The organism is Phytohabitans maris (assembly GCF_031085175.1).
GTDB lineage: Bacteria > Actinomycetota > Actinomycetes > Mycobacteriales > Micromonosporaceae > Phytohabitans > Phytohabitans maris.
On the sequence record NZ_JAVHUY010000016.1, the window covers coordinates 1 to 57671 of the forward strand.

At 71.5% G+C, this 57671-nt stretch carries 49 protein-coding genes and 1 pseudogene (1 of these 50 running past the window's edge); 32 read left to right on the forward strand and 18 right to left on the reverse strand.

All coding sequences use genetic code 11. The features are described from left to right. Nucleotides 1-21: 21 nt before the first annotated feature. On the reverse strand, nucleotides 22-1005 hold the full coding sequence (locus RB614_RS18145) for an ABC transporter substrate-binding protein (RefSeq protein ID WP_308713714.1): 984 nt from the start codon (nucleotides 1003-1005) through the stop codon (nucleotides 22-24). Between the two features lie 230 nt (nucleotides 1006-1235). On the opposite strand from RB614_RS18145, the gene RB614_RS18150 reads away from it, so the two are divergent. Together RB614_RS18150 and RB614_RS18155 are read left to right on the forward strand one after the other, a co-directional pair. Next, nucleotides 1236-2198: a substrate-binding domain-containing protein gene (locus tag RB614_RS18150; protein WP_308713715.1), complete on the forward strand. Its 963-nt coding sequence runs from the start codon at nucleotides 1236-1238 to the stop codon at nucleotides 2196-2198. A gap of 83 nt (nucleotides 2199-2281) precedes the next feature. Then, entirely contained in the window at nucleotides 2282-3709 is a 1428-nt protein-coding gene (locus RB614_RS18155) for a family 43 glycosylhydrolase (protein ID WP_308713716.1), read from the forward strand. A gap of 483 nt (nucleotides 3710-4192) precedes the next feature. On the opposite strand, the gene RB614_RS18160 is transcribed toward RB614_RS18155, so the two are convergent. From RB614_RS18160 to RB614_RS18180, 5 genes are all read right to left on the reverse strand, one after another. Next, complete coding sequence (locus RB614_RS18160) at nucleotides 4193-4852, reverse strand: L-ribulose-5-phosphate 4-epimerase (RefSeq protein WP_308713717.1); 660 nt, start codon at nucleotides 4850-4852, stop codon at nucleotides 4193-4195. After that, complete coding sequence (gene araB / locus RB614_RS18165) at nucleotides 4849-6525, reverse strand: ribulokinase (RefSeq protein ID WP_308713719.1); 1677 nt, start codon at nucleotides 6523-6525, stop codon at nucleotides 4849-4851. Before araB ends, RB614_RS18160 begins: the two co-directional genes overlap by 4 nt. 8 nt (nucleotides 6526-6533) lie before the next feature. Continuing rightward, the gene (locus RB614_RS18170; RefSeq protein ID WP_308713720.1) at nucleotides 6534-7745 is read right to left on the reverse strand and encodes a LacI family DNA-binding transcriptional regulator; all 1212 of its coding nucleotides are present in this window, start codon (nucleotides 7743-7745) and stop codon (nucleotides 6534-6536) included. A 559-nt stretch (nucleotides 7746-8304) separates the two neighbouring features. Then, the gene (gene leuE, locus RB614_RS18175) at nucleotides 8305-8943 is read right to left on the reverse strand and encodes a leucine efflux protein LeuE (RefSeq protein WP_308713721.1); all 639 of its coding nucleotides are present in this window, start codon (nucleotides 8941-8943) and stop codon (nucleotides 8305-8307) included. Between the two features lie 10 nt (nucleotides 8944-8953). Next, a complete protein-coding gene (locus RB614_RS18180) occupies nucleotides 8954-10198 on the reverse strand; it encodes a bifunctional pyridoxamine 5'-phosphate oxidase family protein/GNAT family N-acetyltransferase (protein WP_308713882.1) in 1245 nt (414 codons plus the stop codon). A gap of 50 nt (nucleotides 10199-10248) precedes the next feature. Between RB614_RS18180 and RB614_RS18185 the strand changes: the two genes are divergently transcribed. The 9 genes from RB614_RS18185 to rny all read left to right on the forward strand — a co-directional run bounded on the left by RB614_RS18185 (nucleotide 10249) and on the right by rny (nucleotide 21038). Continuing rightward, nucleotides 10249-11592, forward strand: coding sequence for an aminotransferase class I/II-fold pyridoxal phosphate-dependent enzyme (locus RB614_RS18185; RefSeq protein ID WP_308713883.1), 1344 nt, complete (start codon nucleotides 10249-10251; stop codon nucleotides 11590-11592). Further along, nucleotides 11589-12236, forward strand: coding sequence for a UdgX family uracil-DNA binding protein (locus RB614_RS18190; RefSeq protein WP_308713722.1), 648 nt, complete (start codon nucleotides 11589-11591; stop codon nucleotides 12234-12236). Before RB614_RS18185 ends, RB614_RS18190 begins: the two co-directional genes overlap by 4 nt. Nucleotides 12237-12241: 5 nt before the next feature. Continuing rightward, a complete protein-coding gene (locus tag RB614_RS18195; protein ID WP_308713723.1) occupies nucleotides 12242-13384 on the forward strand; it encodes an acyl-CoA dehydrogenase family protein in 1143 nt (380 codons plus the stop codon). After that, on the forward strand, nucleotides 13381-14622 hold the full coding sequence (locus tag RB614_RS18200; protein WP_308713724.1) for an MFS transporter: 1242 nt from the start codon (nucleotides 13381-13383) through the stop codon (nucleotides 14620-14622). Before RB614_RS18195 ends, RB614_RS18200 begins: the two co-directional genes overlap by 4 nt. Before the next feature lie 3 nt (nucleotides 14623-14625). Continuing rightward, on the forward strand, nucleotides 14626-14826 hold the full coding sequence (locus RB614_RS18205) for a DUF3046 domain-containing protein (RefSeq protein ID WP_308713725.1): 201 nt from the start codon (nucleotides 14626-14628) through the stop codon (nucleotides 14824-14826). 228 nt (nucleotides 14827-15054) lie between these two features. Further along, on the forward strand, nucleotides 15055-16104 hold the full coding sequence (gene recA / locus RB614_RS18210) for a recombinase RecA (RefSeq protein WP_308713726.1): 1050 nt from the start codon (nucleotides 15055-15057) through the stop codon (nucleotides 16102-16104). 356 nt (nucleotides 16105-16460) lie between these two features. Further along, nucleotides 16461-17231 (forward strand): regulatory protein RecX, encoded by a 771-nt coding sequence (locus RB614_RS18215; RefSeq protein ID WP_428983046.1) that lies wholly within the window; start codon nucleotides 16461-16463, stop codon nucleotides 17229-17231. A gap of 892 nt (nucleotides 17232-18123) precedes the next feature. After that, entirely contained in the window at nucleotides 18124-18843 is a 720-nt protein-coding gene (locus RB614_RS18220; protein WP_308713727.1) for a 3-keto-5-aminohexanoate cleavage protein, read from the forward strand. Between the two features lie 416 nt (nucleotides 18844-19259). After that, complete coding sequence (rny, locus tag RB614_RS18225) at nucleotides 19260-21038, forward strand: ribonuclease Y (RefSeq protein ID WP_308713728.1); 1779 nt, start codon at nucleotides 19260-19262, stop codon at nucleotides 21036-21038. Nucleotides 21039-21259: 221 nt separating this feature from the next. Here the strand turns inward: rny and RB614_RS18230 are convergent, their stop codons facing one another. The 4 genes from RB614_RS18230 to RB614_RS18245 all read right to left on the reverse strand — a co-directional run bounded on the left by RB614_RS18230 (nucleotide 21260) and on the right by RB614_RS18245 (nucleotide 24730). Continuing rightward, nucleotides 21260-22234, reverse strand: a complete 975-nt coding sequence (locus tag RB614_RS18230) for an amino acid ABC transporter permease (protein ID WP_308713729.1) — start codon at nucleotides 22232-22234, stop codon at nucleotides 21260-21262. After that, a complete protein-coding gene (locus RB614_RS18235) occupies nucleotides 22231-22938 on the reverse strand; it encodes an amino acid ABC transporter permease (RefSeq protein WP_308713730.1) in 708 nt (235 codons plus the stop codon). The genes RB614_RS18230 and RB614_RS18235 overlap by 4 nt, the downstream gene beginning before the upstream one ends. A gap of 39 nt (nucleotides 22939-22977) precedes the next feature. Next, entirely contained in the window at nucleotides 22978-23865 is an 888-nt protein-coding gene (locus RB614_RS18240; RefSeq protein WP_308713731.1) for a glutamate ABC transporter substrate-binding protein, read from the reverse strand. A gap of 118 nt (nucleotides 23866-23983) precedes the next feature. Beyond that, nucleotides 23984-24730, reverse strand: coding sequence for an amino acid ABC transporter ATP-binding protein (locus RB614_RS18245; RefSeq protein WP_308713732.1), 747 nt, complete (start codon nucleotides 24728-24730; stop codon nucleotides 23984-23986). 159 nt (nucleotides 24731-24889) lie between these two features. Between RB614_RS18245 and RB614_RS18250 the strand changes: the two genes are divergently transcribed. Further along, nucleotides 24890-25393, forward strand: a complete 504-nt coding sequence (locus RB614_RS18250; protein ID WP_308713733.1) for a hypothetical protein — start codon at nucleotides 24890-24892, stop codon at nucleotides 25391-25393. A 6-nt stretch (nucleotides 25394-25399) separates the two neighbouring features. Here RB614_RS18250 and RB614_RS18255 read toward each other — a convergent pair whose 3' ends face one another. Continuing rightward, a complete protein-coding gene (locus RB614_RS18255) occupies nucleotides 25400-25678 on the reverse strand; it encodes a DUF2277 family protein (RefSeq protein WP_308713734.1) in 279 nt (92 codons plus the stop codon). A gap of 55 nt (nucleotides 25679-25733) precedes the next feature. Here RB614_RS18255 and miaB point away from each other — a divergent pair, with 55 nt between their 5' ends. After that, nucleotides 25734-27185 (forward strand): tRNA (N6-isopentenyl adenosine(37)-C2)-methylthiotransferase MiaB, encoded by a 1452-nt coding sequence (gene miaB, locus RB614_RS18260; protein WP_308713735.1) that lies wholly within the window; start codon nucleotides 25734-25736, stop codon nucleotides 27183-27185. Between the two features lie 34 nt (nucleotides 27186-27219). Here miaB and RB614_RS18265 read toward each other — a convergent pair whose 3' ends face one another. Then, nucleotides 27220-28863, reverse strand: coding sequence for a cellulase family glycosylhydrolase (locus RB614_RS18265; RefSeq protein ID WP_308713736.1), 1644 nt, complete (start codon nucleotides 28861-28863; stop codon nucleotides 27220-27222). Nucleotides 28864-29561: 698 nt separating this feature from the next. Next, nucleotides 29562-31733: an MMPL family transporter gene (locus RB614_RS18270; RefSeq protein WP_308713737.1), complete on the reverse strand. Its 2172-nt coding sequence runs from the start codon at nucleotides 31731-31733 to the stop codon at nucleotides 29562-29564. A gap of 216 nt (nucleotides 31734-31949) precedes the next feature. Here RB614_RS18270 and RB614_RS18275 point away from each other — a divergent pair, with 216 nt between their 5' ends. Further along, complete coding sequence (locus tag RB614_RS18275; RefSeq protein WP_308713738.1) at nucleotides 31950-32567, forward strand: TetR/AcrR family transcriptional regulator; 618 nt, start codon at nucleotides 31950-31952, stop codon at nucleotides 32565-32567. A 505-nt stretch (nucleotides 32568-33072) separates the two neighbouring features. On the opposite strand, the gene RB614_RS18280 is transcribed toward RB614_RS18275, so the two are convergent. Further along, the gene (locus RB614_RS18280; RefSeq protein WP_308713739.1) at nucleotides 33073-34281 is read right to left on the reverse strand and encodes a DUF349 domain-containing protein; all 1209 of its coding nucleotides are present in this window, start codon (nucleotides 34279-34281) and stop codon (nucleotides 33073-33075) included. Nucleotides 34282-34679: 398 nt separating this feature from the next. Between RB614_RS18280 and RB614_RS18285 the strand changes: the two genes are divergently transcribed. The 4 genes from RB614_RS18285 (at nucleotide 34680) to RB614_RS18300 (ending at nucleotide 37550) form a co-directional block, all read left to right on the forward strand. Continuing rightward, the gene (locus RB614_RS18285; RefSeq protein WP_308713740.1) at nucleotides 34680-35186 is read left to right on the forward strand and encodes a class III extradiol ring-cleavage dioxygenase family protein; all 507 of its coding nucleotides are present in this window, start codon (nucleotides 34680-34682) and stop codon (nucleotides 35184-35186) included. Then, nucleotides 35168-36151 (forward strand): tRNA (adenosine(37)-N6)-dimethylallyltransferase MiaA, encoded by a 984-nt coding sequence (gene miaA / locus RB614_RS18290; protein ID WP_428983038.1) that lies wholly within the window; start codon nucleotides 35168-35170, stop codon nucleotides 36149-36151. The genes RB614_RS18285 and miaA overlap by 19 nt, the downstream gene beginning before the upstream one ends. An 8-nt stretch (nucleotides 36152-36159) precedes the next feature. Then, nucleotides 36160-36936 (forward strand): diaminopimelate epimerase, encoded by a 777-nt coding sequence (dapF, locus tag RB614_RS18295; protein WP_308713741.1) that lies wholly within the window; start codon nucleotides 36160-36162, stop codon nucleotides 36934-36936. 86 nt (nucleotides 36937-37022) lie between these two features. Beyond that, a complete protein-coding gene (locus RB614_RS18300) occupies nucleotides 37023-37550 on the forward strand; it encodes a hypothetical protein (RefSeq protein ID WP_308713742.1) in 528 nt (175 codons plus the stop codon). Between the two features lie 96 nt (nucleotides 37551-37646). Here RB614_RS18300 and RB614_RS18305 read toward each other — a convergent pair. Further along, nucleotides 37647-39041: pseudogene (locus tag RB614_RS18305) on the reverse strand (NAD-dependent malic enzyme); the annotation flags it as partial. Nucleotides 39042-39245: 204 nt separating this feature from the next. On the opposite strand from RB614_RS18305, the gene hflX reads away from it, so the two are divergent. Together hflX and RB614_RS18315 are read left to right on the forward strand one after the other, a co-directional pair. Further along, nucleotides 39246-40655 (forward strand): GTPase HflX, encoded by a 1410-nt coding sequence (hflX, locus tag RB614_RS18310; protein WP_308713743.1) that lies wholly within the window; start codon nucleotides 39246-39248, stop codon nucleotides 40653-40655. A gap of 50 nt (nucleotides 40656-40705) precedes the next feature. Next, the gene (locus tag RB614_RS18315) at nucleotides 40706-42232 is read left to right on the forward strand and encodes a hypothetical protein (protein WP_308713744.1); all 1527 of its coding nucleotides are present in this window, start codon (nucleotides 40706-40708) and stop codon (nucleotides 42230-42232) included. Nucleotides 42233-42269: 37 nt separating this feature from the next. Here RB614_RS18315 and lexA read toward each other — a convergent pair whose 3' ends face one another. Beyond that, nucleotides 42270-42947 (reverse strand): transcriptional repressor LexA, encoded by a 678-nt coding sequence (gene lexA / locus RB614_RS18320; RefSeq protein ID WP_308713885.1) that lies wholly within the window; start codon nucleotides 42945-42947, stop codon nucleotides 42270-42272. A gap of 421 nt (nucleotides 42948-43368) precedes the next feature. Between lexA and RB614_RS18325 the strand changes: the two genes are divergently transcribed. From RB614_RS18325 to RB614_RS18355, 7 genes are all read left to right on the forward strand, one after another. Continuing rightward, entirely contained in the window at nucleotides 43369-43818 is a 450-nt protein-coding gene (locus RB614_RS18325) for a LysM peptidoglycan-binding domain-containing protein (RefSeq protein ID WP_308713745.1), read from the forward strand. Nucleotides 43819-44404: 586 nt separating this feature from the next. Next, entirely contained in the window at nucleotides 44405-44929 is a 525-nt protein-coding gene (gene nrdR / locus RB614_RS18330; RefSeq protein ID WP_308713886.1) for a transcriptional regulator NrdR, read from the forward strand. Nucleotides 44930-44984: 55 nt separating this feature from the next. Continuing rightward, a complete protein-coding gene (locus RB614_RS18335; protein WP_308713746.1) occupies nucleotides 44985-47825 on the forward strand; it encodes a vitamin B12-dependent ribonucleotide reductase in 2841 nt (946 codons plus the stop codon). A gap of 95 nt (nucleotides 47826-47920) precedes the next feature. Continuing rightward, nucleotides 47921-48325 carry a hypothetical protein gene (locus RB614_RS18340; RefSeq protein WP_308713747.1) on the forward strand — a complete coding sequence of 135 codons (405 nt, stop codon included), beginning with the start codon at nucleotides 47921-47923 and terminating at the stop codon, nucleotides 48323-48325. 272 nt (nucleotides 48326-48597) lie between these two features. After that, nucleotides 48598-48735, forward strand: a complete 138-nt coding sequence (locus RB614_RS18345; protein ID WP_308713748.1) for a hypothetical protein — start codon at nucleotides 48598-48600, stop codon at nucleotides 48733-48735. 319 nt (nucleotides 48736-49054) lie between these two features. After that, a complete protein-coding gene (locus RB614_RS18350) occupies nucleotides 49055-50128 on the forward strand; it encodes a DMT family transporter (RefSeq protein WP_308713749.1) in 1074 nt (357 codons plus the stop codon). A gap of 30 nt (nucleotides 50129-50158) precedes the next feature. Beyond that, nucleotides 50159-50389, forward strand: coding sequence for a DUF5522 domain-containing protein (locus tag RB614_RS18355; protein WP_308713750.1), 231 nt, complete (start codon nucleotides 50159-50161; stop codon nucleotides 50387-50389). Nucleotides 50390-50752: 363 nt separating this feature from the next. Here the strand turns inward: RB614_RS18355 and RB614_RS18360 are convergent, their stop codons facing one another. Next, nucleotides 50753-51436 carry a DUF899 domain-containing protein gene (locus RB614_RS18360; protein WP_308713751.1) on the reverse strand — a complete coding sequence of 228 codons (684 nt, stop codon included), beginning with the start codon at nucleotides 51434-51436 and terminating at the stop codon, nucleotides 50753-50755. Between the two features lie 120 nt (nucleotides 51437-51556). Here RB614_RS18360 and lhgO point away from each other — a divergent pair, with 120 nt between their 5' ends. Together lhgO and RB614_RS18370 are read left to right on the forward strand one after the other, a co-directional pair. Continuing rightward, the gene (gene lhgO, locus RB614_RS18365) at nucleotides 51557-52756 is read left to right on the forward strand and encodes an L-2-hydroxyglutarate oxidase (protein ID WP_308713752.1); all 1200 of its coding nucleotides are present in this window, start codon (nucleotides 51557-51559) and stop codon (nucleotides 52754-52756) included. 62 nt (nucleotides 52757-52818) lie between these two features. Then, complete coding sequence (locus tag RB614_RS18370) at nucleotides 52819-53373, forward strand: hypothetical protein (RefSeq protein ID WP_308713753.1); 555 nt, start codon at nucleotides 52819-52821, stop codon at nucleotides 53371-53373. Between the two features lie 596 nt (nucleotides 53374-53969). On the opposite strand, the gene RB614_RS18375 is transcribed toward RB614_RS18370, so the two are convergent. Next, nucleotides 53970-54656, reverse strand: coding sequence for an iron-dependent transcriptional repressor DtxR (locus tag RB614_RS18375; RefSeq protein WP_308713754.1), 687 nt, complete (start codon nucleotides 54654-54656; stop codon nucleotides 53970-53972). 87 nt (nucleotides 54657-54743) lie between these two features. Between RB614_RS18375 and RB614_RS18380 the strand changes: the two genes are divergently transcribed. The 3 genes in view from RB614_RS18380 to RB614_RS18390 are tightly spaced (at most 5 nt apart) and all read left to right on the forward strand, a layout consistent with a single transcriptional unit that may run on beyond the window. Continuing rightward, the gene (locus tag RB614_RS18380) at nucleotides 54744-55568 is read left to right on the forward strand and encodes a sulfurtransferase (protein ID WP_308713757.1); all 825 of its coding nucleotides are present in this window, start codon (nucleotides 54744-54746) and stop codon (nucleotides 55566-55568) included. Then, nucleotides 55535-56770, forward strand: a complete 1236-nt coding sequence (locus RB614_RS18385; RefSeq protein WP_308713758.1) for a cytochrome P450 — start codon at nucleotides 55535-55537, stop codon at nucleotides 56768-56770. The genes RB614_RS18380 and RB614_RS18385 overlap by 34 nt, the downstream gene beginning before the upstream one ends. 5 nt (nucleotides 56771-56775) lie before the next feature. After that, on the forward strand, nucleotides 56776-57671 hold the 5' portion of the coding sequence (locus RB614_RS18390) for an acetoin utilization protein AcuC (RefSeq protein ID WP_308713887.1). It continues 286 nt past the right edge of the window; 896 of the gene's 1182 nt are visible here — the first part of the coding sequence; it begins with the start codon at nucleotides 56776-56778; its stop codon lies beyond the right edge, outside the window.

The window sequence follows — 57671 nt, forward strand, 5'->3', positions numbered from 1 at the left end:
GGGGCGGCCACAGGGATTGCGTCAGTACTGCCGTTCGGGGAGGACGGCTTTGGCTTGTTCCTGGGTGAAGGTGGTCTCTTTGGTGATCACGCGGGGTTCGACGGTTTCGCCGGCGTGGACTTTTTGGACGAGGTCCATCAGTTGTGGGCCGAGTAGGGGTGAGCATTCGACGATGAAGTTGATTTTGCCGTCGGCGAGGGCTTGCATGCCGTCGTGGACGGCGTCGACGGTGATGATTTTGATGTCGGTGCCGGGCTTCTTGCCGGCGCCTTCGATGGCTTCGATGGCGCCCAGGCCCATGTCGTCGTTGTGGGCGTAGAGCACGTCGATGTCGGGGTTGGCCTTGAGGAAGGCTTCCATGACTTCTTTGCCTTTGGCGCGGGTGAACTCGCCGGTCTGGGAGGCGATGATCTTGAATTTGGGGTCGGTGGCGATGACGTCGCCGAAGCCTTTTTTGCGGTCGTTGGCGGGGGCGGAGCCGGTGGTGCCTTGGAGTTCGACGATGTTTACCGGGTCGGTGGTGGTGGTGTACTGGTTGACGAGCCAGTCGCCGGCTTTTTTGCCTTCTTCGACGAAGTCGGAGCCGATGAAGGTCTTGTAGAGGGTGGTGTCGGTGGAGTCGACGGCGCGGTCGGTGAGGATGACGGGGATGCCGGCGTCTTTGGCTTCTTTGAGGACGGTGTCCCAGCCGGACTCGACGACGGGGGAGAAGGCGATGATGTCGACCTTCTGTTGGATGAACGAGCGGATGGCTTTGATCTGGTTTTCCTGTTTTTGTTGGGCGTCGGAGAACTTGAGGTCGATCCCGGCTTGTTTGGCGGAGTCCTGGATTGATTTGGTGTTCGCGGTGCGCCAGCCGCTTTCGGCGCCGACCTGGGAGAACCCGAGGGTGATCTTCCCGTCGTCGGTGCCGCCACCGGCACCGTCACCATCGCCACCGCCGCAGGCGGCCAGTGGGCCGGCCAGCGCGGCGGCCAGCAGGATCGTCGATATCTTTCTGCGCATCTCGCACTCCTCGCCATCGCTGTTAGCGCTAACATCACCGCGACCGCGTCGCGGTGGCATGAAGTGTGTTTGCGAGAGTGTTAACGCTCACGTCCGCCCGCGTCAAGGGGTTCACGCAATCGTGACGTGCACGGTATCTACCTGAATAGATCGATTCCAGTCAACCCCTTGACAGTACCGGTGTGAGCGCTAACACTGCGACTGACGTGCCGGCCGGAGGGAGGTCCCCAATGCGCGGTGCGCGGCGGCTGCGAGACCGGCCGGTGATGACGGGTGTCGCCCGGGTGGCCGGCGTGCCGCACCGGACCGCCCCCAGGTGGCCGGCGACCAGCCCGTCGCACGCGCTGGGGCTGGTCGCCTTCGACGCCTCAGTGGCCGGTCCTACCTCGACGGTGTCCGCGATCGTGCGCGCCGCCCGGGCCGCCGGCCATCCGCTCACCGTGGTCAGCGCGCGTTCGCTCGACGCCGACTCGGTCGCCACCGCCGTCGACACCCTCTTCGGCCGGCTCGTCGACGGCATCCTCGCCGTCGCGCCGACCGATGCGGCGCTGGCCGCGCTGGCCACCGTCCCACCGCACGTCCCGCTCCTGGCCGTCGGCGCGGGTGAAGCCGTAGGCGCGGGTGAAGCCGTAGGCGAGGCCGTGGGCGTGCCGGTGGTGGGCTTCGACAACGTGTCAGGCGCGGCCGCCGCCACGCGCCACCTGCTCGACCTCGGCCATGCCACCGTCCACCACATCTCCGGGCCGCCCGGCTGGCCGGTGGCGCGCGAGCGGGCGGCCGGCTGGCGGGCGGCGCTGGCCGAGGCGGGTGCCCCGGTCGGGCTGGTGCTGTCCGGCGACTGGAGCGTGCGGTCCGGATACGAGGCCGCCCGCGATCTCGCCGCCGACCGCGACGTGAGCGCGGTCTTCTGTGCCAGCGACCAGATGGCGCTCGGCGCGCTGCGGGCACTGCACCTGGCCGGCCGCGCGGTGCCCGGCGACGTGAGCGTCGTCGGGTTCGACGACATCCCCGAAGCCGCGTTCCTGCGACCACCGTTGACCACGGTGCGGCAGGACCTCCCCGCACTCGCCCGGGCCAGCGTCGACCTGCTGGTCAGGCAGATCTCCGCCGGCGTGCGGATCCTGCGGCACGTGCGCTTCCCACCGTCCTTCGTGGAACGTGACAGCGCCGCGCGCCCCTCGTGTGAGCGCTAACAAAGCAATCGCAGTGCCGCTTTTCGCGGTCGGGGCGGCGCTCCCGCCGCCGCCCCGACCCCCCTTCCGAGGAAGAGGACACCATGCGCAGACTCACCGCCGCCCTCGCCGTGGCGGCCAGCCTGGCCGCGAGCCTGCTCGTCGCCGCGCCGTCCACGGCCGCGCCGGCCGTGCAGTACACGAACCCGCTCGTCGCCCAGCGGGCCGACCCGCACATCGTGAAGCACACCGACGGCTACTACTACATGACCGCCACCGCCCCCGAGTACGACCGCATCGTGCTGCGCCGCGCCACCACGCTCCAGGGGCTCGCCGGCGCATCCGAGAGCGTCATCTGGCGGCGCCACACGAGCGGCGAGATGGCCGCGCACATCTGGGCGCCGGAGATCCACTACATCAACGGCCGGTGGTACGTCTACTTCGCCGCCGGCCGCAGCGACGACGTCTGGGCCATCCGGATGTACGTGCTGGAGAACGCCTCGGCCAACCCGCTCGCCGGCTCGTGGACCGAGCGGGGCCGGATCGTCACGCCGCTCAACACGTTCTCGCTCGACGCGACCACGTTCGTCCACAATGGAACGCGCTACCTCGCCTGGGCGCAGAACGACCCGGCCATCGGCGGCAACACCAACCTCTACCTGGCCCCCATGTCCAACCCCTGGACCATCACGGGTACGCCGGCACGGCTGAGCGTGCCCACGTACTCGTGGGAGACGGTGGGCTACCGGGTGAACGAGGGGCCGGCGGTGATCCAGCGCAACGGCCGGGTCTTCATGACGTACTCGGCGAGCGCCACCGACGCCAACTACTGCCTGGGCATGCTCACCGCCCCGGCGACGGCCAACCTCATGAACCCCTCGTCGTGGACCAAGAACGCGCAGCCGGTCTTCCGCAGCAACACCGCGACGAGCCAGTACGGGCCGGGGCACAACTCGTTCACCGTCTCCGAGGACGGCCAGAGCGACATCCTCGTGTACCACGACCGGAGCTACCGCGACATCAGCGGCGACCCGCTCAACGACCCCAACCGCCGTACCCGGATCCAGAAGCTCTACTGGAACGCGGACGGCACGCCGAACTTCGGCATCCCGGTCGCCGACGGGATCACCCCGCAGCGGCTGCGCTCGTACAACTTCCCGGACCGGTACATCCGGCACTGGGAGTACCGGGCCCGGATCGAGGCGAACGTCACCAACCTCGCCGACTCGCAGTTTCGCATCGTGACCGGGCTGAACGGCGGCGGCACGGTGTCGCTGGAGTCGGCCAACTTCCCCGGCTACTACCTGCGCCACCGCAACTACGAGATGTGGGTGGAGCGCAACGACGGCTCGGCCACGTTCCGCGGGGACGCGAGCTTCTTCCGCCGTGCCGGGCTGGCCGACGCGGCCGGGGTCTCGTTCGAGTCGGCGAACGTCGCCGGCCGGTACATCCGGCACTCGTCCAACCTGCTGTACGCCCAGCCGGTCAGCACCGCGACCGACCGCGCCGACGCGACGTTCCTCCTGGAGTAGCCCGTCCCGTGATCGAAGCTCCCCTCAAGTCGCTAGAACGACGTGGGGGGAGCGTCGATCACGGACGTGGGGAGGGGTGCGGCGCGTGCCTCCGCGGCCCAAGCCCCATCCCCGGTAGCGAGGCTCGCGCCGAGGCGCACGGCAGGTGTGTGGAAGCTGTGCGGTCGCACGCACAGACGGGGCAGCTCCAGAGCTTCCCACGGGCACATATCCGTCCGCCCGGCGGTGGTGGTGTGGTGGGGTGTCGTGGACGCACAAACCCCTGGGCGGTAGCGGGCTCCCCGCAGGGGTCGGGGTGAGATCGCGGACGGCGGAGGGTGAGGCCGCGGGAATGCACCCCAAGAAAACGCTCCGCTGCGCTCCACGTTTCCCCGGGGACCCCGCGCAACGGTCCGGACCACCACGGACATCGCGGTAGCCCAAATCCCGTTTCGGGGTTGGATCCTCTCCAGACGCCGACGGCCCAAGCCACCCCGACTTCGATCACGGAGAAGGCTGACCGTAGACGTTCTGGTAGCGGTCGTAGAGCTTGTCTATGTCGGACTGTGCGATGGGGAGCGGCTCGCCGAGCTGGCGTGCGATGTGGACGGTGCGGGCCACGTCTTCGCACATGACCGCCGCCTTGACCGCCGCGCGGGCGCTCGTGCCGATGGTGAAGACACCGTGGTTTCGCATCAGCACGGCCGGCGAGCGGTGCCCGCGCAGGGTCGCCACGATGCCCTTGCCGATGTCGTCGTTGCCGATGAGCGCGAACGGCCCGACCGGGATCTCCGCGCCGAACTCGTCGGCCATCGCGGTCAGCACGCAGGGCACCGCCTCGCCCCGCGCGGCCCAGGCGGTCGCGTACGTGGAGTGGGTGTGCACCACGCCGCCGACCTCGGGCATCTCGCGGTAGACGTACGCGTGGGCGGCGGTGTCGCTGGAGGGGGCGTAGGCGCCGTCGACGAGCCGCCCGTCCAGGTCGCACACCACCATCGACTCGGGGGTCAGCTCGTCGTACGAGATGCCGCTGGGCTTGATGACGAAGAGGTCTTCGTCGGGCACCCGGGCCGAGACGTTGCCGGCGGTCCAGACCACCAGCCCCCACCGGATCAGCTCCTCGTGCAGCCCCACGAGGTCTTTGCGGAGCTGGTCGACGCTCATGCGTGCGCCTCGTTCCGGATCCGGCGCAGCCGGTGCAGCACGTCGTTCTCCCCGCGTCCGAAGTAGTCGTGCAGGCGGCGGTACTCCTCGTAGAGCGGCTCGTACGCCTTGGCGCGCGCGGCGTCCGGCTCGTACACCCGGCGCTCGACCCGCCCCATCGCCGCCGCGGCGGCCGGCACGTCCGGGTACGCCCCGGCGGCCACCGCCGCGTGGATCGCCGAGCCGAGCGCGGGCCCCTGCTCCGAGCCGATCACCGAGATGGGGCGGCCGGTGACGTCCGCATAGAGCTGCATGAGGAACGCGTTCTTCAGCAGGCCGCCGGCCGCGACGAGCTCGCTCACCGGCAGGCCCGAGCCCTCGAACGCGTCGATGATCGTGCGGGTGCCGAACGCGGTCGCCTCCACCAGCGCCCGGTACACGTCTTCGGGGCGGGTGGCCAGCGTCTGCCCGACGATCACGCCGGAGAGCTCGTGGTCGACCAGCACCGAGCGGTTGCCGTTGTGCCAGTCGAGCGCGACTAGGCCGTGCTGCCCGACCCGCTGCGCGGCGGCGAGCTCGCTCAGGTACTCGTGCGGCCCGATGCCCCGCCGCTCCGCCTCGGCCCGGTACTCGGCCGGCAGCGACGAGTCGACGAACCAGGCGAAGATGTCACCGACGCCGCTCTGGCCGCCCTCGTACCCGTACCCGCCGGCCACGATGCCGCCCTCGACCACGCCGCACATGCCGGGGACCTCGGCGAGGGTGTCGCCGTTCATGACGTGGCAGGTGGAGGTACCCATGATCATGACGAGCTGGCCGGGCGTGATGGCCTGCGCCGCCGGGGCGGTGACGTGCGCGTCGACGTTGCCGGCGGCGACCGCGATGCCCTCGGGCAGGCCGGTCCAGGCGGCGGCCTGCGCGGTCAGCCCGCCGGCCAGCGCGCCGAGCGGCAGCAGCGGGTGCTCGAGCTTCGCCACGAAGCCGGCGAAGTCGGGGTTGAGCGCCGCCAGGTAGCCCGCGCTCGGGTAGCCGCCGTCCTGGTAGATGCCCTTGTAGCCGGCGGTGCAGACGTTGCGGGTCTCGGCGCCGCAGAGCTGCCACACGATCCAGTCGGCCGCCTCGATCCACCGCTCGGCGCGGGCGTAGACCTCCGGGTCTTCCTCCAGCAGCTGGAGGCCCTTGGCAAACTGCCACTCCGAGGAGATCTTCCCGCCGTACCGGTTGATCCAGGGCTCACCCCGCTCGTGCGCGAGCGCGTTGATGCGGTCGGCCTGCCCTTGGGCGGCGTGGTGTTTCCACAGCTTCACGTACGCGTGCGGCCGCCCCGCCAGCTCCGGCAGCCGGCACAGCGGGGTGCCGTCGGCGAGCGTGGGCAGCACCGTGCAGGCGGTGAAGTCGGTGGAGATGCCGATCACCAGGGCCGGGTCGACACCCGCGTCGGCGATCGCGGCCGGCACCGCGACGCGCAGCACGTCCAGATAGTCCTCGGGGTCCTGCAGCGCCCAGTCGGGCGGGAGCGCCGCGCCGGTGGCCGGCAGGGTGCGGTCGATGACACCGTGGCGGTACTCGTGCACGGCGGTGCCCAGCTCGGCGCCGTCGTCGACGCGGACCACGAGCGCGCGGCCGGACAGGGTGCCGTAGTCGACGCCGACGACGTAGCGAGGGGGTTCGTTAGCGTTAACAGCGTGGGGCATGGGCTTCCTCAGCGGGGGGCTGTGTCTGGTTGGCTTGCTTCGCTCGCGGGCGCCCCGGAGAGTCCGGCGCGCTCCGTCTTCGTCGCGGCGCTCCGCGGGGTCTTCGTCCCTGCGCTCCGCGGGCCGGAGCCGGCCGACCCCCGGGCTGAGCCGGCCGTTCCCGGGGCTGAGCCGGCCGTCCCCGGGGCGCGGGTGCTCTCCCGGACGATGAACTCCGGCGGGATCACGATCCGGCGGCGGGACCGGGGTGCCCCGTCGACCTGCTCCATCAGCAGCGCGAGGCTCTGCCGGCCGACCTCGCCGAACTCCTGGCGGAGCGTGGTCAGCGGCGGCGTGAAGAACTCGGCCTCCGGGATGTCGTCGAAGCCGACGATGCTCACCCGCTCGGGCACCGGGATGCCGGCCTCGGAGAGGGCCCGCAGCGCGCCGATCGCCATCTGGTCGTTCGCCACGAAGATGGCGGTCAGGCCGGGCGCGCCGATCAGCCGCTGGGCGGCCTCGTAGCCGGAGCGGGGACTCCAGTCGCCGCGCACCAGCTCGGGGATCTCGCGCTCCGCGTCGGTGAGCGCGTCGCGCCACCCGCGCTCGCGCTCCTGCGCCTCGTGCCAGTCGCCGGGGCCGGCGATGTGTGCGACCGTGGCGTGGCCGAGGGAGAGCAGGTGCTCGGTGGCGAGGCGGGCGCCGAGCCGCTGGTCGACCGCGACGGTGGGCACCGGCGCCCGGCCGCCCTCGACCGCCACCACCGGGATGTCCTTGGGCACGTGGCGCAGCGCCGTCGTGGTCGAGGTGTGTGGCGTGATCGCGATGATGCCCTCGACCGCCTGCGCCATCAGCGCCTCGAACGCCTCGCCGAACGAGCGCCGGTCGACGCTGGGCAGGCTGGCGATGCTGATCGCGTATCCGATGTCGCGCGCCGCCCGCTCGATGGCGAGCAGCATGGAGGCCGGCCCGTAGAGCGTGGTGTCGATGCTGACCACGCCGAGCGTGCGGGTGCGCCCGGTGACGAGCGCGCGGGCCGCGACGTTGGGCCGGTAACCGAGCTCGGTCATCGCGGCGAGCACCCGCTGGCGGGTCACCTGGCTGACGGTCGGCTGGTCGTTGATGACGCGGGAGACGGTCATGTGCGAGACTCCAGCGAGTCGGGCCACATCGACCATCCCGACCTGCCGGCGCGGGCCGCGCCCCGATGGGCTCCCGCCGTCTGGTCGCCGCTCCGCCATGCGTCTAGGCCCCGATCCTCGAACCCGGTGACAATACTCGCCTGTTCACGTTAACAGGCATGTTCCGGCCTGGACCCGACACCTGTCAAGCCCTTCGAAAACCTTTCGACGCCGTGTCCCGACCGCCCGGGTGGCCGGCGCCGGCCCCGGATCGCGCCGGCTCCAGTCCCAAGCCATCGAAGACATTCGAGCTGCCGCCGCCTCATCCTCCGCGGTTGCCATCCACCCCGGCCCGCGGATCGCGGGCGGGTCCGCGACCAGCGGTACCCCAGATACCTTATGGCGCCGCCATAAGGTACTTCCGGTACCGCTGGTGCTCACCTCGGCGGCCGAGGGCCATCCACGGTGGCCGTTGCCGGCCCTGCTTTTGCCGGACCCGCCGGTGTCGTCACTGGGCTCGCCGGTTCTCGGGCGCGGAGGGTGCGGAGGGTGAGGCCGCGGGAACGCATCCCAAGAAAACGTTCCGCTGCGCTCCACGTTTCCCGGGGGACCCCGCGCAACGGTCCGGACCACGGCGGACATCGCGGTAGCTCGGAATTCTCTGGTTTGTGGGTGGGGCTCAGCCGGTCGCGAGCTTGAGGCCGAAGCCGAGAAAGAGCGTGCCGGCGGCGGTCGTGGCGCCGGCGGCCAGCCGCCTGCGGCGGCGGAACTGGGCGGCCAGGAAGGTGCCGGTGAAGATGAGCAGCGTCAGGTACAGGGCGCTGGCGAGCTGCGCGATCAGTCCCAGCAGGAGGAACGACAGGGCCGGGTACGCGTAGGCCGGATCGACGAACTGGATGAAGAACGAGATGAAGAACAGGATCGCCTTCGGGTTGAGCAGGCTGATCACGGCGGCCCGGCGGAAGGGGTGCGGGAGGGCCTCGGCGGCGGGTGCCGCGGGTGTCGTGCGGGGTGTGCCGCGCCAGCGGCGTAGGGCGCCGCGGATCATCTGCAGGCCGACGTAGCCGAGGTAGACGGCGCCCGCGTACTTGATCGCGAGGAAGACCGGCGGGTATGCCCTCAGCAGGGAGGCGACGCCCGCGGCCGAGAGCGCCATGAGCACGGTGTCGCCGAGGAAGACGCCGGCGGCTGCCTTGTAGCCGGACGGTACGCCGCGCCGGGCCGCGGTGGAGAGCACGAAAAGCGAGTTGGGCCCGGGCAGCAGGATGATGGCGACCGTGCCCAGCACGTAGGTCCAGATGTCGGTGATCCCCAGCACGGCGCCATCCTCACCCCACCGTGGCCGGTGCGCGAAGCTTTTCCCGCAGCCGGATGTGTGCCGCTGGCCACTCGTCGACGGTCATCGCGTACTGCACGCTGTCGTACCAGGCGCCGTCCGGCCGCAGCCGGTGCATCTTCAGCACGCCCTCGCGCCGCGCGCCGAGGCGCTCGATGGCCGCCCGGGAACGCTCGTTGCGGCTGTCGGTGTGCCACACCACCCGCACCGCGCCCAGCTCCTCGAACGCCCTCGTGAGCAGCAGCAGCTTGGCCTCGGTGTTGACCCCCGTGCGCCAGCACCGGCGGCTCAGGAACGTGTGGCCGATGCCGAGCGAGCGCTTCGCCTCGTTCACCTCGTAGTACGACGTCGTGCCGATCACCTCGCCGGTGGCCGCGTCGCGCTGGACCCACGGCACGCGCTCGCCGGTGTGGTGCGCGTGCAGCGCACCGGCGACCAGCTCGGCCATGCCGTCGCGGTCGGCCGGCTGGGCGTGCGTGAGGTGCCGCCACACCTCGGGGTCGCGGGTGGCGGCGAAGAGCTCGTCGACGTGCGCCATGTCGAGCGGCTCGAGGATGACGTGGTCGCCGTGCATCGGCTCGGGCGTCAGCCAGGGGGAGCGGGGCGGCCGCAGGTAGTGCGGGACCGGCGCGGTCACACCGGTGTCCGGCTCGGGCACGCCGGGCACGAGGCGCAGGGGCACCACGCCCGCCCAGTACGGCAGGTCGAGGTCTTCCGCCTCCTCCAGGACGCCGCCGGCGCGGGCCTTGACCGAGACCTCGTGCAGCGGGATCGCCAGCATCGCGGTCTCGGCCAGCTCCCTGCGGGTCGGCGGGCGGGTCTGCGCCGAGCGGCCACGCCCGACCTTGTCGATCAGCGCGTCGAGCGCGGTCCGCTTCTCCTCCTCGCTGGTGACCAGCCGGGCCACGCCGTGCGCCACCACGGAGCGGTAGTTGACGCTGTGGTGGAACTGGGAGCGGGCCAGCACCAGCCCGTCGAGCTGGGTGACCGTGAGGCACACCCGCAGGCCGGCGTCACCGCGGGCGGCGAGCAGGGGGCGGCTGCCGGTGGAGCCGTGCACGTACACCGTCTCGCCGACCCGCACGTGCAGCGTCGGCAGCACCCGCGGCTCACCGTCCACAGTGAACCCCAGCGCGCAGTGGTAGGCCTCGTCGAGGATGGCGTGGGCGGTGGCCCGCTCGTAGCTCATCCGGCCCCGCTCCCGCTTGGCGGTGGTCCGCTCGGTCTGCTGGTACACCCGCACCCTCCCCGTGAGCCGCAAGTTTGTTACAGTACAAAACTGTGACTGTGCCAGTACGTTATCAGATCAATGGGGCCACGTCAGCGGCCATTTCGGCGAGCGTGGAGTCCGGCGTGCGCACCGGCGAGCTGCCCGCCGGGGCACCGCTGCCGGCCGTGCGGGCGCTCGCCGACGAGCTCGGGGTGAGCCCGGGGACGGTGGCGAAGGCGTACCAGGTGCTCCGCCAGCGTGGCGTGATCGAGACCGCGGGGCGCAACGGCACGCGGATCCGCCCCCGCCCGCCGGTCACCACCACCCGCGCCGCGCTGCGCCCGGCCGTGCCGGAGGGCGCGCTCGACCTCTCCTCCGGCGAGCCCGACCGGAGCCTGCTGCCACCACTCGGTCCGCACCTGGCCGCGCTCGCCGCCCGGGTCGGGCCCCCCATGGGGTACGCGGAGGCGGGTGTGCTGCCCGAGCTCGCCGAGACGATCCGGGCCCGCTTCGCGGCCGACGGGGTGGACGCGCCGGCGGTCACCGTCACGAGCGGTGCGCTCGACGGCGCCGAGCGGCTGCTCACCGCCCACCTGCGTCCCGGCGACGCGGTGGCGGTCGAGGATCCCGGCTGGGCCAACTTCCTCGACCTGGTCGCGGCGCTGGGCCTGCGCGCGCTGCCGGTACCCGTGGATGGCGACGGCCCCACGCCGCACGGCCTGCGGGCCGCGCTCGCCGCGGGCGCCCGGGCCGTGGTGGTGACCACCCGCGCGCACAACCCCACCGGTACCTACCTCACCGCCGCCCGCGCGGCCGACCTGCGCGAGGTGCTCGCCGGCCAGGACGGGGTGCTGCTGATCGAAGACGACCACGCTGGCGAGCTGGCCGCCGTACCCCTGCATCCGCTGGCCGGCGCGACGCGGGCCTGGGCCTTCCTCCGCTCCGCCGCCAAGCCTTACGGCGCAGACCTGCGCCTCGCCGCCCTCGGCGGCGACGAGGCCACGGTGGCGCGGGTCGCCGGCCGGATGCGGCTCGGCGCCGGGTGGGTCTCCACCATGCTGCAGCGGCTGGCCATGTCGCTGTGGCAGGACCCGGCCGTCGCGGCCGGGGTGGTCGCGGCCGGCCACAGCTACGACCGCCGCCGCGACACCCTCGTCGCCGCGCTCGCCGAGCGCGGCGTGACGGCGTGCGGACGGACCGGCATCAACGTCTGGATCCCCGTCGCCGACGAGACGCGCGCGGTCACGATGCTCCGAGATTCCGGGTACGCGGTGGCGCCCGGCGCGCTGTACCGGCAGGCCACGCCGCCGGGCGTGCGGATCACGGTCAGCCCGCTCGCCGAGCCGGACATTCCACCACTCGCCGACGCGGTCGCCGCCGCCGCATCTTCTCCTCCCGAATGGGGTAGAACAGTGCGGTGACGACAGCGCAGGAGTTCATCCCGGACGATGCCAGCACGCTCGACGCGCTGAAGGCGGCCGCCCCCTCGTGCAAGGGCTGCGAGCTGTACCAGGACGCCACGCAGGTGGTCTTCGGCCGGGGTGACGCGCACGCGCGGGTGGTCTTCGTGGGCGAGCAGCCCGGCGACGTCGAGGACCAGAAGGGCCTGCCCTTCGTCGGACCCGCCGGCCACCTGCTGCGCCGCGCCGTCGACGAGGCCGGCATCGACCCGGCCCACGTCTACATCACCAACGCGGTCAAGCATTTCCGCTTCGAGCTGCGCGGCAAGCGGCGCATCCACAAGACGCCCGACCGGGTGCACATCGAGGCGTGCCGGCCGTGGCTGGTGTCGGAGTTCCAGCTGCTGCGGCCGGAGGTCGTGGTGGTGCTCGGCGCGACCGCCGCCAAGGCGTTGCTGGGGCCGTCGTTCCGGGTCACCCAGCAGCGCGGGCGGGTGCTGCCCTGGCCGGGCTCGGCCCAGCACCCGGCCGACTTCCCGGTCGAGCCGGCCAAGCTGGTGGCCACCATCCACCCGTCGGCCGTGCTCCGGGCCGACGACCGGGACACGGCGTTCGGCGGCCTGGTGGCCGATCTGCGGGTGGTCGCCGGGGCCCTGCGACACTGAGCCGCATGGAGCAGCAGCTGTACGAGCCGGTCCACGAAGACTTCCGGGCGCTCTGCCGCGAGTTCCTGGCCCGCGAGGCGGTGCCCCACCACGAGGCGTGGGAACGGGACGGGATCGTCGACCGCGAGGTCTGGCGCAAGGCCGGCGCGGCCGGGCTGCTCGGCATGGACGTCGACGAGGAGTACGGCGGGGGTGGGCAGCGCGACTTCCGGTTCAACGCGGTGCTCACCGAGGAGATCGTCGGATCGGGCTGCTCGGGGCTCGGCTTCGGGCTGCACAACGACGTCGTCGCGCCGTACCTGACCGACCTCACCACCGAGGACCAGCGCAAGCGGTGGCTGCCCGGCTTCTGCTCCGGCGACCTCGTCACCGCGATCGCGATGAGCGAGCCGGCTGCCGGGTCCGACCTCGCCGGCGTGCGTACCTCCGCGGTCCGCGACGGTGACTCGTACGTCCTCAATGGACAGAAGACGTTCATCACCAACGGCGACATGGCCGACCTCGTGGTGGTCGTCGCCAAGACCGCGCCCGACCAGGGTGCGCACGGCGCGAGCCTGTTCGCGGTGGAGCGGGGTACGCCCGGCTTCACCCGCGGCCGCCGCCTGGAGAAGGTCGGCCTGAAGGCGAACGACACGGCCGAGCTCTTCTTCGACGACTGCCGGGTGCCCGCCGACAACCTGATCGGCACCGAAAACCACGGCTTCTACCACCTCATGGCCAACCTGCCCCGCGAGCGGCTCGGCATCGCGGTGGCCGCCGTCGCCACCAGCGAGCGGCTGCTCGCCATCACGCTGGAGTACGCGCGCGGCCGCGAGGCGTTCGGCCGGCCGATCGGAAAGTTCCAGCACAACCGCTTCCTCCTCGCCGAGCTCGACACCGAGGTGACGATCGCGCGGACGTTCCTCGACCACTGCGTGCGGGAGTTCAACGCGGGGCGGCTCACCGTGGTCGACGCGGCCAAGGCGAAGTGGTGGACCACCGAGCTGCAGAACCGCGTGGCCGACCGCTGCGTGCAACTGCACGGCGGCTACGGCTACATGCTGGAGTACCCGGTGGCCAAGGCCTGGCTCAACAGCCGGGTGCAGACCATCTACGGCGGCACCACGGAGATCATGAAAGAGATCATCGGGCGTAGCCTGGGCCTGTGACAGTAGAGACGGCCGCTCCGGTTCAGCGGCGCACTCTACGTTTGCTCTTCGTCACCCAGACGATCGGTGGCATGGGTGTCGCGATCGGACTGTCGGTGGGCGCGCTGCTGGCCGCGCGGCTGGGCGGCACCGCCATCTCCGGCCTCGCCACGAGCTCCGGCGTGGTGGGCGGCGCGCTGCTCGCCCTCCCGATCACCCGGATCACCAACGCCCGCGGGCGGCGCTGGGGGCTCGCCGCCGCCTACCTCACCGGCGCGCTCGGCGCCGCGGTCGTGGTGGCGGCCGCGGCGCTCGACCTCGTACCGCTCCTCTTCGCCGGCATGCTGCTCTTCGGCGGCGGGACCACGGCAAACCTCCAGGCCCGGTACGCCGCCGTCGACCTCTCCGAGCCGGTGCGTCGCGGCCGCCACCTCTCGCTGATCGTCTGGGCCACCACGATCGGGTCGGTCGCCGCGCCCAACTTCGCCGCGCTCGCCGACGACGCGGTGCACTGGTCCGGGGCACCGGCGCTGACCGGCCCGTTCGTGTTCAGCGCGCTGGCGTTCGGGCTCGCGGCGACGGTACTCGCGCTGCTCCTGCGCCCCGACCCGCTCCTCACCGCGCGGCGCCTCGCGGAGGTCGAGCCGGCACCGCGGCGCGCGGGTTTCCGGCCCGCGCTGCGCGCGGTCGCGGAAAGACCGGCGGCCCGGCTGGGGATGGCCGCGGTCGCCGTCGGCCACCTCGTCATGGTGGGGGTCATGGTGATGACGCCGGTACGCCTTGGCGAGTCCCATTCGGACGCCGACGTGCTCCGGGTCGTGGGCGTGGTGCTGAGCCTCCACATCGCCGGCATGTACGCGCTCGCCCCGCTCGTCGGCTGGCTGACCGACCGCCTGGGGCGGCGCGCGGTGGTGCTCGGCGGGGTCGCGGTGCTCGTCGCCGCCTGCGCGACGGCCGGTACGGCGGGGCACGACACGCCCCAGCTCGCGGTCGGGCTCACGCTGCTGGGGGTGGGCTGGTCGGGCACGATGGTGGCCGGCTCGACGCTGCTCTCCGAGTCGGTGCCGGCCGAGGTGCGGCCCGCCGCGCAAGGGCTGTCCGACCTGGTCATGGGATTGGCCGGGGCGTCCGCGGGCGCGGTGAGCGGGTTGGTGGTCGAGGTGAGCGGGTTCGGCGCGCTGACCGCGCTGGCCGCCATCGCGACGGTGCCGCTGGTCGCGCTAGCGTTGCGCCCGGTGGCTGTCGCGAGGGGAGTTTGAAGGGTGCGGCTCACGGACTTCTGGGCGCGGTTGGAGCAGGCGTTCGGCCCGGCGTACGCGGCCAGCCTCGCCTCCGACCAGGTGCTGCCCCAGCTCGGCGGCCGGACCATCCGGGAGGCGCTCGACGCCGGTACGCCGACGGTGGACGTGTGGCGGGCGGTGGTGGCCGCGTACCCCGATCGGGTGCCCACTCGACTGCGCTGAGTACCGCCTTCGCTTCGTTCGGTCATCTTTGGGTTAACGGACGCTCTGTGTGGCGTGTCGGCCCTTGCGTCGTACAGGTGTTCGGCTATTGTCCACAGCTGGGGCGCTTGTCCACAGGTTGCGGCTCGTCGGCTGTTTTCTGTCGGACCCAGCGCCTAGCGTGTCCGCGTGACGAGAAGCTCTTCGGCGAAGACGCCCGCGAAGGCGGCGAATGTAGGGGTGGCGGCAATGGGGGCAGCAGCACCTGATCGGGAAAAAGCACTCGATCTCGCTTTGGCGCAGATCGACAAGCAGTTCGGCAAGGGCTCGGTCATGCGGCTGGGCGAGCGGCCGGTCGTGCAGACCGCGATCATCCCCACCGGCTCGATCGCGCTCGATGTCGCCCTCGGCGTGGGCGGCCTGCCCCGCGGCCGGGTGGTGGAGGTCTACGGGCCGGAGTCGTCCGGTAAGACCACGGTCGCGCTGCACGCGGTGGCCAACGCCCAGCGTGCCGGCGGCATCGCCGCGTTCATCGACGCGGAGCACGCGCTCGACCCGGAGTACGCGAAGGCGCTCGGCGTCGACACCGACCAGCTGCTCGTCTCCCAGCCCGACACCGGTGAGCAGGCGCTGGAGATCGCCGACATGCTGGTCCGCTCCGGCGCGCTCGACATCATCGTCATCGACTCGGTGGCCGCGCTCGTGCCGCGCGCCGAGATCGAGGGGGAGATGGGCGACAGCCACGTCGGTCTCCAGGCCCGCCTGATGAGCCAGGCGCTGCGCAAGATCACCGGTATCCTCAACACGTCCGGCACGACCGCCATCTTCATCAACCAGCTCCGCGAAAAGATCGGCGTCATGTTCGGCTCGCCGGAGACCACGACGGGTGGCCGCGCGCTCAAGTTCTACGCCTCGGTCCGCCTCGACGTGCGCCGCATCGAGAGCCTCAAGGACGGCACCGACGTGGTGGGTAACCGCACCCGTGTCAAGGTCGTGAAAAACAAGGTGGCCGCGCCGTTCAAGCAGGCCGAGTTCGACATCATGTACGGCAAGGGCATCTCCCGCGAGGGCTCGCTCATCGACGTCGGTGTCGAGCAGAGCATCATCCGCAAGTCGGGCGCGTGGTACACGTACGACGGCGACCAGCTCGGGCAGGGCAAGGAAAAGGCGCGCGAGTTCCTCAAGGAAAACCCGGACGTGGCCGCCGAGATCGAGAAGAAGATCCTCGAAAAGCTCGGCGTCGGGCAGGGCGCGAGCGACGAGGCCGGCGGGGTCGAGCTGCCCCCGGTCGACTTCTGACCCGGCCCGCCATGCCCGGACGACGGCGTGGCGCACGCTCGGGGCGAGGCTGGGACGCCGCACCGCCCCGAGCGCGTTCCCGCGGTTCCTCCGCGACGTCCTCCAGCCGCCGCGCGGCGCCCATCGCGGGCCCAGGCCCTGACGAGGGCGAGTTCGAGTGGCCGGAAGGCGCGTTGCCCGCGGCCGCCGATCCGCCCACCGGCTCACCCACACCGTCCGGCTCACGCTGGCCGGCCGGGGTGATGCCGGCGAGCGCTCTCGGCGCCGCCCGCCGCGCTCCCGATCCCGAGTCCGACCCCGACGCGGATCAGGCCGCTGTTTCCGGCCCCGAGCGCGGCGCCGATCGGGACGGTGGCGTGCGGCCGGGGGGCGGTCGCGGCTCGCGCTGGCAGTCCACAGGCGAGCGTGGTGCACGGCGTCGCGGCGGCCGTGGCGACGGGGCTGGCTGGTCGTCGGCGGGCGAGGGTCCGCGCGGCGAGGCTGGTTGGCCCGAGGGTCCGCGCGACCAGGCTGGTTGGCCGCAGGATCCGCGCGGCGGGGAGCAGCGGGGTCGCGGGCGGCGTGGGCGACCCGCGGCCGAGGAGCCGCGCGACGAGGCCGAGCGGGCCCGCGAGATCTGCCTCAACCAGCTCGCCGTCCGCCCGCGCACCCGCGCCGAGCTGGCCACCGCGCTGGCCCGGCGGGGCATCTCGCCCGAGGTCGCGGTGGAGGTGCTGGAGCGCTACGACGAGGTCGGCATGATCGACGACGCGGCGTTCGCCCGCGCCTGGGTCTCCAGCCGCCACCACGGCCGCGGCCTGGCCCGCCGCGCCCTCGCCAACGAGCTGCGCCAGCGCGGCGTCGATGCCGAGACCGCCGGCGCCGCCCTCGACGACCTCGACCCCGACACCGAGGCGACCACGGCGCGGGCGCTGGTCGACCGCAAGCTGCGCACCGCCCGCGGCGAGCCGGAGGCCGTCTTCCGGCGGCTGGTGGGCATGCTGGCCCGCAAGGGCTACGGCCCGGGCCTGGCCATCCGGGTGGTCAAGGACGCGATGGCGGCGCAGAGCGCGGAGGCGGCCGAGTTCGCCGACGGCGTCGACGCGGACGCGTTGGCCGACCTGGAGGGTGGCGACCGCACCGAGTAACGCCGCGCCGGCCGCCGCCCGTGCCCGCTCCACGCCGCGCTGGGTCCGTGTCCGCGCCGCCGCGCTGGGTCCCTGCCCGCTCCGCGCTGGGTCCCTGCCCGCTCCGCGCTGGGTCGGTGCCGCCCGCGCCGCCTGTGGCCGCGCTGGCTGTGCCCGTTCGGCCTGCCCTTCTGCGTCTGCCGCTGCCCGCGGGCGATGTCTGCGCTGCCGACGTCTGCGCTGCCCGCGGGGCACGCCGCCCGCGGCCGCGCTGGCTACGTCCGCGCTGGCTGCGGGCGACACCGCCCACCACGCCCGCGCTGACTGCGGTCCGCGTCGCCCGCGGGCGTGCCCGCTCTGTGCGGGGCATGCGGCTGTGCGATGTGGGCGTGCCCCGCCGCACGGGCGTGCCTGCCGCGCCGTGCCGGCGTGCCGCTCTGTGCCGGGCGTGCCGCTTCGTGGGGCGTGCCCCGCCGCGCGGGCGTGCCTGCCGTGCCGGGGTGCCCTGCCGGGGTGCCCTGCCGGGGTGCCCTGCCGGGGTGCCCTGCCGGGCGTGCCGTGCGGGCGTGCCCAGTCGGGCGTGCCGCCCCGCGCGGGCGTGCCGTACGGGCCTGAACGCAAGCGAGCTTCGGGGGCCGAGGGCCACAGGGGGCACTGGTCCTTGATCGGTGTCAAACGTTGGCTGTCTCTGGCAGATCGTGGTACTTAGCTGCCCCTGGAGGGGCACTGATGTACCACGATCTGCGCCTTGGGTCGATCTCAGAGCGTCGATCACGGGAGGAGCGGTCGGCCACGAGAGGAGCGGTCGGCGTGGTGATCGTTGGGCGTGGTCTGGGCTCGGCGCGGCCCGTCGATGGCCGGGAGACAAGGCTGATACCGGCCCCGGCGCGCCGGGCGGCCGCAGAATGGGGGCATGCTCAAAGCCTGCCTGAACGGGGGCCTCCGCCGCGACGAGCACCCGGCCGTGCCGATCACGCCGGCCGAGGTGGCGGCCGACGCGGTGCGGTGCGAGAGTGCGGGCGCCGCTGCCGTGCATGTCCACCCGCGCGACGAGGAGGGGCGGGAGACCCTCGCGGCGGACGCCGTCGACGCGACCGTGGCGGCGTTGCGGCGGTCCTGCCCGGAGCTTCCGGTCGGGGTGACCACCGGGGCGTGGATCGCACCCGACTCGGGCGAGCGGGTGGCCGCGGTCGAGTCGTGGAGTGTGCTGCCGGACTTCGCGTCGGTCAACGTCCACGAGGAGGGGGCCGAGCGGGTCGCGGCGGCCCTGCGCTCGCGGGGGATCGGGGTGGAGGCGGGGCTCTGGACGCCGGCGGCGGTCGCGGCCTACCAGGCGTGGCGGGTGCCCTGCGTACGGCTGCTGCTGGAGTGCATGGAGCCGGAGGAGGGTCGGGCGCTGGCGAACGCGCACGCGATGCTCTCGGCGCTGGGGCGGGGGAGCGTTCCCATCCTGCTCCACGCGGAAGGGGCGGCGGTCTGGGCGGTACTGCGCGAGGCCCGGCGGCTCGGCCTGCATTCCCGGGTGGGGTTGGAAGACACCCGGACGATGCCGGATGGCACGATGGCACCCGACAATCGCGCTCTGGTGGAAGCGGCGATGACCTTTGGGATGATCCCCCGCTCAGCCGTATGACCGTACGGGCGGGCCGAAAAATGTGCGGCGTTCGTGACTCGTCCCGGAATGCCCGTACCGGCCATGACCTGCGCGTGAGCGTTCCAATGCCGTACGTCCCGGGTTCGGCCGGATCATGGGTCCTTGACCGAACCGCCACTCGCGACCTAGCCTCGCGTTACAGACGAGAAGGCCCGACCATCGCAGGCTAATCGCACAACATAGATCGCGTAACAGTACGGCATCACTTTAGATCCGTCGTCGACCGGGCCGCGTCGGCGACGGCATGACATATCCGGCCGGTGGCGGTGCCCGCGTGGGCGCCGCTGGCGGTCATACCTGCGGCCCGCTGCCTCGGTCGGGCGACACAGCCGCAAGGCGTTCAGTGGGTGGGCACAACCCGACCCGTGGCGCCCGAGGCGGCGGAGGGAGGCGGCATGGGCGGGATGACCGTAGTACTGCTGATCGCGGTGCTGGCGCTGGCCGTACTCGTGGTGGTTGGTCTTGTCCTTGGCGCGCGGGCCTTGCGGTCCCTTACGACGGCCCAGCCGGCGGCGCCGCGGGCGGAAGACCCCGCGTTCCTGGCCGAGCGGGATCGCCAGGAGGAGTCCCTGGCGGCGCTGCGCAGCGCGGCCGGTGAGGCGTCGTCGGCCGCGGAGCAGGCCAAGTCGGCCGCCACCGCGGCCCGCACCGACGCCGCGGAGGCCAAGGCCGAGGCACGCGCGGCGCGCGCGGAGGCGCGCCGGGTGCTCGACGCGGCGCGGGCCGAGGCGGACACCATCCTGGAACGGGCACACCGCCAAGCCGAGACGGACGCCGAGCAGGCGCGGGTGGCGGCCCGGCGCAGCGGCGAACGCGAGATCTCCATGCTCAGCGCGACCGTCAAGGAGCAGGCCGCGGAGCTGGAACGGCGTACAGCGCGGATCGACGAGCGTGAGCGGCTGCACACCGAAGAGGTGGAGCGGCTGGCCGAGCGCGACCGGCGGATCGCGGCGATCGAGGCGGAGATCGCCGAGCGCGAGGCGACGGTGGCGGAGCGCGAGTCGGTCCTGGCCGAGGCGGAGGAGCTGCGGCGGCGCGAGCTGGAACGGGTGGCCGGGCTGACCGTCGAGGCGGCCCGGGCGGAGCTGGTCGAGGCGATCGAGGGGCAGGCCAAGCGGGAGGCGGCGCTGCTCGTCCGCGACATCGAAAACGACGCCCGCAGCACCGCCGAGCAGCGCGCCCGCCACATCGTGGTGGACGCGATCCAGCGGGTGGCGAGCGAGCAGACGGCGGAGAGCGTGGTCAGCGTGCTCCACCTGCCCGGCGACGAGATGAAAGGGCGGATCATCGGCCGCGAGGGGCGCAACATCCGCGCCTTCGAGTCGGTGACCGGCGTCAACCTGATCATCGACGACACACCCGAGGCGGTGCTGCTCTCCTGCTTCGACCCGGTGCGCCGCGAGATCGGCCGGCTCACGCTGGAAAAGCTGGTGCTCGACGGGCGGATCCACCCGCACCGCATCGAGGAGGTCTTCGAGACCGCCAAGCACGAGGTGGAGCGGCTCTGCGAGCGCGCCGCGGAGGACGCGCTGGTCGAGGTGGGCATCACCGACCTGCACCCGGAGCTGATGACGCTGCTGGGGCGGTTGCGTTACCGCACGTCGTACGGGCAGAACGTGCTCAAGCACCTGGTCGAGACCGCGCACATCGCCGGCATCATGGCCTCCGAACTGCGGCTGGACGCGCAGATGATCAAACGGTGCGCGTTCCTGCACGACATCGGCAAGGCGCTCACCCACGAGGTGGAGGGGAGCCACGCGCTGATCGGCGCCGACCTGGCCCGCAAGTACGGCGAGCCGGAAGAGGTGGTCCACGCGATCGAGGCGCACCACAACGAGGTACCGCCGCAGACCATCGAGGCGGTCCTGACCCAGGCCTCCGACGCCTGCTCCGGCGGGCGGCCGGGGGCGCGGCGGGAGAGCCTGGAGGCGTACGTCAAGCGGCTGGAGCGGATCGAGGAGATCGCCGCCGGCAAGACCGGTGTGGAGAAGGTCTTCGCCATGCAGGCCGGCCGCGAGATCCGGGTGATGGTCAAGCCCGACGACGTCGACGACATCGGCGCGGCGGTGCTCGCCCGTGACGTGGCGAAGCAGATCGAGGAGGAGCTCACCTACCCGGGCCAGATCCGGGTCACGGTGGTACGCGAGTCGCGGGTTACCGAGATCGCGCGCTGACCAGCGTGATAACGCAAACGTCCGGATCCGTTCCAACGTAGAGATTGAGCTACCGCGACGTCCGCTGTGGTGCGGGCCGTTGCGCGGGGCCCCCGGGGAAACGTGGAGCGCAGCGGAGCGTTTTCTTGGGGTGCGTTCCCGCGGCCTCACCGTCCGCGGTTCACAACCCGCTGGCCTGCCGGGCCGACGGCCAGGCGGCGCCGCAACCACGATCGTTGGGCTCAGACCTTGGCGGCCGGCTCGATCTCGGCGGCCAGCGCCGCGGGCGGCTGTTCAGCTGGGAGAGCGGCGGTCTTGCGGCCGCGGGCGAGGCGGCGCTGCACGTACTCGGCGAGCTTGGAGAGCGCGTAGTTGACGAGGATGTAGATCGCGCCGACCACCGCGTACACCTGGATGGGGTTGGGCTCCGGGAGGGCCTGGATGATTTGGCCGCTGACCCGCAGCACCTCCTCGTAGCTGATGATGAAGCCGAGCGAGGTGTCCTTGAGTACCACCACGAGCTGGCTGATCAGCGCCGGCAGCATGATGCGGAACGCCTGTGGCAGCAGGATCATGCGCGTGGTCTGGAACGAGCTTAGGCCCATCGCCTCCGCGGCCTCGCGCTGGCCGCCGGGCAGACCTTCCATACCGGAGCGGAGGATCTCGCCGATGACGACCATGTTGTAGAGGGTGAGGCCGATGACCAGGTACCAGAGGATGTCACCGAGGTCGACGCCGAGTTCGGGCAACGCGCTGGCGACGAAGAAGATCGTGATGACCACCGGCAGGCCGCGGAAGATCTCCACGAAGAAGCGCGACACGATGCTGAGGAACCAGCTCAGCGTGCGCAGGGCGATCGCGGCGGGCGCGGCCAGGCCGCTGAACTTGCGCTTGTTCAGCGCCTTGAGCTGGATGCGGAGCACAGCGAGAGCGGTGCCGAAGATCAGCGACGAGACGATCGCGAGCGCGGCGGCGGTCAAGGTGGCGACGAACCCGTCCCGCAGGCGGGCCCACACCTGGGAGAAGACCTCGTTGTCCGGGTCGATCAGCGGTCCCCACAGATCCATCGAGAACTGGCCTTGCTCGTCGAGCGGCCGGTAGACGAGGAAGTAGGCGCCGGCAACCACCGCGAGGACGACGATGACGCTGACGATCAGCGTGACCCGGCGGGCCCGCGGGCCAGGCGCGTCGTAGAGGACGGTCTGCTGGTCCTTCATCGGGCCACCGCCCGGCGGCGCTCGAGGTGGTCGAGGAGAAGCCCGAGGGGAACGGTCATGATGAGGAACCCGATCGATACGCCGATGAAGACCGGGATGATCGGCTCACCGAGGGCGCTGGTGAGGTTGACCCCGGAATTGGAAAGCTCGCCGACGAGGCCGAAGAAGCCGGCCAGTGCGGAGTTTTTGATCATCGCGATGATCACGCTGCCGAGCGGGACGATCGCCGCTTTCCACGCCTGCGGAAGGACGACGTGGCGGAGGTTCTGCGTGAAGGTCAGCCCGATCGCCCGCGCTGCCTCCGCCTGTCCGGTGGGTACGGCGTTGATGCCACTGCGGATCGCCTCGCATACAAACGCTCCTGTGTAGACACTGAGCGCCACGATGGCGAACCGGAAGTACGGGATGTCCACGCCGAGCCGGGAGAAGACCGAGGTCAGCCCCGGGATCCTGAGGAAGTCGGCGTTCGAGCCGAGCGCCGGCAGCCCGAACGCGGCGAAGAACCACACGATCGTCAGCGGGCAGTTGCGAAACACCGTGACGTAGGCCGTGCCCACCCAGCGCAGCGGCGGGATCGGCGAGATCCGCATGACCGCGGCGACGGTGCCCAGGATCAGGGCACCTATCGCGGAGAGCAGGCAGAGCTGGAAGGTGAGCCACAGGCCGCTGGCGAAGACGTCGAAGTGGTCGACTAGCACACTCACGGAAATCTCCTACCGCTCACCTTCCAACTGCCGATCGATCTAGTACCGGTTGACGGCCGGGCCGGTCGGCACCTGGTCGTCGAACTTACCGGCTGTGTCCTTCCACGCACCCTCGTAACGTCCGTCGCTGTACGCCTTTTCGAGCGTGTCGTTGATGAACGTGCGGAAGGCGGTGTCGCCCTTCTTCAGGCCGATGCCGTACGGCTCCTCGGTGAAGTTCTCGCCGGCGAGCTTGAACTTGCCCTCGTTGCGGGCGATGAAGCCGAGCAGGATCACGTTGTCGGTGGTGACCGCGTTGACCTGGCCGCTGTTGAGAGCGTCGATGCACTTGGTGTACACGTCGAAGAGCACCAGCTGCGAGCCCTTGTTGGCCAGGTACTGCTCGATGTTGGCTGCCGGGGTCGAGCCCTGTACCGAGCAGACCTTCTTGTCGCCGGCCTTGAACGAGTCCGGGCCGGTGATCGAGGTGTCGTCCGCCTTCACCAGGATGTTCTGCCCGGCGACGTAGTACGGACCGGCGAAGTCGATCCGCTCCTTGCGCTTGTCGTTGATCGTGTATGTGGCGACGACGATGTCCGCCTCGCCTTTCTCGATCTTCTCCTCGCGCACCGCGGACGGCGTCTCGATGTACTCGATCTTGTCTTCCGGAATGCCCAACTCGTCGGCGACGATTTTGCCGATCTCGACGTCGAAACCGGCCGGCTTGCCGTCGAGCCCCTTCAGGCCGAAGCCCGGCTGGTCGAACTTGGTGCCGATCACGATCTTCTGGGCCTTGTTGAGCCGTTCCATCGTGGTGCCGGCCTCGAACGTCTTGCTGCCGGTGTCCGTGGAACCCGCGTCACCGCTGTCGTCATCGCCGCCACAGGCGGCGACACCCAAAGTCAGCACCGCGGCCGCGGCGATCGCCGTCATGCGCGTGATACGCATTCTTACCCTCCTCTTTCGACAGAGCCCCCAACCGGTGGACGGCTCCGCACCTAATTCGCATCCGGCCCGGCACTGGATCGCAGGCGTCCAAAGGACGACACAGGGCCGGCGCGGACGCTTAGTGCGTCAGGATCTTCGATAGGAAGTCTTTGGCCCGCTCGCTCTTCGGGCTGCCGAAGAACTCGTCGGGCGGTGCCTGCTCGACCAACTGACCGTCGGCCATGAAGACCACCCGGTTGGCGGCGTGCCGCGCGAATCCCATCTCGTGCGTCACGACCACCATCGTCATGCCGTCTCGGGCCAGCGACGTCATCACGTCGAGCACCTCGCCGACCATCTCCGGGTCGAGCGCGCTGGTGGGCTCGTCGAAGAGCATCGCCTTGGGCTGCATCGCCAGGGCGCGGGCGATCGCCGCCCGCTGCTGCTGACCGCCGGAGAGCTGTGCCGGGTACTTTTCCGCCTGGCTCGCGATGCCCACCCGTTCCAGAAGCGTCATCGCCCGGTCGCGCGCGGACGCCGACTTTTCCCGGCGGACCTTGACCGGCCCGAGCGTCACGTTTTGCAGGATGGTCTTGTGGGCGAAGAGGTTGAACGACTGGAAGACCATGCCGACGTCGCTGCGGAGCCGGGCGAGGGCGCGGCCCTCGGCGGGGAGTGGCTTGCCGTCGAACGTGATCGTGCCGGAGTTGATCGGCTCGAGCCGGTTGATCGCCCGGCAGAGCGTCGACTTGCCCGAGCCGGATGGCCCGATGACCACCACGACCTCGCCGCGGTCGACCGAAAGGCTGACGTCTTGCAGCACGTGCAGCGGTCCGAACCATTTGTTGACTGAGTCGAGCACGATGAGCGGTTCGCCCGCTGCCACTGTCGTCACCGCCCTGTGTAACGTCACGACTACCCTCGGTTGGCCGAACGCCTCGGCTTCGGCAACTTTAAGCGGGCCAGAGTGCGGGAATGTCACCTAGTTGGTCACGGAGGAGTAACACCGGCCACGCGCACCGTTCCGGACAGCCACCATCGAGCTATGAGAACCCCGGCCGCCATCTGGACCTGGTCGGTCGATACCCGGCTCCATCCGGCCCGGTTGTGCGCCGCGCTCGAAGCGGTGATCGCCCGGCCCGTGATCCCCCTGGGCATCGCCGATCCCGCCCGATTGCCGGCGGAAGCGGTTGTCTGCGACGTCTGGCACACGTCGGGCGACTTCCCCACGATCGTGGAGTGCTACGGCCCACCGGCCGGCGTGGTCGAAGCGGCCGTGGTCGCCGCGCTCGCCCGGCGGCTCGGCCACCGCTGCCTGGTCGCCGACGACACGCTCAACCCCAGCCGCCACCTGCTGGCCCTGCCCGACGGCACGCTCCGCCCGGCGCACGTCGACGTCGCCGACACCGAAGACGGGGCGGCACACTCCAACGCCCGGCTGTGCACGATCGCCACGCAGCGGTGCCGCGAGTCGGAGGAGTGCCGCCGGTCGCGGTGGGAGCCCGACCTCGTGGTCGCGGCGCCCAACCTCGACCTGACCGCGGCCTGACGCGAGCTAACCGCGCCCTGACGCCAGGCGCGCGGCGCGGGCCTTTTCCCGGCGCACGTCGGGCGTGTCCGCGTTCGGGCTGGGACGCACCACGAGATCGGCGAGCAGCGTCCGCGTCGCGTCGGCCACCGCGGCGACCGCGACCTGGAAGGCCTCGGCGTTGTGGGCGGCCGGGGTACGGAAACCGGAGATCTTGCGAACGTACTGCAGGGCGGCCGCCTGGATGTCAGCCTCGGTGACCTCCTCGACGAACGGCTCGCGCAGCGTCACGATGCTCCGGCACATATCCGCCTCCCAGAAAACCAGCGTCCGTCCTTCGACAGTTAGTCTTGACTCTGCCATGACTACCGCACCCACCGGCAACCCGCGCACCTACCAGGTGCGCACGTACGGCTGCCAGATGAACGTCCACGACTCCGAGCGCATCTCCGGCCTCATGGAGCAGGCTGGATACGTGCGGGCGAGCGAGTCCGACGAGGCGGACGTGGTGGTCTTCAACACCTGCGCCGTACGGGAAAACGCCGACAACCGCCTGTACGGCAACCTCGGCCACCTGCGCCCGGTCAAGGACAAGCACCCCGGCATGCAGATCGCGGTCGGCGGCTGCCTGGCGCAAAAGGACCGGGGCGAGATCGTGAGCCGGGCGCCCTGGGTCGACGTCGTCTTCGGTACGCACAACATCGGCTCGCTCCCGGCCCTGCTCGAGCGGGCCCGGCACAACTCCGCCGCCGAGGTGGAGATCCTCGAGTCGCTGGAGGTCTTCCCCTCGACGCTGCCGACCCGCCGCGAGTCGACGTACGCGGGATGGGTCTCGATTTCGGTGGGGTGCAACAACACCTGCACCTTCTGCATCGTCCCGTCGCTGCGCGGCAAGGAAAAGGACCGGCGGCCCGGCGAGGTCCTCGCCGAGGTCGAGGCGCTGGTCGCCGAGGGCGTGCTGGAGGTGACCCTCCTCGGGCAAAACGTCAACTCGTACGGCGTCGAGTTTGGCGACCGGCTCGCCTTCGGCAAGCTGCTGCGCGCCACCGGCGGTGTCGAAGGGCTGGAGCGGGTGCGCTTCACCAGCCCGCACCCCAAAGACTTCACCGACGACGTGATCGCCGCGATGGCCGAGACGCCGAACGTCTGCCACCAGCTGCACATGCCGTTGCAGTCCGGTTCCGACGCGGTGCTCAAGGCGATGCGCCGCTCGTACCGGGCGGAAAAGTACCTCGGCATCATCGAGAAGGTGCGCGCGGCGATGCCCGACGCGGCCATCACCACCGACATCATCGTGGGCTTCCCGGGCGAGACCGAGGAGGACTTCGAGCGGACGCTCGACGTGGTGCGCGCGGCCCGGTTCGCCGGCGCGTTCACGTTCCAGTACTCCAAGCGCCCCGGCACGCCCGCCGCGACCATGCCCGACCAGCTGCCCAAGCAAGTGGTGCAGGAGCGGTACGAGCGGCTGATGGCCGTGGTCGAAGACGTCACCTGGGCGGAAAACAAGGCGCTGGTCGGCGAGACCGTCGAGGTGCTGGTGGCCGTGGGCGAGGGGCGCAAGGACGACCGCACCGGACGCCTGTCCGGCCGGGCGCGCGACGGGCGGCTCGTCCACTTCAACACCGACGGCATCACGCCGCGCCCCGGCGACATCGTGCACACCGTCGTGACGTACGCGGCGCCGCACCACCTCAACGCCGACGGTGCGCCGCTGCACCACCGGCGCACCCGGGCCGGCGACGCGTGGGAGTCGGGGCGGGCACCCCGTACCCCCGGGGTGCTGCTCGGGATGCCCGCCGTCCGTCCTGCCTAGCGTCCGATCATGCCGGTTTCGCCGGCGCCGCCGGTCAGGCGGTCGCGGTGCAGTTCGCGCCGTTGAGGCGGACGCTCGCCGGGGCGGTCGCCGTGCCGTTGGCGGTGAAGCCGATCGTCACCGAGCCGCCCACCGGCAGCGACGGGCTCCAGGTCGGCGCCGCCGCGGTCACCGTGGTGCCGCTCTGGGTCACCGTCGCGTTCCAGCCGCTGCCGAGCGTCACCCCGGACGGCCAGGTCCAGACCACGCTCCACGGGTTGACCGCGCTGTTGCTGTTGTTGCGCACGGTCACGTTGCCCTGGAAGCCGCCCTGCCAGGCGTTCGTCTGCTGGTAGGTGACCTGGCAGCCGAGCGGCCCGTTGGTGGTGGGCGGCGGACCGGTGGTGGGCGGCGGGCCGGTCGTGGGACCGCCGCTGGTCGGGCCACCGCTCGTCGGCCCGCCAGTGTTGCCGCCGCCGACCGGTGCGATCAGGTACGGCTGGAGGATCGCCTGCTTCTCGGTGTTGATGTTGGTCCAGTCGTCCAGCGCGATGCCGCCGGTGTCACCCGAGTTCGGGTTCCACGACCAGTACGTGAACGACATGCCGTTGACGCCCGTGCCGGTGTACCGCATCAGCTCCTGCAGCCACACCTTGTCCTTCGGGTCGGCCAGGGTGCTGCCGAACTCGCCCATCATGATCGGCGCGACGTTCTGCTTGTACAGGTAGCCCCAGAAGCCGTCCCAGATCGCCGGCAGGTTCGCCGGGTAGTCGGGCTCGTCGAACCAGTCCTGGTGGTACACCGAGATCGCGTACTCGTGCGGCGAGTAGACGAGCCGGTTGGCCACGTTGAGCCGTACCGGGAACTCGCCCGCCTTGGACAGGTTGCCACCCCACCAGCCGCAGCTCTCGTCGTTGCTGGGGTCGCCGTCCCACACGTTGGAGTTGCCGCCGCTCGGGCAGCTCACGCCCTCTACGAAGATCAGCCAGTTGGGCTGCACGGATAGGACCGCGTTGCCGGCCCGCTCGGCGGCGAGGCGCCAGTCGCGCTCCTGCACCCCGCAGCCCCAGCAGGCGCCGGTGGCGTTGGGGTTGGTGCCGTCGGCGTGCGGCTCGTTGTGCAGGTCGGCGCCGATGACGGTGGTGTTGCCCGCGTACCGCCGGGCCAGCATCTGCCAGTCGCTGATCCAGGTCGCCTCGGAGACCGTCGACGTGTACCACAGCGCCGACTGCCCGGCCGACGTCGGGCGGTGCCGGTCGAGGATCACCCGCATGCCCTTGGTACCCGCGTAGTCGATGACCTTGTCGAGGATCTGCAGCGGCGTGTTGCCGACCAGGTCCGGGTTGACGAAGTCGTTGATCCCGGTCGCGGCCGCGTCGGGCTTGAGGGCGTCGTTGGAGTAGGGGATGCGCAGCGTGTTGTAGCCCAGGCTGGCCATCTTGTCGATCTGGTTGCGCCAGGGGTTGCTGGACCACAGGCCGTGGAACGTCTTGTTGTCGGTCTCCATGCCAAACCAGTTGATGCCGGTCAGCCGGACGGTCGCGCCGGTGCTGTCGACAATCTTGTTGCCGCTGGTGCGCAGGTATCCGGTGCCGGTCCCCGCCGCGAGCGCCGCCGGCGCCATGGCGATGGCGACCAGGAGTCCAGCGGTGGCGGCGGTGGCGACGGCAAGGGCGCTCGCGAGCGCTCTGCGAGACATTGCCAGGTTTCTCCGTTCAGAGGAATGCAGCGTCAAGGAAAGAACGTTGCCCTGGCTCCGCCGCCCATTCTGATCCCTGTGAATGCCCTCGTCAAACCAGCCCCGGCCGTTTTGTCGCGCTGCTCCCGTCGCGGGCCTTCAGTACCCAAAGACAGATTCGAGCTACCGCGACGCCCGCCGTGGTCCGGCCCCAATGCCACTCACGCCGATTCGTTCAAGCCCCCGGTGAGCTGGTCACGCTCGGAGCGCCAGGCCGTCGCCGGCCCGGGCGGTTGTCGAGATCGTGGTATCCAGGTGCCCTCGGAGGGGCACTGAAATACCACGATCGCCGACGCGTCGACCGGTTTTGGGTGTCAAGCCGTCTCGCCCGGCACGGGCTGACCCGTGATCGACTTCGGCTTAGTGGCATCGGGTCCAGACCGTTGCTCCCGCGGCGTCACCTGCCGCGGTCCAAGACCCGCCCCGGCGGGCCTGGCCGGCTCCCCGCAGGGGCTGGGGTGAGATCGCGGACCGCGCGGGGTGAGGCCGCGGGAGCAACGGTCCGGACCACCGCGGGCGTCGCGGTAGCCCGAGTCTTCTTTCCAGGTTGGACATGGGACCGGCGCGCCGTCCGCGAAGGTCGGACCCGGCGGGTGAAGCGGCGAGGGCTCCCCAGCCCGCCGCCGGGGAGCCCTCGCCTCATTGGGAGGAGGAACAGCTCAGTGCCGGCCGGCCGCCACCGGCTCGCGTTCCGGTGCGGGCACGCCGTGCCCGCCGCCCGGTGCGTCGCCGTGCCCGGGCCACCAGGCCTTGTGGCCCAGCAGTGCGGTCAGGCTCGGCACCAGGAACATCGACATGACGAACGCGGAAATCGCGATGCCGATCGAGACCGCGAAGCCCATCTCGCTCAGGAACGCGATGCCGGCCAGCATCATCGAGGCGAAGGTGCCGGCCAGGATGAGGCCCGCCGAGGCGACCGAGGGGCCGCCGTGCTCGACGGCGAGGTCGGCGGAGGTACGCGGGTCGTTGCCGAGCCTCGCCTCCTCGCGGAGTCGGGCGATCATCAGGATGTTGTAGTCGGTGCCGATCGCCACCACGAAGAGGTACAGGATCGTGGGGAGCATGAACGACAGGCCGGGCCGGTCGCCGATGCCCTGGAAGACCAGCACCGTCGCGCCCAGCGTGCTGAAGAAGCCGAGCACCACCGCGAGCATCAGGTAGATCGGCGCGACCAGCGCCCGCAGCAGCAGCGCCAGGATGATCGCGATCAGCACGCCGGCGACCGGGAAGATGACCCGCAGGTCGCGGTCGTTGGCGTGGCGTACGTCGGCGAAGATCGAGCTGGCGCCGCCCACGTACGCGGTGGTGCCGGCCGGCGCGTCGGCGTGTGCCACGTCGCGGAGTTCGCCGCCGGCGAGGTCGAGCGCCTCGTTCGAGTACGGGCTGGTGGCGAGCAGCAGGTTGATCTGTGCCGCCGTGCCGTCCTGGCTGAGCGCGGCCTGGGTGCCACCGGGCGCGGGCATGATGCCGCCGACGCCGGGCACCCCCTTGAGCTTGTTCGCGTACTGGTCCAGTGCCGCCGGGTCGAGCTGCCCGCTGTCGCTGCGCACGTACACCGTGGTGGGGTTGAGCGCGCCCGCCGGGAAGCCGGCCTGCAGATCGCGGAAGCCCTGCGACGACTCGGTGTCGTCGGGCAGCTGGGCGGTCTGGTCGTAGTCGGTGGACATGCCGAGCGAGCCGAGCGCGAGCCCGACCATCACGAGGCCGGAGACGACCGCGACCACCGCCGGCCGGCGGCCGACGAACTTGCCGATGCCCTGGAACGCGCTGCCCTTCGGCACCCGCTGCCACGACTTGGACGGCCAGAAGACGCGCGGGCCGATCAGCGACACCACCGCGGGTACCAGGGTGACCGCGGCCAGCGCCATCACCGCGACGGCGATGGAGAGGCCAGGCCCCAGGCTGGTGAAGGCGCCGAACACGGCCAGCAGCAGCGCCATGAACGCGATGACGATCGCGGCCGCCGCGGAGGCGATCACCTCGCCCACCCGGGCCACGGCCTTGACCAGCGCTTCCTTCTTGTCGTCGCCGGCGCGCAGCCGCTCACGGTAGCGGAAGAGCAGGAAGAGGATGTAGTCGGTGCCGACGCCGAACAGCACGATGGTCAGGATGATCTGCAGTGACTGGTCCGCCTGCATGCCGGTGGCCCTGGCGACGAGCGCGATCAGGCCGGGGGAGATGGCGCTCACGATGAACACCGTGACGATCGGCAGGAGGGCCGCGATCGGACTGCGGTAGATCAACAGCAGCAGCACGATGATGAGCACGATCGTGGCGATGCTGACGATCGTGAGTGCGTTCTCGAAGGCGTCCTGGTTGTCGAGCTGCATCGCGACGTCACCGGTCACCGCCAGCGTGAGCGGGGTTCCGGCGAGCATGGGCTTGGTCGTGTCGCGGATCTGCTGTACGGCGTCGAGGACCTTCTGGTCGTCGGCCAGCCCCTGGATGCCGATGCTGATCAGCTGGACCTGCTTGTTGGGGGAGAGGGCCTCCGGACCGGTCACCACGCCGGTGACCCGCTCGATGTCGTCGGACTGCACCGTCTTGGCCATCTCGTCGACCTTGGCCTGGTCGGCCTCGGTCAGCGGCTGGCCGTCGGTCCGGCGTACGACGACGGTCGCGGTGGAGTCGTTGGACTGCGCGAACTTCTCTTCCGCCAGCTCCTGGGCCTTGACCGACTCGTAGCTGCTGGGCAGGAAGTTTGCCTGGTCACCGGTGGTCACGTCGGACAGGGTGGGGGCGAACACGACGATGCCTACCGCCGCGATGACCCAGGCAAGGATGACCTTCCACGGGTTGTGGACGACAAAGCGTCCCAACCGTTCGAACATGACTCCCCCTCAGTCGGCCGTTCGGTCCTTACCGTCCGGCAAGTAGATGCCTACCTGCCGCACGGTAGATAAGATTTGAGCGTACGGCAAGGAATTTCCCCGCGTATGACCAAGCTCGCAGCACGATGATGCGACAGCCGCGCTGAGAGGCTGCTGAGAGTGCGTAACGCGGCTGTTGCTGGGTACGATCGGCGCGCTGAGGAGGTGCGAGAGACCGTGGTCGCTGACGACACCAAGGCCCGGATCCGTGCCGTGGCGATGGAGCTGTTTACAGCTCAGGGATACGAGCAGACCAGCCTGCGCGAGATCGCCGACCGGGTGGGCATGACCAAGGCCTCCCTCTACTACCACTACCCGTCAAAGCAGGCGCTGCTGCTGGCGTTGATCGAGCCGCTCGTCGACGAGTGGCGGAGCGAGGTCGAGGCGGCCGAGCGCGAGCCGTACGACGCGGCGAACGTCCGCATCTCCCTCGGCCGCATCCTCGACACGATGATCCGCCACCGCGACGCGTGCGCGATCGTCATGCGCGACACCCCGGCGCTCACCTCGGTCAAGCCGATCCTGCAGCAGATGATGCAGGTCGCCACCCGGCTGCACACCTGGCTGGCCGGGCCGCACCCGACCGACACCGACCGGATCAAGGCGGTCGCCGCCTCCGAGGTGCTCGGCGGCGCCGTCTCGTCCGTGGTGACGATCGCCGACATCTCGCCGGTCGTGCTGCGCCAGACCCTGCTCGACTGCGCGATGGGCGTGCTCGACCTGACCCCGGCGCTGGCACCGGAGGTGCCGGCCCCGGTCGGGAGCCAGCGCGTCCCGGTAAACCAGCGCGCCTAACCTCTCGACCCTCTCGACCGCCGCCGCGCCAACCGCTGGCGAGCCGTCGGCCGCAACCTCTCCCTTGATCGGCGTGGACGACAGGGATCGCGGTGCGTGCCTGGCGAATACCTGCCAGGGGCAACGATTCGCCACGCACGGCCGGGGCGCCCGTCGATCAAGGACCTGAGCCCTCTTGGAGCCGGGACGGACGCGCGGACCCGGGTCGGCGTGGGCGATCGTGGTATTTGAGTGCCCCTCCAGGGGCACTCAAATACCACGATCCGCCGCCAACGCGCAGGCCGCGCAGAGCGCCGAAAGCGTGATCATCGCGCGGCCGGGGCCGCGCGAGGCCAGCGGGCCGTGCGGACCCGGGGTTGTGAACCGCGGAGGGTGGGGCCGCGGGAACGCACCCCAAGAAAACGCTCCGCTGCGCTCCACGTTTCCCCGGGGACCCCGCGCAACGGTCTGGACCACGACGGGCATCGCGGTAGCTCATGCCCTGGATATAGATCCTCTAATGTTTCTAGCTGGTCTGCTCGGCCAGCTTGAGGAACTGCCGCTTGGACTCCAGGGCCTTCTCCGCGTCGCGGATCCGCTTGGCGTCGCCGGCCGCGCGCGCCCGGTTGAGTCGCTGCTCAGCTTCGGCGACCTGGTCGCGCATCTGGGCGAGCAGCGGGTTGGCCGAGGGCTCGGTGCGCCGCCACGCCGACTCCATCGCCTGGCGCACCTTGTCGTCGACCGCGCGGAGCCGGCGGTCGAGCCCGGCGGCCGCCTCGCGGGGGACCCGGCCGGCGTCGTGCCACTGGCCCTGGATCTCGCGGAGCTTGGCCTGCGCGGCCCGCGGGTCGGCGTCGACGTCGAGCGCCTCCGCCTCGGCCAGCAGCGCCTGCTTGCGGTCGAGGTTTCCGCGCTGCTCGGCGTCACGGGCGGAGAAGACGTCGCTACGCCGGGTGAAGAACGCGTCCTGCGCCGCCCGGAACCTCTCCCACAGCCGCTGCTCGGCCTCCTTGGAGGCGCGGGGCGCGGCCTTCCACTGGGACATCAGGTCTTTGAGGCGGGCGGCCGTCGCGGCCCAGTCGGTCGACTCGGCCAGCGACTCGGCCTCGACCACGAGCGCCTCCTTGGCACCCTGTGCCTGCTTGCGCTGCGCGTCGAGGGTGGCGAAGTGGGCACCCCGCCGCCGGGTGAACGAGTCACGGGCGGCCGCGAACCGCTTCCACAGCTCGCCGTCGGTCTTCTTGTCGACGCCGCGGATCGTCTTCCACTCGTCGAGGATCTCCTTGAGCCGGTCGCCGGCGGTCTTCCAGCCGGTGGACTCGGCGGCGAGCTTTTCCGCCTCTTCGACGAGCGACGTCTTGCGGGCCAGCGCCTCGGCGCGGGCCGCGTCGCGGGCCGCGCGGGCCTCGCCGGCCTTCTGCTCGGCCAGGCTGGCCAGCTTGTCGAGCCGCGCGCACAGCCCGTCGATGTCGCCGACCACGTGTGCCTCGGCGAGCTCGGTGCGCAGCCGTCGCACGCTGGCGAGGGAGTGGGCCGCGTCGGCGGCGCCCGAGTTGAGCCGGGCCTCGACGAGGTTGACCTCGGTGACCTTGTCGGCGAACCGGCGGGCGAAGTGGGCCAGTCCCTCCTCGGGCGGCCCGGCCTGCCACGACCCGACCACACGCTCACCCTCGGCCGTCTTGACGTACACCGTGCCGTCGGCGTCCACTCGACCGAAAGCGGTCCAGTCGCTCATGTGCCCATCCTCGTTCTCCCCGGCGCCGTCGGGTGGGGGTTACCCGGCGGCTACCGCCACAGCGCAGTATGTTTGCAGCGGAGTATCTCCCGGCATTGTCACAGGTCCCACCCGGTCCGCGTCGAGCGCTAAACGTTGACCGTGACCATACGGTGTCCTTGGTTGGCTTGCGCACGACACAGTTGGGTCGCCGCTACCGTGTGACCGTGCCATTGGTCGCCGCAGCGGTCTGTCCGCATCCGCCCATGATCGTCCCAGAGATCGCGAGCGGTGCGGCTCACGAACTGGACCCACTGCGCACCGCCTGTGCCGTGGCGGTGCGCCGGCTCGCCGCATCCGGCGCCCGGTCCCTGGTGGTCGTGGGTTGCGATTCATTGACGGTTGACTATAACTTCCCGGTGCGTGCCTCGTTTTCGCGATGGGGCCTGCCCGAGCCACCGGGTGAGCCGCCATCGTTGCCGCTCAGCCTGTCGGTTGCGGCGTGGCTGATCAATCGGGCGTTCGTCCCGGTTCTGCCGGTCACTACGCGTTTCGTCGCGATTGCGGAAAGCGCCTCGGCCGAGGAGTGCGCGGCGTTCGCCCGCCGCCTGGAGCCCGAGGGACCCTGGGCGCTGCTCGCCATGGGGGACGGCTCGGCCCGCCGGGGGACCGCCGCACCGGGGTACGACGACCCGCGCGCGCTCCCGTACGACGAGGCGGTCGAACGGGCCCTGGCCACCGCGGACCTGGACGCCCTCCGCGGCCTCGACCCGGCCCTCTCCGCGGAGCTGATGGCCGCCGGGCGGGCGCCGTGGCAGGTGCTGGCGGCGGCCGCGGCGGGCGGTGAGTGGCGCGCGACCGTGGAGTATTCCGGCGCGCCCTACGGCGTGGCGTACTTCGTGGCGAGTTGGGAGCGGCAGCGGTGAGCGCGGGCGGTGAGCTGCGGCGGCCCGGACCTGTGGGCGGACGCCCGCCCGCGGTCGCGAGCGACAGGCAGGCGGAGCGCGTCGTGGCGGTGGTGGGGCCGACCGCCGCGGGCAAGTCGGCGCTCGGCGTCGCGCTCGCCCACGCGCTCGGCGGCGAGGTGGTCAACGCCGACTCCATGCAGCTCTACCGGGGGATGGACATCGGCACCGCCAAGCTCACGCCGGCCGAGCGGGAGGGCGTGCCACACCACGCGCTGGACATCTGGGACGTGACCGAGCCGGCGAGCGTCGCGGCGTACCAGGAGGTGGCTCGCGCGGCCGTCGACGCCGTACGGGCCCGCGGCCGGGTGCCGATCCTGGTCGGCGGCTCCGGGCTGTACGTGCGGGCGGTGCTGGAGGAGTTCGAGTTTCCGGGCACCGACGCCGGGCTCCGCGCCGAGCTCGAGGCCGCGCTGGCCGCCGAGGGGCCGGCCCCGCTGTACGAGCGGCTGCGCGCCGCCGACCCCGCCGCGGCCGCCAAGATCCTGCCCACGAACGGGCGGCGGATCGTGCGGGCGCTGGAGGTGATCGCGCTGACCGGGGCGCCGTTCACCGCCGCGCTGCCGGCCGCCCCCAAGCCGTACTACGACGCGGTGCAGATCGGCGTCGACCGCCCCGACCTGGCGACCCGGGTGGCCGAGCGGGTGGACGTGATGTTCGCCGCGGGGCTGGTCGCGGAGACCGCCGCCCTCGCCGCGCGCGGCCTGCGCGAGGGTCGGACGGCCAGCCGCGCGCTCGGGTACCAGCAGGTGCTCGCCCACCTGGCCGGCGACCTCTCGCTGGACGAGGCCCGGGAGGAGACCGTGCGGGCCACCCGCCGATTCGTGCGGCGGCAGCGCACCTGGTTTCGCCGGGACACCCGGATCGCCTGGCTGGACGCCACCCGCCCGGACCTCGCCGAGGCCGCCCTGGCGATCCTGGGATGATGGGTGGCGTGCGATTCCTGAAGGGCCATGGCACCGGCAACGACTTCGTGATCCTGCCGGAGGGGACGCCTGAGCTCACGCCCGACTTCGTGGCGGCGGTGTGCGACCGGCGGCGCGGCATCGGCGGCGACGGCGTGCTGCGCGTCGCCCGCTCCTCGCTGCCCGGCGTCGACTGGTTCATGGACTACTGGAACTCCGACGGTTCGCTCGCCGAGATGTGCGGCAACGGCGTCCGCGTCTTCGCCCGCTATCTGGCCGCCGCCGGCCTCGCGGCCGGCACGGTCCCGATCGAGACCCGGGCCGGCGTCGTGCGCGCGGTGATCGGCGACGAGACCATCAGCGTCGACATGGGCTTCCCCAAGGTGTACGGCGACAGCAGCGCCCGGGTCGGCGGCCTTGAGCTGCCCGGCGTGGCGGTCGACTGCGGCAACCCCCACCTGGTCTGCGCGCTGCCCGCGTCGGTGCCCCTGGAGTCGCTCGACCTGCACCTGCCGCCCGGGCACGACGAGGAGTTCTACCCGGCCGGGGTCAACGTCGAGTTCTACGTGCCGGTGGACGACCTGCACGTCCGCATGCGGGTCCACGAGCGCGGCTCGGGCGAGACCCTCTCCTGCGGCACCGGCGCGGTGGCCGTGGCGGTGGTGGCGCTGGCCGCGGCGGGGCGGGAGACCGGCGCCGTGACGGTCGACGTACCGGGTGGGCGGCTCACCGTGACCCTCGACGGCGCCGAGTGCCACCTGGCCGGACCGGCGGTGATCGTGGCTTCCGGAGAGCTTTCGCGCTGACCCCTTGATCGATGATGGTCCAGGTGTCAGACTGCACGCTTGGGAACGCTCCCACTAACCCTGATCTATCTCGTGGAGGTCGACCGATGCGCTGGACCAGCGGTGTGCTGCTCGGTGTCGCGGTGCTGGCGTTCGCCACCGGCTGCAACGGTCCGCAGGGCGACAACGCCGGCCCGCCCGGCGGCATCCCGTCCCCGCCGACGCCCGCCCCGGTGGAGGGCACGCCGGTGCCCAACGGTCCGAACGTGCAGGAGGCGCTCGACGTGGCCAACAAGCAGTTCTCGCTGCTGGCCGGGGGGAATTGGGCGGACGCCTGGGGACAGTGGACGGAGGCGGCCAAGAAAGAGGTCGCCCAGAAGGACTTCGAGAAGGTCAACGCGACCTGCCCGGTCCAAAAAGGACTGAAGATCGAGCTTCAGGACGTACGCCCGGTGAGCATGGAGCTGGTCGAGCTCACCTGGCGCCAGGGCGACAAGGTGGGGCACAGCGCGCTACGCCTGACCGGCGGCAAATGGCTCTACGAACCGGCCGGCGAGACCCTGGCCGAATACTCCTCCGGCCCCGACACCGCAATAAAGAACCGCAAGTCGTCCAACCAGTGCCCCGCACCGTGAGCCCACCCCCAGTCAGGGTTGATCAGGGAGCTGGTGCGGCGACCCGCCGCGCGACCCGCCCACCAACTCCCTGATCGACGGCGGGGGTCAACCGCGCGGCGGGGAGGCGGCCTCGCGGACGGCGGCGGCCACGGCGGGCGCGACGCGGGAGTCGAAGACGCTCGGCACGATCACGCTCGGGTTGATCTTTTCCTCGCCCACCACGTCGGCGATCGCCCGGGCCGCCGCCAGCGCCATCTCGTCGGTGAACTCCTCGGCGTGCGCGTCCAGCATGCCGCGGAAGACACCGGGGAACGCCAGCACGTTGTTGATCTGGTTGGGCTGGTCGGAACGGCCGGTCGCCACCACCGCCGCGTGCTTGCGGGCCTCCCGCGGGTCGACCTCGGGGTCCGGGTTGGCCAGCGCGAAGACGATCGCGTTCGGCGCCATGCCCGCGATGTCGTCGCCGGTCAGCAGGTTGGGCGCGCTCACCCCGATGAAGACGTCAGCGCCCCGGATCGCGCCGGCGAGGTCACCGGCGTACCCGCTGGTGTTGGTGTGCTCGGCCAGCCACTGCCAGGACGAGCTGAGGTCGGTCATGCCACGGTGCAGGGCGCCCTTCCGGTCGTACGCGATGATGTCGCCCACGCCCTGACGCAGCAGCAGCTTCATGATGGCCGTACCCGCGGCTCCGGCCCCGGAGACGACCACCCGCACGTCGGCGAGCTGCTTGCCCACGACGCGCAGCGCGTTGGTGAGCGCGGCCAGGACGCAGATCGCGGTGCCGTGCTGGTCGTCGTGGAAGACCGGGATGTCCAGCTCCTGCCGCAGCCGCTCCTCGATCTCGAAGCACCGTGGCGCGGCGATGTCCTCCAGGTTGATCCCCCCGTACGCCGGCGCGATCGCCTTCACGATCCGGACGATCTCGTCGGTGTCCGTGGTGTCGAGCACGACCGGCCACGCGTCCACGCCGCCGAACCGCTTGAAGAGCGCAGCCTTCCCCTCCATCACGGGCAGCGCGGCGGCCGGGCCGATGTTGCCCAGGCCGAGCACGGCGGTGCCGTCGGTGACCACGGCCACGGTGTTGCGCTTGATGGTGAGGCGGCGGGCGTCGGCCGGGTTTTCCGCGATCGCGAGGCAGACCCGGGCCACCCCCGGCGTGTACGCGCGGGAGAGCTCGTCGCGGTTGCGGAGCGCCACCTTCGAGTTGACCTCGATCTTGCCGCCCAGGTGGAGCAGGAACGTGCGGTCGGAGACCTTGTGCACCTCGACCCCGGGCAGTACCTCGAGCGCCTTGACCACCTGGTCGGCGTGACCCGAGTCGGCGGTGTCGCAGGTGATGTCGACGGTCACCCGGACGTGGTCGGAGTCGACCACGTCGAGGGCGGTGACGACCGCGCCGGCCTCACCGACGCACATCGTCAACCGTCCGATCGCCGACGCGTCGGCGGTGACGCTCACCCGGATGGTGATGGAGAAGCCGGCGCTGGGCAGGCGCGTGGAGGTCGGCACTGGGATGTCCCTTTCTGGCTTTTCTGCGCTGGTCGCCGCGTCGCGCTGGCGCGACGCGGCGACCAGCGCGCACCAGAGCGGATACTGAACGGTCAAGCCATTTCTACTCCGCGTGCGGGTGGGTACTTAACCCAGGTGCGTTCGGGCGATGAGCGTGACACCATTGAAGGCCGGACCAAACGGGCACTGACCAGGGAGACCAGCTTGCAGGACGTCGTTCTCACCAGCGAAGACGCCACGACGGGTGAGCTGGAGCTCGAGGACCGAAACGCACTGCGCCGAGTCGCCGGCCTCTCGACCGAGCTGGCCGACGTCACCGAGGTGGAGTACCGGCAGCTGCGCCTCGAGCGCGTGGTGCTGGTGGGGGTCTGGACCGAGGGCACGGTCACCGACGCGGAAAACTCCCTGACCGAGCTCGCCGCGCTGGCCGAGACCGCCGGCTCCCAGGTGCTCGAAGGGGTGATCCAGCGGCGCGGCCGCCCCGACCCCGCCACCTACATCGGGCGAGGCAAGGTCGACGAGCTGGGCTCGGTGGTCCAGTCGAGCGGCGCCGACACGGTGATCTGCGACGGCGAGCTCTCCCCGTCGCAGCTGCGCAACCTGGAGCAGCGCACCAAGGTAAAGGTGATCGACCGCACCGCGCTGATCCTCGACATCTTCGCCCAGCACGCCAAGAGCAAGGAGGGCAAGGCGCAGGTCGAGCTCGCCCAGCTGGAGTACTTCCTGCCTCGCCTGCGCGGTTGGGGTGAGGCGCTCTCCCGCCAGACCGGTGGTAGCGGGCGGGGCGGGGGCGCCGGGGGCGGCGTGGGCCTGCGCGGTCCCGGTGAGACCAAGCTCGAGACCGACCGCCGCCGCATCCGCACCCGCATCGCGCGGCTGCGCCGCGAGATCAAGGGTATGCGGACCATCCGCCAGACCATGCGCGCCAGCCGCGCGCGTAACAGCATCCCCGCGGTCGCCATCGCCGGATATACGAACGCGGGCAAGTCGAGCCTGCTCAACCGGCTGACCGGCGCGGGTGTGCTGGTCGAGGACGCGCTCTTCGCCACCCTCGACCCCACCACCCGGCGGGCCGAGACGCCTGACGGGCGGATCTACACGCTCTCCGACACGGTCGGGTTCGTCCGGCACCTGCCGCACCAGATCGTCGAGGCGTTCCGCTCCACGCTCGAAGAGGTGGCCGAGGCCGACCTGGTCGTGCACGTGGTCGACGGGGCACACCCCGACCCCGAGGAGCAGGTGCGGGCGGTGCGCGAGGTGCTCGCCGAGGTGGGCGCCGACGCGCTGCCCGAGCTGCTCGCGGTCAACAAGGTCGACGCGGCCGACGAGGAGACCCTGCTGCGGCTCAAGCGCGCGTGGCCGGAGGCGGTCTTCGTCTCCGCCCGCACCGGGCAGGGGATCGACGACCTTCGCGCCGCGGTCGAGGCGCGGCTGCCGGTGCCGGCGGTGGAGCTGGCGGTCGTCGTGCCGTACGACCGGGGCGAGCTCGTCTCCCGCATCCATCGACGGGGTGAGGTGCTCTCCGCCAGCCACACCGACCGCGGCACCGAGCTGCGCGTGCGGGTCGACCAGGCATTGGCGGCGGAGTTGGCGCCATTTGCGCACGCGGAGTGACGAAACCTGGCGTTACCCACGGGATGCGTACGGCGTGCGACACTGGCCTGATGCGTCGTTTGGTGTCCTCGGTGGTGGTTGCGCTGGGCCTGGTCGGCACCGGCCTGGCCATCCCGGCGCCCGCTGTGGCGGCCGGTAAGAAGGTCTGCACCATCGAGGACTCCAAGCTCGACGAGCTCTCCGGGCTCGTCTCCACGAGCAGTGGATACATCACGGTCAACGACAGCAGCGAGTCGTCCAACCGCAAGCGCGTCTTCTACCTCGACGGCAAGTGCAACGTCACCAAAAACGTGCAGTACAGCGGCGACGGCCCCCGCGACACCGAAGACCTCGCGGTCTCGCCCGACGGCAAGACGCTCTGGATCGCCGACACGGGCGACAACCCGCAGGCCGCCGAGCGGCGCAGCAGCGTGGCCCTGTGGACCATGCCGATCGGCGGCGGGTCCCGCCCGGTGCTCCACCGCGTGGCGTACCCGGGTGGCAAGCCCCACGACGCCGAGGCACTGCTGGTCGGCCCGGGCAACGCACCGATCATCATCACCAAGACCGGCGGAAAGGCCGAGCTCTACAGCCCCGCCGCCGCCCTCAAGACCGACAACGACACGCCGGTCCCGCTCAAGAAGGTCGGCGAGGTCACCGTGCCGAAGACGGAGACCGACAACCCGTTCGGCGCGGTGGGGCGGCTCACCGTCACCGGCGCGGCCCGCTCGCCCGACGGCAGCCGGGTGGTCCTGCGCACCTACGCCGACGCGTTCGAGTACGACGTGGCGGACGGCGACGTGGTCAAGGCGCTCACCACCGGCGAGCCGCGCTCGACCCCGCTCGACAGCGACCAGTTCGGCGAGGCGATCGCCTACAGCCCGGACGGCAAGACTTTCGTCACCGTCTCCGACCTGGGCAATCTCGGCGACGACGTGAGCAACGACATGTTCCGCTACACCCCCTCGCAGAGCAAGCCCAAGGACCCCGTCGCCGCCGAGCTGCCGGCCGGGGCGAGTGGCGCCGACAGCGGGCGGTCCTGGACCGACGACCTGACGATCGGCCAGATCACCTACATGGTGGGCGCGATCGGCGTGCTTGGCGCGGTCCTGGTGGGCGCCGGCATCTTCGGCATCCTGCGGGCCCGCCGCCGCGCGGCCGCCGAGCCGGCGCCGCTCAAGGGGGGCCTGCGCGACAGCCCGTCCGGCTCGATCGGCCGCACACCGGTGCCCGGCGCCGCGGCCGTGGCGTCCGCGTCGGTCGACAAGGGCTTCGGGTACGACGACGCGAGCTGGGACCGCCGGCCGGGCGGCTACGACGACGGCTACCGCTCGGGCCGCCCCGACGACGACTACCAGCCCGCCGGCACCACGTACGGGTCGGCCCGTCCCGCGTCGTCGGGCGGCGGTGTCTACGGCGGCTCCGGCGGCAAGAGCGGCGGCGGTGTCTACGGCGGCGCCAACGGCGGCAGCGGCAACGTCTACGGCGGTGGCGGGCAGTCCCAGCCGCCGCGCGAGGCCGGCGGCACCTACTCGTCGGGCGGCGTCTACGGCCGTCCACAGGGCGGCGGCACCTACCCGCCCGACGAGGGCTACTGACTGACCCCGCTTCCCCCTTACTTCACGCGGCGCAGGACTACTTCACGCGACGCAGGACGGCCACGACGCGGCCGAGGATCGTGGCGTCGTCACCGGGGATCGGGTCGAAGGCCGGGTTTTGCGGCATCAGCCACACGTGCCCGTCCTTGCGGCGGTACGTCTTCACGGTCGCCTCGCCCTCGATCATCGCGGCCACGATCTCACCCGCGTTGGCCGTGGGCTGCTGGCGCACGACCACCCAGTCGCCGTCGCAGATCGCCGCCTCGACCATCGAGTCGCCCTTGACCTGGAGCATGAAGACCTCGCCCTCGCCGACCAGCTCGCGCGGCAGCGGAAAGACGTCTTCGACCGCCTGCTCGGCGAGGATCGGGCCACCGGCGGCGATGCGGCCCAGCATCGGCACGTACGCCGGGGCGGGGCGGGCGGCCCGCGCGGTCTCGTCGTCGAGCATCTCGCTCGGCGGCCGCACGTCGACGGCGCGCGGCCGGTTGGGGTCGCGGCGCAGGAAGCCCTTTCGCTCCAGCTCCTTCAGCTGGTAGGCCACGCTGGAGGGGGAGACCAGCCCGACCGCCTCGCCGATCTCGCGCACGCTCGGCGGATAGCCGTAGCGCTCCACCCAATCGCGGATGAACTCGAGGATCCGCCGCTGGCGCGCGGTCAGGTCGGCCGTCACCAGGTCGGGGAAGGAGCTGACCACCGGAGTGACGGCGCGCAGCTGGGGCGCGTCGGCGGTCCGGGAACGGGCCGGGCTACGCCGCCGCGTGCCGGCCGCCGCCGTCGCCTTGGCGCTCTTTTGCTGGGTCGGCGCTTGCCGCCCGCCTCGCTCGTCGGTGGGCACGGGTCTGTCCTCCCTGTCGCGGTGGTGCGCGTGGTGCTTTCGCGGTGCGCGGTGGTGCTGGCGGTCTGCTCGTAGCCCCGACCGGCCGCCTCTTTCGTGGGGATAGTGCCGCGGTGCCCCGGATCGGTGGACTCACCGTATCGGCAAGATTGGCCAGTTTCAAACATCTGTACGACCTACGTGTCGGCGTGTCGCGCGTCGCCTCTCGACATCGCACAGATGTTCTGGTAGACCATCGTACGTCCGTTCGATCGAACTGTCGTTCGACCAGGGGTCGGGCCAATCGAGGGGGGCCGGTATGCACGCGATGGAAGCGCGGGTCGCGATGGGTGCGCGCGGTGGGAGCCGCACCCGCACGGTGACGGCCGCGCCAGCCCTGCCCGGCGTGCTGGCGCTGGCGACCGCGGCGGGCGTCGTTCCGCAGCGCTCGGCCCCCCGCCCGCGCGTCGCGCGCCACGCCGGCAAGCCGCGGCTCCGCCTCACCCGCCGGGGCCGCGCGGTCGTGTTCGCGTTCTTCCTCCTGCTCGCCGCGGCCGGCGTCACCCTCGCCGCCACCGCCTCCCGCGCCGCCGACCCGTCCGGCCCACCGCCCACGACCGTGGTGCGGCAGGGCGACACGCTCTGGTCCATCGCCGACCGCCACCACCCGAGGGGCAACCGCCTGGCGGTCATCGAGGAGATCCGCCGGCTCAACTCCCTGGACGACTACACCGTCTACACCGGCCAGGAGCTCAAGCTCCCCAACTGACCGGCCAGCCGCGGTCACCGGTCCGCCCCGACGCCCGTCGTGATCAGGCCGCCGCGCGGGCCGCGAGCCTTCTCTTGACCGGAGCGCATGAGCGCGGATCGGCGCCGCGGCGACCCCCCGCTGGTCGGGGTCGCGAACCGCGGGGGTCGGACGGGCGCGAGGCGAGTGTGCGCGGCGCGGTCCCGCCGTCTCTGTGTCGATCGGGGGAACGGTCGCCGCTGGGCCCGGCCCGGTCTCCTTGCCGACGTGAGCGGCGGATACCCCCGTTCTGCCGGCCGGCCGCTGTCGAGGGCGGGTGACCGGGGTCACCCGTGGGGTGGGGCTGAGATCCACGACACGGCGACACCCAAGCGGCAGGAATGACGTTGAGCTTGCGTCAGAGCGTCCGCTGGCCTAACGTCGAACCCCTAGATGTAGTAGTTACAAGGGTGTAAGTCATCCACAGGTTGGGTTTCGCTCCACACAGCTTTCCCACACGTCATGCACAGCCGTGTCCACAGGTCGTGGCGTTCGGCTGGGCCTCGGCATGCGCGAAAGTTGTCGTAGGGCGGGCATAGCCTGAGGGATGCTGAAGGGAGGTGTGTCGATGCGCTGCCCATATTGTCGGCACGCCGACTCCCGGGTCGTCGACTCGCGTGAGGCCGACGACGGCCAGCTGATCCGCCGCCGCCGGGCTTGTCCCGAGTGTGGCAAGCGGTTCACGACCGTCGAGGAGGCGGTGCTGGCCGTGGTCAAGCGGAGCGGGGTGACCGAGCCGTTCAGCCGGACGAAGATCATTGGTGGCGTGCGCAAGGCGTGCCAGGGTCGTCCGGTCGACGAGGACGCGATCGCGCTCCTCGCGCAGAAGGTCGAGGAGACCGTCCGGGCGCGCGGCGCCGCCGAGATCCCCAGCCACGAGGTCGGCCTGGCCATCCTGGGGCCGCTGCGCGATCTGGACGAGGTGGCCTACCTGCGGTTCGCGAGCGTCTACCGGTCGTTCGAGTCACTGGGCGACTTCGAGCGCGAGATCGCGTCACTCCGCGAAGCGGCGGCGGCGCGGGACGGCGCTGGGCGAGTGGAGGGCGCGAGTCGCCCTCCGGTGCCCGAGCCGGCCGTCGGGCGTACCCAGTAGGGATTTTCGGGTTTTGGTCTTTAAAGGGTTTTGGGTTCCGAGGGGGCAAGTGACTATGTCGGGGGAAGGCGTGAGCGCAGGCAAGGGGCGTGCGACGCGTAGCGCGACCGGGGGGCTGAAGGTCGAGCGGGTGTGGACCACCGAGGGTGTCCACCCGTACGACGAGGTCGCCTGGGAGCGCCGCGACGTCGTGATGACCAACTGGCGGGACGGCTCGATCAACTTCGAGCAGCGGGGCGTGGAGTTCCCGGAGTTCTGGAGCGTCAACGCGGCCAACATCGTGACGACCAAGTACTTCCGCGGCGCGGTCGGGACGCCGCAGCGGGAATGGTCGCTCAAGCAGCTCGTCGACCGGGTGGTCAAGACCTACCGCGCGGCGGGGGAGCAGCACGGCTACTTCGCCACGCCGGCCGACGCCGAGATCTTCGAGCACGAGCTGACCTGGATGCTGCTGCACCAGGTGTTCAGCTTCAACTCGCCGGTCTGGTTCAACGTCGGCACGCCCTCGCCGCAGCAGGTCAGCGCCTGCTTCATCCTCGCCGTCGACGACTCGATGGACTCGATCCTCGACTGGTACAAGGAGGAGGGCCTGATCTTCAAGGGCGGGTCCGGCTCCGGCGTCAACCTCTCCCGCATCCGCTCCTCCAAGGAGCTGCTCTCCAGCGGCGGCACCGCGTCCGGCCCGGTCAGCTTCATGCGCGGCGCCGACGCGAGCGCCGGCACGATCAAGTCGGGCGGCGCCACGCGGCGGGCGGCCAAGATGGTGATCCTCGACGTCGACCACCCGGACATCGAGGAGTTCGTGCAGACCAAGGCGCGCGAGGAAGACAAGATCCGCGCGCTCCGCGACGCCGGCTTCGACATGGACCTGGGCGGCCACGACATCGTGAGCGTCCAGTACCAGAACGCCAACAACTCGGTCCGCGTCTCCGACGAGTTCATGCGGGCGGTCGACGCGCGGGACAGCTTCGCGCTGCGGGCCCGGCTCGACGGCTCGATCGTGGAGAAGATCGACGCGCACGGGCTGTTCCACTCGATCGCCCAGGCGGCGTGGGAGTGCGCCGACCCCGGCCTGCAGTACGACGACACGATCAACGACTGGCACACCTGCCCCGAGACCGGCCGCATCACGGCGTCCAACCCCTGCTCGGAGTACCTGCACCTGGACAACTCCTCGTGCAACCTCGCCTCGCTCAACCTCATGAAGTTCCTCCGCGCCGACGGTGGCTTCGAGGTGGAAAAGTTCGTGAAGTCGGTCGAGTTCGTCATCACCGCGATGGACATCTCGATCTGCTTCGCCGACTTCCCGACCGAGAAGATCGGCATCACCACCCGCGCCTACCGCCAGCTCGGCATCGGGTACGCCAACCTGGGCGCGCTGCTGATGGCCTCCGGCCTGCCCTACGACTCGGACGGGGGCCGCTCGGTCGCCGCCGCGATCACCTCGCTGATGACCGGCACCGCCTACCGCCGTTCGGCCGAGCTCGCCGGCGTGGTGGGTGCCTACGAGGGGTACGCGCGCAACGCCGAGCCGCACAAGCGGGTCATGCGCAAGCACGCCGCCGCCAACGACGAGATCAAGCCGTCGCACCCGGTGGCCACCGCGATCGTCCGCGAGGCGACCAAGCAGTGGACGCAGGGCAACAAGATCGGCGACAAGAACGGCTGGCGCAACTCGCAGGCCTCGGTCCTCGCCCCCACCGGCACGATCGGCCTGATGATGGACTGCGACACCACCGGTGTGGAGCCCGACCTGGCGCTGGTCAAGTTCAAGAAGCTGGTCGGCGGCGGCTCGATGCAGATCGTCAACCAGACGGTGCCGCGGGCGCTGCGCGCGCTCGGCTACCCGGAGGAGCAGGTCGAGGCGATCGTCGAGCACATCTCCGAGCACGGCCACGTGATCGACGCGCCCGGCCTCAAGTCCGAGCACTACGCGGTCTTCGACTGCGCGATGGGTGAGCGTTCGATCGCGCCGATGGGGCACGTGCGGATGATGGCGGCGGTGCAGCCCTTCATCTCCGGCGCCATCTCCAAGACGGTCAACATGCCCGAGTCGGCCACCGTCGAGGACGTCGAGCAGATCTACTACGAGGGCTGGAAGCTCGGCCTCAAGGCGCTCGCCATCTACCGCGACAACTGCAAGGTCGGCCAGCCCCTCTCCGCCGCGTCCTCGTCTTCGTCCAAGGCCGCGGCGCCCGCGGTGGTGACGCCCGAGCCCGTCGTCGAGTACCGCCCGGTGCGCAAGCGGCTGCCGAAGAAGCGCCCCTCGGAGACGGTGTCGTTTTCGGTCGGCGGGGCGGAAGGCTACCTGACCGCCTCCTCGTACCCGGACGACGGCCTCGGCGAGGTCTTCCTCAAGATGTCCAAGCAGGGCTCCACGCTGGCCGGCGTGATGGACGCGTTCTCGGTGGCCATCTCGATCGGCCTGCAGTACGGTGTGCCGCTGGAGACGTTCGTCACCAAGTTCACCAACATGCGGTTCGAGCCGGCGGGCATGACCGACGACCCGGACATCCGCATGGCGGCCTCGGTGATGGACTACATCTTCCGGCGGCTCGCGCTCGACTTCCTGCCGTACGAGCGCCGCGCCGAGCTGGGCATCTTCACCGCCACGGAGCGGGCCGCCCAGGTCGCGGCCGAGTCGGAGGGCACGCTCGACCTGGCCGGCATGGCCCAGTCGGCACCGGTCTCCGCCCCGGTGCCGCCGCCCGCGGCCACCGACGAGCCCGCCGCCGCCAAGCCGGCACCGCACGTGGGTTCGTCGACCGAGCTGCTGGAGGCGGTGATCGGCAAGGCCGCGGACGCGCCGCTCTGCTTCACCTGCGGCACCAAGATGCGCCCGGCGGGCAGCTGCTACGTGTGTGAGGGCTGCGGCTCCACGAGCGGCTGCAGCTGAGGTACGACGGAGACGACCGCCCGAGCCCCTCCAGGGTTGGGCGGTCGTCGCGTGTACGTACCTCTCCGCGGCGACCTTGACGGAGAGAGGTACGTATGCCCGCCGTTCACCATGAGAGCTACACCGAGGCTCGTAAGCACCTGAAGGATCTGCTGGACGCGGCCGAGCGTGGCCGGGTCGCCACGGTCCGACGTGACTCCCGGACGACGGCCTTTGTCGATCGTGACCGTCTGCGCCACCTCCTGGCCTCGGTCAGCCCTTCGGGCGCGCAGGTCGTAGCCGAGGACGGTGGCTGGTCGATCTTCATTCCCGGGCTGCCGCTCGCCGCCGACGGCCCCTCCCTCGACGAGGCACTTGACGACATGATCCTCGCCCTGCGTGAGTATGCCGAGGACTGGCAGGAGCGGTTGCTCGATGCCCCCAACTGGGGTTTGGCCCAGTTGGTGAGCCTCAGCGACGACGATCAGTTGCGCGATTGGCTGGTGGGATCCGGGCGATGACCTGGCCACAGCCAACTCGTCAGGCGCACGAGAAGTCTTGCCTGGTGGAGAGCTGGACTCGGGTAAGGGACGCCCGTGGTCGTACCGGTACTCATCACGTCACCTACGAACTGACTCTGTCGGACGGCCGTATCCTGCGGACAAGGGGTCTCCCACCCTGTTGACCGGACCACCTACGGGCCGGGCATGTGGAGCCATATCCTCCGAGACCAGATCGGGTGTTCTGGCACTGTGCGGACGAGGGCGTCAAGCCGGACCGGGGTCAACCGGAAATGCCGGCGCAAGCCCTCCCCGCTGAGTTCGTCTACCTTCTGACCAACCGCGTCGGCATCGACGAGTCGGTAGTCGCGGCGATGACCAGGGACGAGGCCGTAGCCCGGCTGAACCGGTACTGGATCGAAGGATCTTGAGGATTGGCCGTCCGGCAGGGCGGCCAATCCTGTCGAGCGCCCGGTGACAGCCAGTGGCAGGAATTCCGGCGACGTTCTCCCCGGTACCCGCTAGGTTTGGCACGTGCATCTCGGCGTGCTTCCCCCTCCCGCTCGCTAACGCGGTGACCTGGCCTCCGGTTTCGCTCGCTTCGCGGGCGGCGCTGGAAGCGCCTGCCGTCGCCGCCTGAGCGGGCGGCCTCTCCACGAGTGAACCCGCCGCCGGACCCGCTGAGGTCCGGCGGTCGATGGTTGCCGCCCGTGTTCCCGCGGTCCGTAACCATCCACAGTGGAGTTTCGCATGCCCGCACGTGGTTTCCTGTTCATCTCCGTCGCCGCGACCGCCTGGGGAACAGGCGGTGCCGTCGCGGCCCTCCTCTACCGCACCAGCGGCCTCGGCCCGATCGCCGTATCGTGGTGGCGCTTCGCCATCGGCGTCACGATCCTCGGCGCCGTGCTCGCGGTCCGCCGCCCGGCCGCCGCCCCGGCACCGCACCGCGGCAGGCGGTGCGACCTCGTGCTCCCGGTCCGCTGCCTCGACGCGCCGGACCGCGAAAGGACGCGGCGCCGGCGCGGGAAGCGCGACCTCGTGGTCATCGGGGTCGGGCTCGCCGTCTACCAGACCGCGTTCTGCGGGGCGGTCGCGTACATCGGGCTCGCCGTCGCCACCGTCGTCACGCTGGGCGCCGGTCCGGTGCTGATCGCGTTCGGCGCGCGGGTGACGCTGGGCGAGCGCCTCGGCCGCTCCGGCACGGCCGCCGTCTCACTCGCGCTCGCCGGGCTGGTGCTGCTGGCCGGCGGATCAGGCGGCGCCGGTACCCGGCCGGCGCTCGGCGTCGCCCTCTCGCTCCTGTCCGCCACCGGGTACGCGGCGGTCACGCTCCTGACCCGCGCCCGGCGTACGGCGGCGCGGCCCTACGAGACGGCGCTCGCCGGGTTCGCGGTGGGTGGGGTGTGCCTGCTGCCGTTCGCGCTCGCCGAGGGGCTTGGCGGCCCGTACACCGCCGGCACGGTCGGCTGGCTGCTCTACCTCGGCGCGGTGCCGAGCGCGCTCGCGTACGGCCTCTTCTTCGCCGGCCTGACCCACGTGCGCGCGGCGACCGCCTCGGTCGTGGCGCTGCTGGAGCCGGTGGTGGCCGCGGTGATCGCGGTGGCGCTGCTCGGCGAGCGCCTCTCGGCCGCGGCCGTGGCCGGCACGGTGGTCCTGCTGGGAGCCGTGGCCGCCCTGGTCGCGACCGAAAGCGCACCCGCCACGCCAGCGCGCAACGCCACGCCAGCGCCCGACGACGCTGCGGCGCTAAACGCCACGCCAGCGCCGGACGACGTGGCGGCGCCTCGGCAAGCGGCGGCGGAGCAGCCGGCGGCGAGCGCATAAGGCCGGGTCAGGGGCGGATAGGGTCGGGGCGTGGACAGCCTCGCGCCCCGGCCCCTGCACGAGCCACACCCGTCCCGGCTGCCCCTCGACCACCCGCGGCGCGACGAGATCATCGCGGCCCACGACGCGGCCCTCGCGGCCGACGAGGCTGGCTACCTCGACCCGGATACCGGTCTCTTCGTGCTCACCGCCGCCTTTCACGCCGGCCGCGGCACGTGCTGCGGCCGCGGCTGCCGCCACTGCCCGTACGTCAACACCTGAACGCCGGCAGCGTCGAGCGTTCGTACCTGGGCCTGTATCGAATTCCTTGCCGGGCTGCGCCGGGCCCGGGCGGCGCCATGCGGCGTCGGGCGTAAGGCCGCATACGACGGCCGTCTGATGGCGTGGCCCTCGTGGTGTGTCCATCGCTGTGCCTGATGGTTTGCTCGCAAGCTCGCTCACGCCCGGTATGCGACCTTGCGCCCGCCACCGCCTGACGCCGTCTGGACTCCGGCTCGCACCGACAAACTCTTTGATACAGGCCCTAGTGCGGTGGCCACCAACGTTCACCGGGTGACCGGCGGTCTTCCGCCGCTGGTCACCCGGCGCCGGCAAAAGCCAGCAAAAGCCGGCAAAGGACCGCTCTCAGCTCTTCGGGCCGTACAACCGGGCCACGTCCGGGGAGTCCAGCCACCCGCTGTACGCGGGCGACTGCGGCCAGCCCTCCGGACTGTCCTGCCACTCCTCCTGCCGCCCGTACGGCAGGACGTCCACGAGCGCGAACGTGTGGGTGAGCTGCTCGACGCCGCGACCGCTGGTGTGCCAGGTGCGGTAGACGGTGTCGCCGTCGCGCAGAAACACGTTCAGCCCGAAGCCGCCGCCCGGTGGCGCGTCGACGTCCGCGCCGAACGGGCTGCCAGCCGTGGAGTACCAGGTCATCTTGTTGCCGACGCGCTCGGCGTAGGCCAGGGCCGCGTCGATGGGCCCCTGCGTGACGATCACGAACCGCGCGTCGTAGTTGTCGAGGAAGTCCAGCCGGGTGAACGCCGACGTGAAGCTGGTGCAGCCGCCGCACTGCCACTCGGCGTCCGGATCCGGGTCCCACATGTGGTTGTACACGATCAGCTGTGACCTGCCGGCGAAGACGTCGACGAGCCGGACCGGCCCCTCGGCGCCGACCAGGGTGTAGTCCGGCGTCCTCACCATCGGCAGCCGTCGGCGCTGGGCGGCGATCGCGTCGAGCTCCTTGGTCGCGGCCTTCTCGCGTACCCGAAGCTTGTCAAGCTCTTCCCGCCAGGTCTGGTGATCAACGACATCGGGCATAGCCATGATCAACATCTCCTTCGGTGGATACCTCCCCCCACCCTACGAGCCGACCCTGTCCCAACCCCGACAGAAGCCGCCGGCTGGCTGGGACCGCGAGCCGCTACCGCGGGGTACTGTCCGGCCATGGCGAAGTTTGTCGTGGTCGGAGCCGGGATCGTGGGCCTGGCGGTGGCGCACCGGATCACCCAGGACCACCCGGACGCGCAGGTGACCGTGCTGGAGAAGGAGGAGCGGGTCGCCGCGCACCAGACCGGTCACAACTCCGGTGTCATCCACGCGGGCGTGTACTACAAGCCGGGCAGCCTCAAGGCGACGCTCTGCCGGGCCGGTTCGCGGTCGATGGTGGAGTTCTGCGCCGGGCACGGCATCCGCCACGAGGTGTGCGGCAAGCTGATCGTCGCCACCAGCGCCGAGGAGCTGCCCCGCCTGCGCGCGCTGCACGAGCGGGCCCTCGCCAACGGCCTCCCGGTGCGGCTCCTGACCAAGGAGGAGGCGACCGGGTACGAGCCGCACGTCGACTGCGTCCAGGCTCTCCACGTCGCCTCGACGGGTATCGCCGACTTCGGCGCGGTCTGCCAGACACTCGCCGCGCTCGCCGAGAAGGCGGGTGCGGAGGTGCGCTTCGGGGCCAAGGTGACCGGCATCGCCGTACGCGACAACCGCCAGATCATCGAGACGACGGCGGGTGACATCCGCGCGGACGTCCTGGTCAACTGCGCCGGCCTGCACGCCGACCGGGTGGCGCGGCTGGCCGGGGTGGAGCCGCCGGCGCGGATCATCCCGTTCCGCGGCGAGTACTACGAGCTTCGCCCCGAGCGGCGTGACCTGGTGCGCGGGCTGATCTACCCGGTGCCCGACCCGCAGTTCCCGTTCCTCGGCGTGCACCTGACCCGCATGGTCGACGGCACCGTCCACGCTGGACCCAACGCGGTGCTCGCGCTCGCCCGCGAGGGCTACAGCTGGGGCCGGGTCAACCCCCGCGACATCGCCGACTTCGCCGTCTACTCAGGACTGTGGCGGCTCGCCCGGCGCCACCTCCGGTACGGCCTGACCGAGGTGCGCCGCTCCCTCTCCACCCGCCGCTTCGCGCAGAGCCTGGCCCGGCTGGTGCCCGAGGTGACGGAGGGCGACCTGGTGCGTACGGAGGCGGGTGTGCGCGCGCAGGCGATCGCACCGGACGGTTCACTCGTCGACGATTTCCTCATCGTGGCCCGCGAACGGCAGGTACACGTGCTCAACGCCCCTTCGCCGGCCGCCACGAGCTCGCTGGAGATCGCAAAGCACATCGTGTCGCACCTTCCGGGCTTTCCTGCCGCGCGCTGAGGCCCTATCGTGGCCGACGGACCGGACCCGGCAAGGCCGCCGCCGACCAGGAGGACACGACCGTGCGGACGCGTGCGCGACGCCTCAGCGCCAGCCTCTTGCTGCTGCTGCTCACCGCCTGCGGTGCGGAGGCCGCGGCCGACACACCCTCCACGCCCGCTCCGGTGGCACCCGAGATCCCGGCGGCCGCGGCGGGCGGTGTGTGCCAGCTCCTCGACTACGTGCTGATCGAGCGGATCGTCGGCGTCAAGTTCGACGTCGCGGCCGCCCGCAAGGTCGACAAGACCTACACCTGCGCCGTCCAGTCGATGGACGCCCCCCGCCCCGACCTGGTGCTGTCGGTCACCGTGACGACCGCCGACGCCGACGTCTTCCAGGAGGAGCTGATCCCCGAGGGCGGCGCCAGCGTCAAGGGCCTCGGCAAGGCCGCCTACCGCCAGATCCGCGGCGCCGGCGGCACCGCCGGCCCCGGCGTCGAGGTGGGCTGGCTGACCGCCGACGCCCGGCTGATCATCCTCCGCTACACGTTCGCCGCCGGCCAACCCCGGTCGGCCGCCGACGCGCTCGCGCCCAAGCTGGTCGAGCTCGCCAAAGAGATCAACCAGACCAGCGTCTAGCGGCCTCCGCCCGTGATCAAAAGCTCCCCTCAAGTCGCTAGAACGGCATGAGGGGAGCTTCGATCACCCCAGCCCCGAGTGGTTTCTCCGGACCGTTGCTCCTGCGGCCGCCTGGGTTTGTGCGTCCACGACACGTCACCACCGCGCCGCCGCTGGGCGGGCGGATGTGTGTGCGGGAAGCTCTGGAGCTGCCCCGTCTGTGCTCCCTTGGGTTGGGCTTGCCCCGCGAGGCCGGCAGCGGAGGCCGGGGATCCCGGCGACCGCCGGCCGCAGCGGCGCCCGTGGGAAAGCACCCCGAGAAAACGCTCCGCTGCGCTCCACGTTTCCCCGGGGACCCGCGCAAACGGCCCACAGCTGAAGCGGACCGGGGCAAATCATGTCTGAAGACGGTGATCGTGGTATTTCAGTGCCCCTTGGGGGGCACTCAGGTACCACGATCTGATTCCACGACCCGATGTCGATCAACCAGCCAGGTGTCGCGTGCCGGCGCGTTATGTCCGCACGGCTGTGATCAAAAGCTCCCCTCACGTCGTTCTAGCGACTTGAGGGGAGCTTTGATCACCGTGAACCCGAGAGGTCTCGTGTATCCGCGAGGGTTAGCGGGCGGCGACGAAGACGCGGGACGCTACCTCGCGGGGGAGGCGGACCTTGTCGCCGGAACGGTCGATCGTCACCGCGTCGCGCTCCTGGGCCACCGTGACCGTGACGCCCGGGTCGACGCCGGCCGCGTGGAGCTGGCGGAGGACGTCGGCGTCGGTCTGCACGCTCTCGCAGATGCGCCGCACCACCACCTGGCCGGTCAGGCCCGGGAACGCCAGGTTGCGCTCGCCGCCCTCCTCGCCGCCGGAGGCCTGGCTCGCGCCGTTGCCCAGAGCGTCGAGGCCGGGGATCGGGTTGCCGTACGGGGAGCGGGTGGGGCGGTTGAGCAGCTCGTAGACCTTCTTCTCCACCGTGTCGCTCATCACGTGCTCCCAGCGGCAGGCCTCCTCGTGGGCCTCCTCGTAGGGCATGCCGATCACGTTGACGAGCAGGAGCTCGGCGAGGCGGTGCTTGCGCATGACGGAGACCGCGTGGTGCCGGCCGGCGTCCGTCAGCGCGAGGTGCCGGTCGCCCTCGACGGTGAGCAGGCCGTCGCGCTCCATGCGGGCGACGGTCTGGCTGACGGTGGGGCCGCTCTGGTGCAGCCGCTCGGCGATACGCGCACGCAGCGGCGGCACACCTTCCTCTTCGAGCTCGAGGATGGTCTTGAGGTACATCTCAGTGGTATCGACCAAGTCGTTCACAGCACAGCCCTCCCTGCCACATGCTACCCCTGCGAAACGACATAGCTCGTCCCGCAGCAGCAGCCCGGCGGTGGTTGACTGGACCGCGTGGCCGTACGGAGCGATCTTATCGTGGAACCCGCCCTGCTCGCGAGCGAGCTGAGCGATACGACAGTTGTCGACGTCCGCTGGCGCCTGGGCGGCCCGCCCGGGCGGGACGACTACGCCGCGGGACATCTGCCCGGCGCCGTCTTCCTGGACCTCGACACCGATCTGTGTGGACCGCCGGGTAAGGGCGGCCGCCACCCGCTGCCCGACCCGGGCGACCTCCAGCGGGTGCTGCGGGCGGCCGGGGTGCGCGCTGGCCGCCCGGTCGTCGTGTACGACCTGGGCGACGGCCCTGCCGCCGCCCGCGCCTGGTGGACGCTGCGCTGGTCGGGGCACGACGCGGTGCGGGTGCTCGACGGCGGCTTCCCGGCCTGGGTGGCCGCGGGGCTGCCGGTCACCACCGAGGTGCCCGACCCGGCGCCGGGCGACATCACCGTCCGGCCGGGCGGCATGCCGGTGCTCGACGCCACCGCGGCCGGCCGCCTCGCCGGCGAGGGCGTGCTGATCGACGTGCGGGCGGCGCCCCGATACCGGGGCGAGGTCGAGCCGGTCGACCCGGTCGCCGGGCACATCCCGGGCGCGGTCAACCTCCCGACCACCGACCATGTCGAGGCCGGCGGCCGGTTGCGCTCCGCCGAGGCGCTCCGGTCGCGGTTCGCGGGGGTCGGCGTCGACCAGGGGGTACGCGTCGGCGCGTACTGCGGTTCCGGAATCACCGCCGCGCACACCGTCCTCGCGCTCAACCTGGCCGGGCACGCGGACGCCGCGCTCTATGTCGGGTCGTGGAGCGAGTGGATCACGGACCCCGACCGCCCCGTGGCCTGAACCCACTGGCCCTCCTCACCCGTGCCCGGCGCCGCGGCGTCGTGGTCCGGCTGCCGGTGCCGGGCGCCCGTGTCTACCTGGTCAACGATCCAACCGCGATCCAGGAGGTGCTCGCCCGCACCCAGCGGGAGTACGCCAAGGGCGTCGGCCGCCGCGGCCGCGAGCCGCTCAAGCGGGTGCTCGGCGACGGCCTGCTGACCAGCCCGCCCGACCTGCACCGGGAGCAGCGGCGGCTGGTGCGGCCGCTCTTCCACCGCGAGCGGGTCGCCGGGTACGCGGAGACGTTCACCGCGCTGGCCGAGGCCGCGGCCGCCGGCTGGCGCGACGGCGAGGTGCGCGACCTGCACCGCGACATGACCGCGCTGACGCTGGCGATCGTCGCGCGCACCGTCTTCGACGCGGACGTCGGTGACGCCGCGGTCACCACGGTCAGCCGCGCGCTCGCCCGCAACCAGCGCGCCCTGCGCCGCGAGATCCTTCCCGGCGGTACCCTCCTGGACCGCCTGCCGCTCCCGGCGACCCGGCGCTGGCGCGCGGACAGCGCGGCGGTCGATGCCGTCGTCTACGGGCTGATCGAGGCCCGGCGGGCCGAGCCGGGCGGGAGCGACCTGCTCAGCCTGCTGCTCGCCACCGGCATGCCGGACCGGCGGATCCGCGACGAGGCGCTCACCCTGCTGCTCGCCGGGCACGAGACCACCGCCAACGCGCTCGCCTGGACGTTCGCGCTGCTCTCGCACGATCCGGCGGCGCAGGAGCGGATCGCGGGCGGCGACCCGGCGTTCACCTCGGCGGTGGTGCGCGAGTCGCTGCGCCTGTACCCGCCGGCCTGGGCGATCTGGCGCCACCTGGTCGAGGCGCGTGAAGTGGGCGGGCGGCGGCTCCCGGCCGGCGCGACGCTGATCCTCAGCCCCTGGGTGACGCACCGCGACCCGGCGTGGTGGCCGGAGCCGGAGCGGTTCCGGCCGGAGCGGTGGCTGGACGGGCCGCCGCCGGAGCGGTACGCGTACTTCCCGTTCGGCAGCGGCCCCCGCCAGTGCGTCGGCAACGAGTTCGCCGAGCTGGAGGCGGCCCGCGTCACCGAGGCCGTCTGCGCCCGCTGGCTGCTCACCCCGGCACCCGGCGCCCGGCCGGTCGTGCCGCGGCCGTTGATCACGCTTCGCCCCCGCTACGGCGTCCCGCTCCTGCTCAACGTGCGACGATGAGCGCTATGGCGGACGGCACGGTCGTGGTGTGGGACGAGTCCCTGCTGGCGTACGACATGGGAGACCACCCGCTCGACCCGGTCCGCGTGGAGCTGACCATCGCGCTCGCCCGTGAGCTGGGCGTCCTCGACCGCCCCGGGGTGCGCCTGGTCGCCCCCAAGCCGGCCGACGAGGTCGCGCTGACCCGGGTGCACCGCGCCGACTACATCGAGGCGGTGCGGGCCGCTCCGGACGACCCGTTCTTCTCCGGCTGGGGGCTCAACACGCCGGACAACCCGGTCTTCGACGGCATGCACGAGGCGAGCGCGCTGGTCTGCGGCGCCACGCTCGCGGCCGCCGAGGCGGTGTGGCGGGGCGAGGCGCGGCGGGCGGTCAACGTCTCCGGCGGGCTCCACCACGCGATGCCCGCGCGGGCGTCCGGCTTCTGCGTGTACAACGATCCGGCCGTCGCCATCGCCCGCCTGCTCGACCTGGGCGCGGAGCGCATCGCGTACGTCGACGTCGACGTCCACCACGGCGACGGCGTGCAGGCCATCTTCTGGGACGACCCGCGGGTGCTCACGGTCAGCCTGCACGAGACGCCGCTCGCGCTCTTTCCCGGCACCGGCTTCCCGGAGGAGACCGGCGGCAAGGGCGCGGAGGGTACGGCGGTCAACGTCGCCCTGCCGCCGGGCACGGCCGACCCGGGCTGGCTGCGGGCGTTCCACGCGGTGGTGCCGTCGGTGGTGCGCGCCTTCCGGCCGCAGGTGCTCTTCACCCAGTGCGGCGCCGACAGCCACCGCCTCGACCCGCTCGCCGACCTGAGGCTCTCGGTCGACGGCCAGCGCGCCGCCCACCTGGCCCTGCGCGACCTGGCCGACGAGCTCTGCGACGGGCGCTGGATCGCGACCGGCGGCGGTGG

Bases quoted from the DNA above. Each gene is read 5' to 3' on its own strand.
- RB614_RS18360 (WP_308713751.1), bottom strand. From the start codon at position 51,436: ATGGCTATGCCCGATGTCGTTGATCACCAGACCTGGCGGGAAGAGCTT.
- RB614_RS18195 (WP_308713723.1), top strand. From the start codon at position 12,242: ATGGAGCAGCAGCTGTACGAGCCGGTCCACGAAGACTTCCGGGCGCTC.
- RB614_RS18220 (WP_308713727.1), top strand. From the start codon at position 18,124: ATGCTCAAAGCCTGCCTGAACGGGGGCCTCCGCCGCGACGAGCACCCG.
- RB614_RS18265 (WP_308713736.1), bottom strand. From the start codon at position 28,863: ATGTCTCGCAGAGCGCTCGCGAGCGCCCTTGCCGTCGCCACCGCCGCC.
- RB614_RS18150 (WP_308713715.1), top strand. From the start codon at position 1,236: ATGCGCGGTGCGCGGCGGCTGCGAGACCGGCCGGTGATGACGGGTGTC.
- recA (WP_308713726.1), top strand. From the start codon at position 15,055: ATGGGGGCAGCAGCACCTGATCGGGAAAAAGCACTCGATCTCGCTTTG.
- miaB (WP_308713735.1), top strand. From the start codon at position 25,734: ATGACTACCGCACCCACCGGCAACCCGCGCACCTACCAGGTGCGCACG.
- RB614_RS18350 (WP_308713749.1), top strand. From the start codon at position 49,055: ATGCCCGCACGTGGTTTCCTGTTCATCTCCGTCGCCGCGACCGCCTGG.
- RB614_RS18145 (WP_308713714.1), bottom strand. From the start codon at position 1,005: ATGCGCAGAAAGATATCGACGATCCTGCTGGCCGCCGCGCTGGCCGGC.
- nrdR (WP_308713886.1), top strand. From the start codon at position 44,405: ATGCGCTGCCCATATTGTCGGCACGCCGACTCCCGGGTCGTCGACTCG.
- RB614_RS18325 (WP_308713745.1), top strand. From the start codon at position 43,369: ATGCACGCGATGGAAGCGCGGGTCGCGATGGGTGCGCGCGGTGGGAGC.
- RB614_RS18255 (WP_308713734.1), bottom strand. From the start codon at position 25,678: ATGTGCCGGAGCATCGTGACGCTGCGCGAGCCGTTCGTCGAGGAGGTC.
- RB614_RS18270 (WP_308713737.1), bottom strand. From the start codon at position 31,733: ATGTTCGAACGGTTGGGACGCTTTGTCGTCCACAACCCGTGGAAGGTC.
- lhgO (WP_308713752.1), top strand. From the start codon at position 51,557: ATGGCGAAGTTTGTCGTGGTCGGAGCCGGGATCGTGGGCCTGGCGGTG.
- RB614_RS18240 (WP_308713731.1), bottom strand. From the start codon at position 23,865: ATGCGTATCACGCGCATGACGGCGATCGCCGCGGCCGCGGTGCTGACT.
- RB614_RS18155 (WP_308713716.1), top strand. From the start codon at position 2,282: ATGCGCAGACTCACCGCCGCCCTCGCCGTGGCGGCCAGCCTGGCCGCG.
- RB614_RS18160 (WP_308713717.1), bottom strand. From the start codon at position 4,852: ATGAGCGTCGACCAGCTCCGCAAAGACCTCGTGGGGCTGCACGAGGAG.
- RB614_RS18340 (WP_308713747.1), top strand. From the start codon at position 47,921: ATGCCCGCCGTTCACCATGAGAGCTACACCGAGGCTCGTAAGCACCTG.
- RB614_RS18345 (WP_308713748.1), top strand. From the start codon at position 48,598: ATGCCGGCGCAAGCCCTCCCCGCTGAGTTCGTCTACCTTCTGACCAAC.
- RB614_RS18300 (WP_308713742.1), top strand. From the start codon at position 37,023: ATGCGCTGGACCAGCGGTGTGCTGCTCGGTGTCGCGGTGCTGGCGTTC.
- RB614_RS18170 (WP_308713720.1), bottom strand. From the start codon at position 7,745: ATGGCGGAGCGGCGACCAGACGGCGGGAGCCCATCGGGGCGCGGCCCG.
- rny (WP_308713728.1), top strand. From the start codon at position 19,260: ATGGGCGGGATGACCGTAGTACTGCTGATCGCGGTGCTGGCGCTGGCC.
- RB614_RS18280 (WP_308713739.1), bottom strand. From the start codon at position 34,281: ATGAGCGACTGGACCGCTTTCGGTCGAGTGGACGCCGACGGCACGGTG.
- RB614_RS18250 (WP_308713733.1), top strand. From the start codon at position 24,890: ATGAGAACCCCGGCCGCCATCTGGACCTGGTCGGTCGATACCCGGCTC.
- RB614_RS18315 (WP_308713744.1), top strand. From the start codon at position 40,706: ATGCGTCGTTTGGTGTCCTCGGTGGTGGTTGCGCTGGGCCTGGTCGGC.
- RB614_RS18230 (WP_308713729.1), bottom strand. From the start codon at position 22,234: ATGAAGGACCAGCAGACCGTCCTCTACGACGCGCCTGGCCCGCGGGCC.
- araB (WP_308713719.1), bottom strand. From the start codon at position 6,525: ATGCCCCACGCTGTTAACGCTAACGAACCCCCTCGCTACGTCGTCGGC.
- RB614_RS18335 (WP_308713746.1), top strand. From the start codon at position 44,985: ATGTCGGGGGAAGGCGTGAGCGCAGGCAAGGGGCGTGCGACGCGTAGC.